General features: G+C 64.5%; 50 protein-coding genes and 2 tRNA genes. 26 read left to right on the top strand and 26 right to left on the bottom strand.

Going from position 1 to position 53701, the window contains the following annotated elements; all coding sequences use genetic code 11:
* The 3 genes from VFZ66_28070 to glp all read right to left on the bottom strand — a co-directional run.
* A partial coding sequence (locus tag VFZ66_28070; GenBank protein HEX6293072.1) for a tRNA uridine-5-carboxymethylaminomethyl(34) synthesis GTPase MnmE occupies positions 1 to 632 on the bottom strand: 632 nt, incomplete at its 3' end.
* Positions 619 to 1020, bottom strand: a complete 402-nt coding sequence (locus tag VFZ66_28075; GenBank protein HEX6293073.1) for a hypothetical protein — start codon at positions 1018 to 1020, stop codon at positions 619 to 621. The genes VFZ66_28075 and VFZ66_28070, both read right to left, overlap by 14 nt.
* Positions 1021 to 1135: 115 nt before the next feature.
* The gene (glp, locus tag VFZ66_28080; GenBank protein ID HEX6293074.1) at positions 1136 to 2455 is read right to left on the bottom strand and encodes a gephyrin-like molybdotransferase Glp; all 1320 of its coding nucleotides are present in this window, start codon (positions 2453 to 2455) and stop codon (positions 1136 to 1138) included.
* A 338-nt stretch (positions 2456 to 2793) separates the two neighbouring features.
* Here glp and mraZ point away from each other — a divergent pair, with 338 nt between their 5' ends.
* From mraZ to ftsZ, 17 genes are all read left to right on the top strand, one after another.
* Positions 2794 to 3225 (top strand): division/cell wall cluster transcriptional repressor MraZ, encoded by a 432-nt coding sequence (gene mraZ / locus VFZ66_28085; GenBank protein HEX6293075.1) that lies wholly within the window; start codon positions 2794 to 2796, stop codon positions 3223 to 3225.
* Positions 3226 to 3307: 82 nt separating this feature from the next.
* Positions 3308 to 4363 (top strand): 16S rRNA (cytosine(1402)-N(4))-methyltransferase RsmH, encoded by a 1056-nt coding sequence (gene rsmH / locus VFZ66_28090; protein ID HEX6293076.1) that lies wholly within the window; start codon positions 3308 to 3310, stop codon positions 4361 to 4363.
* 124 nt (positions 4364 to 4487) lie between these two features.
* On the top strand, positions 4488 to 4862 hold the full coding sequence (locus VFZ66_28095; protein HEX6293077.1) for a hypothetical protein: 375 nt from the start codon (positions 4488 to 4490) through the stop codon (positions 4860 to 4862).
* Between the two features lie 60 nt (positions 4863 to 4922).
* Entirely contained in the window at positions 4923 to 6734 is a 1812-nt protein-coding gene (locus VFZ66_28100) for a penicillin-binding transpeptidase domain-containing protein (GenBank protein ID HEX6293078.1), read from the top strand.
* Between the two features lie 188 nt (positions 6735 to 6922).
* Positions 6923 to 8350, top strand: coding sequence for a UDP-N-acetylmuramoyl-tripeptide--D-alanyl-D-alanine ligase (gene murF, locus VFZ66_28105; GenBank protein ID HEX6293079.1), 1428 nt, complete (start codon positions 6923 to 6925; stop codon positions 8348 to 8350).
* Positions 8351 to 8352: 2 nt separating this feature from the next.
* Positions 8353 to 9471 (top strand): phospho-N-acetylmuramoyl-pentapeptide-transferase, encoded by a 1119-nt coding sequence (gene mraY / locus VFZ66_28110; GenBank protein ID HEX6293080.1) that lies wholly within the window; start codon positions 8353 to 8355, stop codon positions 9469 to 9471.
* On the top strand, positions 9472 to 10896 hold the full coding sequence (murD, locus tag VFZ66_28115; protein ID HEX6293081.1) for a UDP-N-acetylmuramoyl-L-alanine--D-glutamate ligase: 1425 nt from the start codon (positions 9472 to 9474) through the stop codon (positions 10894 to 10896).
* Positions 10893 to 11744, top strand: coding sequence for a rhomboid family intramembrane serine protease (locus tag VFZ66_28120; GenBank protein ID HEX6293082.1), 852 nt, complete (start codon positions 10893 to 10895; stop codon positions 11742 to 11744). The genes murD and VFZ66_28120 overlap by 4 nt, the downstream gene beginning before the upstream one ends.
* A gap of 74 nt (positions 11745 to 11818) precedes the next feature.
* Entirely contained in the window at positions 11819 to 13234 is a 1416-nt protein-coding gene (gene ftsW / locus VFZ66_28125; protein HEX6293083.1) for a putative lipid II flippase FtsW, read from the top strand.
* The gene (locus VFZ66_28130) at positions 13119 to 14288 is read left to right on the top strand and encodes a UDP-N-acetylglucosamine--N-acetylmuramyl-(pentapeptide) pyrophosphoryl-undecaprenol N-acetylglucosamine transferase (GenBank protein HEX6293084.1); all 1170 of its coding nucleotides are present in this window, start codon (positions 13119 to 13121) and stop codon (positions 14286 to 14288) included. The genes ftsW and VFZ66_28130 overlap by 116 nt, the downstream gene beginning before the upstream one ends.
* Positions 14285 to 14935 carry a hypothetical protein gene (locus VFZ66_28135; GenBank protein ID HEX6293085.1) on the top strand — a complete coding sequence of 217 codons (651 nt, stop codon included), beginning with the start codon at positions 14285 to 14287 and terminating at the stop codon, positions 14933 to 14935. The genes VFZ66_28130 and VFZ66_28135 overlap by 4 nt, the downstream gene beginning before the upstream one ends.
* Positions 14932 to 16308, top strand: a complete 1377-nt coding sequence (murC, locus tag VFZ66_28140) for a UDP-N-acetylmuramate--L-alanine ligase (GenBank protein HEX6293086.1) — start codon at positions 14932 to 14934, stop codon at positions 16306 to 16308. Before VFZ66_28135 ends, murC begins: the two co-directional genes overlap by 4 nt.
* 119 nt (positions 16309 to 16427) lie before the next feature.
* Positions 16428 to 17417: a UDP-N-acetylmuramate dehydrogenase gene (gene murB, locus VFZ66_28145; protein ID HEX6293087.1), complete on the top strand. Its 990-nt coding sequence runs from the start codon at positions 16428 to 16430 to the stop codon at positions 17415 to 17417.
* Positions 17414 to 18589 (top strand): D-alanine--D-alanine ligase family protein, encoded by a 1176-nt coding sequence (locus tag VFZ66_28150; protein ID HEX6293088.1) that lies wholly within the window; start codon positions 17414 to 17416, stop codon positions 18587 to 18589. Before murB ends, VFZ66_28150 begins: the two co-directional genes overlap by 4 nt.
* An 88-nt stretch (positions 18590 to 18677) precedes the next feature.
* Positions 18678 to 19550, top strand: coding sequence for an FtsQ-type POTRA domain-containing protein (locus VFZ66_28155; GenBank protein HEX6293089.1), 873 nt, complete (start codon positions 18678 to 18680; stop codon positions 19548 to 19550).
* A 261-nt stretch (positions 19551 to 19811) separates the two neighbouring features.
* Positions 19812 to 21059, top strand: a complete 1248-nt coding sequence (ftsA, locus tag VFZ66_28160; protein HEX6293090.1) for a cell division protein FtsA — start codon at positions 19812 to 19814, stop codon at positions 21057 to 21059.
* Positions 21060 to 21137: 78 nt separating this feature from the next.
* On the top strand, positions 21138 to 22301 hold the full coding sequence (ftsZ, locus tag VFZ66_28165; protein HEX6293091.1) for a cell division protein FtsZ: 1164 nt from the start codon (positions 21138 to 21140) through the stop codon (positions 22299 to 22301).
* A gap of 105 nt (positions 22302 to 22406) precedes the next feature.
* On the opposite strand, the gene VFZ66_28170 is transcribed toward ftsZ, so the two are convergent.
* The 13 genes from VFZ66_28170 to VFZ66_28230 all read right to left on the bottom strand — a co-directional run bounded on the left by VFZ66_28170 (position 22407) and on the right by VFZ66_28230 (position 32283).
* Positions 22407 to 23219: a methylated-DNA--[protein]-cysteine S-methyltransferase gene (locus VFZ66_28170; GenBank protein ID HEX6293092.1), complete on the bottom strand. Its 813-nt coding sequence runs from the start codon at positions 23217 to 23219 to the stop codon at positions 22407 to 22409.
* On the bottom strand, positions 23219 to 23812 hold the full coding sequence (locus VFZ66_28175) for a sigma-70 family RNA polymerase sigma factor (GenBank protein ID HEX6293093.1): 594 nt from the start codon (positions 23810 to 23812) through the stop codon (positions 23219 to 23221). The genes VFZ66_28170 and VFZ66_28175 overlap by 1 nt, the downstream gene beginning before the upstream one ends.
* Positions 23805 to 23951, bottom strand: a complete 147-nt coding sequence (locus VFZ66_28180; GenBank protein HEX6293094.1) for a hypothetical protein — start codon at positions 23949 to 23951, stop codon at positions 23805 to 23807. The genes VFZ66_28175 and VFZ66_28180 overlap by 8 nt, the downstream gene beginning before the upstream one ends.
* Positions 23952 to 24013: 62 nt before the next feature.
* The gene (locus tag VFZ66_28185; GenBank protein HEX6293095.1) at positions 24014 to 24265 is read right to left on the bottom strand and encodes a hypothetical protein; all 252 of its coding nucleotides are present in this window, start codon (positions 24263 to 24265) and stop codon (positions 24014 to 24016) included.
* Between the two features lie 204 nt (positions 24266 to 24469).
* Complete coding sequence (locus tag VFZ66_28190; protein HEX6293096.1) at positions 24470 to 25189, bottom strand: hypothetical protein; 720 nt, start codon at positions 25187 to 25189, stop codon at positions 24470 to 24472.
* Between the two features lie 44 nt (positions 25190 to 25233).
* On the bottom strand, positions 25234 to 25734 hold the full coding sequence (ruvC, locus tag VFZ66_28195) for a crossover junction endodeoxyribonuclease RuvC (GenBank protein HEX6293097.1): 501 nt from the start codon (positions 25732 to 25734) through the stop codon (positions 25234 to 25236).
* Between the two features lie 327 nt (positions 25735 to 26061).
* Entirely contained in the window at positions 26062 to 26832 is a 771-nt protein-coding gene (locus VFZ66_28200) for a YebC/PmpR family DNA-binding transcriptional regulator (protein HEX6293098.1), read from the bottom strand.
* A gap of 169 nt (positions 26833 to 27001) precedes the next feature.
* On the bottom strand, positions 27002 to 28999 hold the full coding sequence (ftsH, locus tag VFZ66_28205) for an ATP-dependent zinc metalloprotease FtsH (GenBank protein HEX6293099.1): 1998 nt from the start codon (positions 28997 to 28999) through the stop codon (positions 27002 to 27004).
* Between the two features lie 56 nt (positions 29000 to 29055).
* Positions 29056 to 29625 (bottom strand): hypoxanthine phosphoribosyltransferase, encoded by a 570-nt coding sequence (hpt, locus tag VFZ66_28210; GenBank protein ID HEX6293100.1) that lies wholly within the window; start codon positions 29623 to 29625, stop codon positions 29056 to 29058.
* Positions 29626 to 29656: 31 nt separating this feature from the next.
* Positions 29657 to 30676: a tRNA lysidine(34) synthetase TilS gene (gene tilS, locus VFZ66_28215; GenBank protein ID HEX6293101.1), complete on the bottom strand. Its 1020-nt coding sequence runs from the start codon at positions 30674 to 30676 to the stop codon at positions 29657 to 29659.
* 52 nt (positions 30677 to 30728) lie between these two features.
* Positions 30729 to 30805 (bottom strand) — tRNA-Met (locus tag VFZ66_28220).
* Between the two features lie 70 nt (positions 30806 to 30875).
* Positions 30876 to 30950 (bottom strand) — tRNA-Met (locus tag VFZ66_28225).
* A 37-nt stretch (positions 30951 to 30987) separates the two neighbouring features.
* On the bottom strand, positions 30988 to 32283 hold the full coding sequence (locus tag VFZ66_28230; GenBank protein ID HEX6293102.1) for a M20/M25/M40 family metallo-hydrolase: 1296 nt from the start codon (positions 32281 to 32283) through the stop codon (positions 30988 to 30990).
* A 91-nt stretch (positions 32284 to 32374) separates the two neighbouring features.
* On the opposite strand from VFZ66_28230, the gene thpR reads away from it, so the two are divergent.
* From thpR to VFZ66_28250, 4 genes are all read left to right on the top strand, one after another.
* On the top strand, positions 32375 to 32962 hold the full coding sequence (gene thpR, locus VFZ66_28235) for an RNA 2',3'-cyclic phosphodiesterase (GenBank protein HEX6293103.1): 588 nt from the start codon (positions 32375 to 32377) through the stop codon (positions 32960 to 32962).
* A 72-nt stretch (positions 32963 to 33034) separates the two neighbouring features.
* Entirely contained in the window at positions 33035 to 33562 is a 528-nt protein-coding gene (locus VFZ66_28240; GenBank protein HEX6293104.1) for a TIGR00725 family protein, read from the top strand.
* A gap of 65 nt (positions 33563 to 33627) precedes the next feature.
* Positions 33628 to 35418 carry a hypothetical protein gene (locus VFZ66_28245; GenBank protein ID HEX6293105.1) on the top strand — a complete coding sequence of 597 codons (1791 nt, stop codon included), beginning with the start codon at positions 33628 to 33630 and terminating at the stop codon, positions 35416 to 35418.
* A 134-nt stretch (positions 35419 to 35552) separates the two neighbouring features.
* A complete protein-coding gene (locus tag VFZ66_28250; GenBank protein ID HEX6293106.1) occupies positions 35553 to 36887 on the top strand; it encodes a cellulase family glycosylhydrolase in 1335 nt (444 codons plus the stop codon).
* Positions 36888 to 37142: 255 nt separating this feature from the next.
* Here the strand turns inward: VFZ66_28250 and VFZ66_28255 are convergent, their stop codons facing one another.
* The 6 genes from VFZ66_28255 to VFZ66_28280 all read right to left on the bottom strand — a co-directional run bounded on the left by VFZ66_28255 (position 37143) and on the right by VFZ66_28280 (position 43684).
* On the bottom strand, positions 37143 to 38453 hold the full coding sequence (locus VFZ66_28255) for a DUF58 domain-containing protein (GenBank protein HEX6293107.1): 1311 nt from the start codon (positions 38451 to 38453) through the stop codon (positions 37143 to 37145).
* 124 nt (positions 38454 to 38577) lie between these two features.
* A complete protein-coding gene (locus tag VFZ66_28260; GenBank protein HEX6293108.1) occupies positions 38578 to 39525 on the bottom strand; it encodes a MoxR family ATPase in 948 nt (315 codons plus the stop codon).
* Between the two features lie 53 nt (positions 39526 to 39578).
* Positions 39579 to 40520, bottom strand: coding sequence for a hypothetical protein (locus VFZ66_28265; protein HEX6293109.1), 942 nt, complete (start codon positions 40518 to 40520; stop codon positions 39579 to 39581).
* On the bottom strand, positions 40517 to 41683 hold the full coding sequence (locus tag VFZ66_28270; protein ID HEX6293110.1) for a DUF4350 domain-containing protein: 1167 nt from the start codon (positions 41681 to 41683) through the stop codon (positions 40517 to 40519). The genes VFZ66_28265 and VFZ66_28270 overlap by 4 nt, the downstream gene beginning before the upstream one ends.
* Entirely contained in the window at positions 41680 to 42663 is a 984-nt protein-coding gene (locus tag VFZ66_28275) for a DUF4129 domain-containing protein (GenBank protein HEX6293111.1), read from the bottom strand. Before VFZ66_28275 ends, VFZ66_28270 begins: the two co-directional genes overlap by 4 nt.
* A 13-nt stretch (positions 42664 to 42676) precedes the next feature.
* On the bottom strand, positions 42677 to 43684 hold the full coding sequence (locus VFZ66_28280; protein ID HEX6293112.1) for a hypothetical protein: 1008 nt from the start codon (positions 43682 to 43684) through the stop codon (positions 42677 to 42679).
* Between the two features lie 642 nt (positions 43685 to 44326).
* Here VFZ66_28280 and VFZ66_28285 point away from each other — a divergent pair.
* Positions 44327 to 46012, top strand: a complete 1686-nt coding sequence (locus tag VFZ66_28285; GenBank protein HEX6293113.1) for a hypothetical protein — start codon at positions 44327 to 44329, stop codon at positions 46010 to 46012.
* A 239-nt stretch (positions 46013 to 46251) separates the two neighbouring features.
* Here VFZ66_28285 and VFZ66_28290 read toward each other — a convergent pair whose 3' ends face one another.
* From VFZ66_28290 to VFZ66_28305, 4 genes are read right to left on the bottom strand one after another with little or no spacing between them, the layout of a single operon-like run.
* The gene (locus VFZ66_28290) at positions 46252 to 47283 is read right to left on the bottom strand and encodes a glycosyltransferase family 4 protein (GenBank protein HEX6293114.1); all 1032 of its coding nucleotides are present in this window, start codon (positions 47281 to 47283) and stop codon (positions 46252 to 46254) included.
* A 7-nt stretch (positions 47284 to 47290) separates the two neighbouring features.
* Positions 47291 to 48457, bottom strand: coding sequence for a glycosyltransferase family 4 protein (locus tag VFZ66_28295; GenBank protein ID HEX6293115.1), 1167 nt, complete (start codon positions 48455 to 48457; stop codon positions 47291 to 47293).
* The gene (locus tag VFZ66_28300) at positions 48444 to 48827 is read right to left on the bottom strand and encodes a hypothetical protein (protein HEX6293116.1); all 384 of its coding nucleotides are present in this window, start codon (positions 48825 to 48827) and stop codon (positions 48444 to 48446) included. The genes VFZ66_28295 and VFZ66_28300 overlap by 14 nt, the downstream gene beginning before the upstream one ends.
* Complete coding sequence (locus tag VFZ66_28305; protein HEX6293117.1) at positions 48820 to 49242, bottom strand: hypothetical protein; 423 nt, start codon at positions 49240 to 49242, stop codon at positions 48820 to 48822. Before VFZ66_28305 ends, VFZ66_28300 begins: the two co-directional genes overlap by 8 nt.
* A 111-nt stretch (positions 49243 to 49353) precedes the next feature.
* Between VFZ66_28305 and purD the strand changes: the two genes are divergently transcribed.
* From purD to VFZ66_28325, 4 genes are all read left to right on the top strand, one after another.
* On the top strand, positions 49354 to 50649 hold the full coding sequence (gene purD, locus VFZ66_28310) for a phosphoribosylamine--glycine ligase (GenBank protein ID HEX6293118.1): 1296 nt from the start codon (positions 49354 to 49356) through the stop codon (positions 50647 to 50649).
* Positions 50646 to 51317, top strand: a complete 672-nt coding sequence (locus VFZ66_28315) for a phosphoribosylglycinamide formyltransferase (protein ID HEX6293119.1) — start codon at positions 50646 to 50648, stop codon at positions 51315 to 51317. Before purD ends, VFZ66_28315 begins: the two co-directional genes overlap by 4 nt.
* A gap of 69 nt (positions 51318 to 51386) precedes the next feature.
* Positions 51387 to 52241 (top strand): UbiA family prenyltransferase, encoded by an 855-nt coding sequence (locus VFZ66_28320; protein HEX6293120.1) that lies wholly within the window; start codon positions 51387 to 51389, stop codon positions 52239 to 52241.
* Positions 52242 to 52326: 85 nt separating this feature from the next.
* On the top strand, positions 52327 to 53701 hold a 1375-nt coding region (locus VFZ66_28325), incomplete at its 3' end, for a glycogen debranching N-terminal domain-containing protein (GenBank protein ID HEX6293121.1).

Below are 53701 nucleotides of genomic sequence, written 5' to 3' on the forward strand. Positions count from 1 at the left end.
CCCTGGTCCGCGCCCCGGTACAACTGCTCGACCTTCGCCAACGCCAATCGGAGCGGTTGCAGCACCTCTTGTTCGGGCACGTCGTCTTCGGGAAAGTCTACCAGCGCCGTCAGATAGGCCAGCGCGCCGATTAGCTCATCCCGCGCCGCGCGCACCTCCCGCGACAAACGCCCGCCAAGCTGGTCGAGCGCAAGCTGAAGGCCGGTCTGGGTCCGCGCCTGGATCAGATCGAGCGTTGCCTCGGCCTGTGCCAGATCGATCCGCCCGTTGAGAAAGGCGCGCAGCGTAAACTCTCCCGGCTCGGCCAGGCGCGCGCCAGCGCTCAGGGCCAGCTCAAGCGTCCGGCGCAGCGGCAGCGCGCCGCCGTGGCAGTGGATCTCGATCACATCCTCGCGGGTGTAAGAGCGCGGCGCTCTGAAGTAGACCGCCATCGCCTCATCCACCGTCCGGCCCGCGTCGTCCACGATGCGTCCGTAGCGCATCATCTGCGGCCTGTAGCTCGCGCTGCCGCGCATCGGCTTGAAGAGACGCTGCAACATGTCGAGCGCGTCGGGTCCGCTCAGCCGCACGATGCCCACGCCGCCCTCGCCCACGGGCGTGGCAATCGCCGCGATTGTGTCAGTGTAAAGCATAGGATTCGATCTGCTGAGGCCGCCCTTCGATCGCCCAGCCGCCGTATCCCTGGCCGGTCTGAGGCAATCCCTGGAGATGGCAAAAGCCGCAGGTCGGCGCGGCGGGGTGATTCATCGGCGGCGCGTTCTCGGCGCTGGCTGCCGTGGTGTGGCACGCGATGCAGCTCTCGGTGGGGACGGTAATGTCGTGGCCGGGCAGATTCTCGACATCCGGCCCGATCGCGGCGGCAATGCCCCAGGCCCACGCGAACAAGATCACCAGCGCCAGCAGCAGGTACATCGTGCGCATCGGCCAGCTCCGCATCAGCTTACGGTAGCGCGCGCGCGCCGCCTCGATGTCGAACTGCGGCGGCTCGTCCGGTGCCGGATGTGATGGTTGATTAGACATAATCTCTATCGGTTGTTTCGAGTTTCGAGTTCCAGATTCAACGTTTCGGGCTTAAAGTTTCCGTTGTTCTTTGTTCGCTTGTTCGTTTGTTCCCTTGTTCCTCAGACTGACGGCATCAACAACAATCCGCCCCGGCGTCCGCTACCTCGAAGGTCTGATCCGGCGCGACCTCAGGCCAGTGCAGCATCAACACCGGCAGTTGGCTGCCCGGCGCGACGTGGGTCATGCCTTCGGGGACGATCATCAGGCCGTCGGCGTGCATCATCGACGTGAGCACACCGCTGCCCTGCTCGCCCGTGAGATGCGCCACCCAGAGGGTACCCGATTCGCCATCGCGCTGCTCGAGCCGCACCCGCACGTACTGCCGCCGGTCGGCGCGATCGGTGAGCGAGCCGGTGAAGGTCGCGCGGATCACGGGCCGGACGTAGCCGTCGCGTCCCTGCATCTTGAGCAGCGCCGGACGCCCGAATAGCTCGAAGACGACCATTGCCGAGACGGGGTTGCCGGGCAGCCCCAGCAGCGGCACGTCCGCGATGTGTCCGAACGCCACGGGCTTGCCGGGCTTCATCTTGACGCGCCAGAACTCCATGTTTCCGCGCTGTTGCAGCACCTTTTTGACCACATCGTAATCGCCCACGGAGACGCCGCCGGAGGTCAGGAACAGATCCGCGCCCCAGGCCAGCGCCTCGTTCAGCCGATCGTTCAGTTCGGTCTCGGTGTCGCGCGCGATCGGCAGTTGCAGCGCCTCGCCGCCAGCCGCGATCACCTGGGCGGCGTTGGAGTAGCCGTTGGCGTTGCGGATCTGACCAGGGCCGGGCCGCTCGCTCACATCCACCAGCTCATCGCCGGTCGCCAGGATCGCCACCCGGGGCCGCCGATAAACGGGCACAGTCGCCGCTCCCACGGTCGCCAGCACGCCGATCTCCGCCGGACGGATCAGTGTGCCGCGCCGCGCCACGGCAGTACCAGCGCGAACGTCCTCGCCTGCCGCCCGCACGCTTGCCCCGACGGGCACGCGCTTGAAGACGCGCACGCGTCCCTGCTGATGCAGCGCGTCGGGCCGCCCCTCGTCCGTCTCCTCGAACGGCACGACCGTATCGGCCCGTGGCGGCATCGGCGCGCCGGTCATGATCCGAATTGCCGTGCCCGGCTCGACCGCCACGTCGGCGGTGCCGCCAGCCGGTACTTCGCCTAAAATTCGCAATATCACCGGCCTGTCGACGGCGGCGCTCTGCACGTCCGCTCCCAGCACGGCATAGCCATCCATCGCCGAGTTCGCAAAGGGCGGCACGTCGATGTCAGCGCTTACGTCTGCCGCCAGCACCCGGCCAAGCGCCTGCAACAGCGGCACCGTCTCGGCGGAAAGTGGGGAAAAGTGGCGCAATAGCTCTGCCCGCGCCTCCTCAACCGAGCGCAGCACGATCGTATCCGGCATACGTTGCTCCATCACCCGTCGATCTCCATGACAAATCCATGACACTTTTTCATAGTTCCTCGGTCATAGCAGCAGTATAGCAGTGGGCCGATCGTCCGACAAGGACACCTGGCGAGCAGCCGCGCCTGGAGCCGATTCTTTAAAGGGAATAGAACATATGTGTCAAACCTATTTTGTGAGATTGTTCATCAAATCCCTAAATTAGTACCGTTGGCTCTTGAAAATGGAGTATAGTGTGATATATAATCGCAAAGTAGGTGGGGAAAAGTGGGGAAAAGTGGGGAATAAGAACGAGTGTTCTAAAATCCCGGCTTTACAACGAAACGGGACAACGCCGTATGTTTCTTGGGGAATACGAACATAGCATTGACTCAAAGGGCCGCGTTGCCGTCCCGGCGAAATTCCGCACTCAGCTTGAGGGCGGTCTGGTCGTTACACGTGGCTTCGAGCGCTGCTTGCAAGTATATCCCATGGAACAATGGCAGGCGTTGTCAGAGCGCGTCAGCAGCCTGCCGCTTGGCTCGACCGAAGCGCGCCAGCTGCGCCGACTCTTATTCGCCAGCGCGTTCGACACTGAGGTCGACAAGCAGGGCCGCATTCTGCTACCGGCTGGCCTGCGCGAGTACGCGAGCATTGGCGATACGGCGGTAGTGGCGGGCATGAACAGCTACTTCGAGATCTGGTCGCAGGAGGCGTGGGAAGCCGCGATGGAAGATCTCGACGAGTCGGCCAGCGTGATCGCGGCGCAGATGGCGGAGATTGGGATTTAGGGACGAAAGAACAGGGGAAGAAGCGCGCAACTGGGAACGTGGAGCGGGGAACTCGAAACTTAACAGCTAGAAAGCTGGAGCTGTGACAGAATTCGCGCACATCCCGGTGTTGTTCGAGGCGACGCTCGACGGTCTGGATATTCGACCAGGCGGCACCTACATCGATGGGACGCTTGGCGGCGGCGGGCACACGGCAGGGATGTTGGAGCGCGGCGCGGGGCACGTCCTGGGGATCGATCGCGATCCGGCGGCGCTTCAGGCGGCAGCGGAGCGGCTACGGCACGTCGGAGAGCGACTGACGCTGGTCCACGGCAACTTTCGCGACGTTGGCAGGCTGGCGCGGGCGCAAGGCTTCGAGCAGGTCGACGGCGTGCTGCTCGACATCGGCGTCTCGTCGCCGCAGCTGGATGTTGGGGAGCGCGGCTTCTCATTCGCCCAGGATGCGCCGCTCGATATGCGGATGGACCCCACGCAGGGGGTCACGGCGGCGGATCTGGTCAATACCCTGCCTGAGGCAGAGCTGGCGGATGTGATCTACCGCTACGGCGAGGAGCGCGCATCGCGCCGGATTGCGAAGCGGATCGTGGAGCGGCGACGCAGCGGCCCGATTAACAGAACGACAGAGCTGGCGGAGCTGGTGGCGCGGGCGGTCGGCGGAAGGAAGGACGAGCGCATCCATCCCGCGACGCGCACGTTTCAGGCGCTACGCATCGCCGTGAACGACGAGCTGGAAGCGTTGGAGGAGGCGCTTCCCGCCGCGACAGAGCTTCTGGCGCTTGGTGGGCGGCTGGCGGTGATTACGTTTCACTCGCTGGAAGACCGCATCGTCAAAGAGTTCATGCGGCGCGAGTCGGCGGTGTGTCTGCTGCCGCCACGGCTGTTTGCGGAACAGTGCCCGCATCTGGTCGCGCGCGGCGCGGGGCCGCGTCCATGTATCTATATCGGCAGCCGTGATTGCGACTACGCGCCGCGACTGGAGCAGGTGACACACAAGCCTGTCGGGGCGACAGCCCAAGAAGTGAGCGCGAATCCGCGCAGCCGCAGCGCAAAGCTGCGCATCGGGCAGCGGATCGCAGGCGAAAGAACAAAAGAACAAAAGAACAAAGGAACAAAGCGAGAACCAAAAACCGAGAGCTAAGAACCAAACCGAGAACCGGGTGCCACGCGGGTGCCTGGCGCACAAAGGAAGTGGGCACGCGGAACCTGAAACCTGAAACTTGGAACCTGGAACCTGGAACAGAGAAGATAAAGGAGATCCTCGTATGGCGATTACACAACAACCTCTGCCACTGCACACCGCGCGCGTTCGCCGCACGCAATCGCCCGGCAGCTACATGAAGCTCGGAGACTCCGGGCTGATCGTGGGCGCGGTTGTGATTGTGTGTATCCTGAGCCTCCTCTTCCTGGCGCAGACGGGTCGGGTGGCGACGGCTGGCTACCATCTTCAGGAGTTGGAGCGCGAGCACACGCAGTTGCTCCACGAGGCCGAGCAGTACAAGTACCGTATCGCCACGGCCAGCCGCCTGGACACGATCGCGGATCGTGCGCAGAAGCTAGGGCTACGCCCGGCGACCAACGAGCAACTGCGCTACACCACGATCGAGCTGCCCGCCGTTCCTGTCGTCGCTTTCAACTAACAAGCCTTATGGCGTGCAGTAGGCGCTGCGGGCGCGTGCTGTACGCCACGGTGAGCAACTATGGCTCAGGTTTCTGCAACTCGACGTGCGGCGGTTCCGCGCTGGCGCATCAATATCATCCTGCTAGCGGTGTTCTTGATGGGCATTCTGACCGCGCGGCAGCTTGTCTTGATCCAGGTCTATCAAGAGCTGAGGGGCAAGCAGCTCGACGAGCTGGTGAGCGGCGAGCTGACGAAGCATGTCGTGTTGCAGCCCCGGCGCGGCACGATTACCGATCGCAACGGCGTGGCGCTGGCGATGAACGTCAACATGCCCAGCCTGTACGTCGATCCGACCAAGATCGCGGAGCCGGAGAAGATGGCGATCCTGCTCGCGCCGATCATCAGCCGCGAGGCGGCGGATCTGATTCCACTCCTGACCGACAAGCAGCGCGAGTGGGCACGGCTGGCCCGCTGGATCTCGCCTGAGGCCGCCGACCAGATCCGCAAGCTGGGCGACGACGGCGAGCTGCCGACCGGCCTGTTTTTGATCGACGAGGCCAAGCGTGTCTATCCGCAGGGCGAGTTCGCGTCGCGCATCGTCGGCGTCGCCAACTACGAGGGCACCGGCATCGCGGGCGTCGAGGCGTTCTACAACGACGAGATCAAGGGCATTACCGGCACGCTGCGCGCCGAGCAGGATCGCGACCAGCGACCGATCTGGATTGCGCCGACGCAGATCGTCGAGCCGCAGGACGGCATGGACGTGAAGCTGACGATCGATAGCACCGTGCAGAAGCTTGTCGAGGACGAGCTGCGGCGGGTGGTCGACGAGCAGCAGGCGGAGGGCGCGACGATCCTGGTGATGGAGCCGAGCACCGGCGAGATCCTGGGCATGGCGACTTGGCCGGTCTACGATCCGAACAAGTACACCGAGTACGAGCCGGAGAAGGTCAATCGCAACAACGCGCTGACCGATGTGTACGAGCCTGGCTCGACCTTCAAGGTGATCGTCACGGCGGTAGGCCTGCAAACCGGCGCATTCACGCCCGACACGACGGTGTACGACGGCGGCGTGATCGACCGCTACGGCTACTCGATCGGCAACTGGAACCGCGCGGGCAACGGCGCGCAGACGCCCGGCCAGATGTTGTACAACTCGTCCAACGTCGCGGCGCTCCAGTTCGGCGAGATGATCGGACGCGACAATTTCTATAAGTTCGTCAAGCTCTTCGGCTACGGCCAACTGACAGGCATCGATCTCGGCGGCGAGGGCATGGGCATCGTCAACTGGCCCGAAGATAATCCCGACAACTGGAGCGATCTGACACTCGGCCAGAACGCCTTCGGCCAGGGCATCGCCGTCACGCCGATCCAACACCTGACGGCCATCTCGGCGATTGCCAACGGCGGCACGCTGATGTGGCCGCACGTCGTCAAGGAAAAATGCCTGGGCACGCAGTGTACGCCGGTCAGGCCGCGCGTGGTGCGGCGAGTTGTCGACCAGGGCGTCACCGACGCGCTGCGCAGCATGATGACCAAAAACGCCGAGCACTACGCCAACCTGATCTGGGGTCCGAGCACCGGCAACTGGGCCGACCAGCCGCTGGTGCCGGGCTACCACGTCGCCGCCAAGACCGGCACGTCGCAGATCGCGGTCAATGGCGGCTACGACAACAACAGCGTGATCGGCTCGGTGATCGGCTTCGCGCCCAGCGACAATCCGCGCATCGCCGTGCTGGTCAAGATCGATCGACCGAAGCGCGCGCAGTGGGGCATCGAGGCGGCGATCCCGGTCTATCAGCGGATCGTCACCAAGCTGATGTCGCACTTGCGCATTCCGCCCGATCCGCATTACGTCGGTCCCGGCCAGGTGATCGGCGGGCCGCGATAGCGCCATGAGGCCGGGGGACGAACGTTCAAAGTTCGACAAACCCGACACCTGGAACTTGAAACTTGGAACTTGGGTCCTGGAGGCGTGACATAAGGTTGCTGTGAAATGCTGAACCCGTGCTACAATGCGGCGCGTATTTCGTCGGAGAGTCGAAGCCAGTGATCGCATTTGCAGACATGATTAAGAGTATGAACTTGCGAGGGAGCGTCGAGGAGGCGCTCCCGTCGCTACATGCGCAGCGCTCCTTCGCCAACGTCGTCATCGACTCGCGGCTGGTCGACGCGGGCGATCTGTTTGTTGCGCTGCCCGGCGAGCACGCCGACGGGCATCAGTTCGTCGCCGATGCGCTGCGCCGGGGTGCGTTTGGCGTGCTCGTGCGGCGCGACTGGGCGGCGGAGCATGTGCAGGCGCTCGATCAGTCGGTGGCGATCGTCGCCGACGGCGACTCGCTGGCGCTGGTGCAGCCCGACCAGCCGATCGTCTTTGCGGTCGCCGATCCGCTGGCGACCTTGCAGCGGCTGAGCGCACGGCACCGGCAGCACATGACCGTGGACGTGATCGGCATTACCGGCAGTGTCGGCAAGACCAGCACCAAAGAAGTGGCGGCTGCGGTGCTGCGGCAGCGCTTCAACACGCTCTACAGCGGCAAGTCCTACAACAACGAGATCGGCGTGCCGCTGACGCTGCTGCGGCTGGAGCCACAGCATCAGGTGGCCGTGATCGAGATGGGCACGTACGGTCCCGGCGAGATCGCGCTGCTCTGCGAGCTGGCGCGGCCCAAGTACGCGATCCTGACCAACGTCGGCGTGTCGCATCTGGAGCGCATGAAAACGCCCGATACCGTCGCCGTGGCAAAGCGCGAGCTGGTCGAGGCGCTGCCCGCCGATGGCGTGGCGATCCTCAACATCGACGACCAGCGCGTGCGGGCGATGGCGGAGCGCACATCGGCGCGCTCGTTCTTCTATGGGATTGATCCGCAGGCCGACCTGTGGGCCGATCAGATCGAAAGCCGGGGCCTGGACGGTCTGGCCTTCACGGTGCATTACGGCGGCGAGACGCGGCGGTTCGAGACGCCGATGCTAGGGCGTCACGCGATCTACATCGCGCTGCCGAGCATCGCGGCGGGGCTGCTGCTGGGCCTGAGCTGGGACGAGATCGCCGCCGGCCTGTGCGATGCAGGCGTCCAGGCGCGGATCGTGGTAGTGCCGGGCCTGAATGGCGCGACGATTCTGGACGATACCTATAATGCGTCGCCCGCGTCGTGCCGGGCGGCCCTGGATTTGCTGGCACAGGTACCAGGACGCCGCACCGCCGTCTTCGGCGACATGGCCGAGCTTGGCCCGATCGAGGAATCGGGGCATCGCGCGGTGGGCCGTGCCGCAGCAGCCGTCGTCGACCGTCTGGTGGTGGTCGGCAGCAAGGCGCGCTGGATCGGTGAGGCGGCGCAGGAAGGCCCGAACGCTCCAGAAGTCTTCTTTACGCGCTCCAACGGCGAGGCCGTGGAGCTGCTGCGTCCGCTGTTGAGCGCCGACGATGTGATCTTAGTCAAGGGAGCGCGTGTCGCGCAGACCGAAGAGATCGTCGACGAACTGCGCGCAGGTGAAAGAGTTCGCTAACTGTGGATGAGACATTACTCCGAACGATTGTGGTCAACGATGCCGCGCCGACGGTGCTCTTAGCCAGCGGTGCGTTTCTGATAACACTCTTTACCGGCGGCTACTGGGTTCGTTGGCTGCGGGCCAAGAAGATCGGCAAGCAGGTGCGGCTGGACGGGCCGCAGGCGCATCTGGCGAAGACGGGCACGCCCACGATGGGCGGGATCATGATTGTGATCAGCGCGGTCATCATCACCGTGCTCTTCAATCTCTACCGCCGCCCGTCGATGATCCTGCCGCTGTCGGTGCTGATCTCATACGCGATCCTGGGCGGCTTCGATGATTTTCTGACGCTGACCGGCTCGAAGTCGAAGACATTTGGCCTGACGGTGCGGCTCAAGTTTGTCTGGCAGACGCTGCTGGCGCTGATCGCGGCGCTGGCGATCTACTTACCAACCAGCTACTACGGCCTGGCGCACGGCGGCGCGGTGCAGATCCCGTTCGTCGGTCAGCGCGACATCGGCTACTGGTATATTCCGATCGCGGTCTTTGTGATCGTCGCGACCTCGAACGCGGTCAATATCACCGATGGCCTCGACAGTCTCGCGGCCTGGACGCTGACGATCGCCTTCGCGGCGTACGGCGTGATCTCGTTCGTGGCCTCGCCGCGCCTGGTCTATCTGCAAGCGTTCTGCTTTACGATGGTCGGCGCGAACGCGGCGTTTCTCTGGTACAACGCGCATCCGGCGCAGGTCTTTATGGGCGATACCGGCTCGCTGGCAATGGGCGCAGTGCTGGCGGTCGTCGCGCTGATGTCGCAGCACTGGCTGCTGCTGCCGCTGATCGGGATCATCTTTGTGGCCGAGGCGGCCTCGTCGGGGCTGCAAACGCTCTACTTCAAGTGGTCGCGGCGGCGGACCGGCACGGGCAAGCGGCTGTTCAAGATGTCGCCGCTGCACCATCATTTCGAGCTGCTGGGCTGGTCGGAGACACAGGTGATGCAGCGCTTCGTGCTGGTGGCGATGATTGCCGCGCTGGTCGGAATCTCGCTGGCGCTCACAACGCCGGAATCGCGCGGCGTGCCGCAGAGTAATGCGCGGATACTGGGCCAGGCCGGTATCTCGCTGATCTGGAAAGAGTAGATGGAGCTTCGAGGAAAACGCGCTTTAGTGATGGGCCTGGGCGTCCACGGCGGTGGGCTGGGCGTGACGCGCTTTTTAGCCGAGCAGGGCGCGCGCGTCACCGTCACCGATCTGCGCAGCGCCGAGCAGCTCGCGCCGACGCTGGAGCAGCTCAGGGACGTGTCCGTCGAGTATGTGCTGGGCCAGCATCGCGAGGCCGATTTTCGCAACACCGACATCGTGATCCGCAATCCGGGCGTGCCCCGCGAGTCGCCCTACTTGCAGATCGCGCGGGAGGCGGGCGCGGCGGTCGAGATGGAGATGACGCTCTTCTTTCGGCTGTGTCCCGCGCCGATCATCGGCATCACCGGCACCAAGGGCAAGACGACCACGACGCTGCTGACCGGCGCGATGCTCAAGCAGCAGTTTCCTGATACCGTCGTGGCCGGAAACCTGCGCGTGTCGGCGCTGGCACAGTTGCCCAGGATCGGGCCGCGCAGCCCGGTGGTGCTGGAGCTGTCGTCGTGGCAGTTGGAGGGCCTGGGCGAGGCCGGCCTCAGCCCGCGCTTTGCCTGCGTCACCAACATCTCCGCCGATCACCTGGATCGCTACCCGTCGATGGCGTCGTACATCGAGGCCAAGCGCCAGATCTTTTTGCATCAGGGCAGCGATGGCCTGGTGGTGCTCAACATGAACGACGCGACCGTCGCCGAGATGGCGAGCCGCGCGCCCGGCCACGTGGCCTGGTTTGCCGGTCACTACGGCGAGTTTGGCGAAGCCTTTGCGCGCAAGCACCCCCACGATCTGATGGTTGCCTGGAATAATCGCTTTTTGTTCTGGCAGGACAAGGACAGCACCGAGATCGTCGTCGGCAAGCCGGAGGTACAACTGCCGGGCAAGCATAACCTGCAAAACATCGCGGCGGCGACGGCCCTGGCGGTCGCCTGTGGCGTCAAGGCCGAGCATATTCGCACGGCGATCCAGCGCTTTAGCGGCGTGCCCGATCGGCTGGAGCTGGTGCGCGAGCTGCACGGCGTGCGCTACATCAACGATACAACGGCGACGACGCCGACGGCGGCGATCATGGCGCTGCGCAGCGTGGACGCGCCCAAGATCATGATCGTCGGGGGGGCGGATAAGCGGCTGGATTTCATGGAGCTTGCCCGTGTGCTGCTCAAACGGGCGAAGGCGGTGGTCCTGCTCAAGGGCGATGCGACGAACAAGCTGCTGGTAGCGCTGGACGCGGCCCGGCTGAACTTGCAAAGCCAGTGGTCGGAGCCGCTCGGCCCGTTCGATAACCTGCGCGCTGCGGTGGAGGCGGCGCAGGCCATGGCGGAGCCGGGCGATGCGGTGGTGCTCTCGCCGGGCTGCGCCAGCTTTGGCATGTTTAGAAATGAGTTCGATCGTGGCGAGCAATTTCGGCAGATCGTGCGGTCATTGTCATGAGTGAGCGGCGCGAGCCAGACGATCGCGATCTGCGCGAGATGCTGTCGCGGCTGGAGCAGGAGTTTCATGCGCGTCCGCAGCCGCCGGATGAGTCGCCCGCGCAGGTGCCGATCGTCGAGGAGGCGTACGGCGCTCCCCGGCGCGTGCGGCTGACGCTGCCGCTCTCACAGCCGCGTGTGGTCTATGTGCTGCTGGCAGTGAATGTGATCATGTATGGCGTGTCGTCGCTGCTGGGCAATCTCGTCGGCTGGAACGATGCGCTGCTGATCCTGGGCGCGAAGTACAACCCGTTGATCGACGCGGGCCAGTGGTGGCGCTTGCTCACGCCGATGGTCTTGCACGGCAGCCTGATGCATCTGCTGTTCAACTCGTGGGCGCTGTATGTGCTCGGCACCGAGGCGGAGCGGGTGTATGGCACGCCGCGCTTCCTGGCGATCTACGGACTGTCGGGCCTGGCTGGCAGCATCGCGAGCTACGTCTTCAATCCGGCGGTGCTCTCGGTGGGCGCGTCGGGGGCGATCTTTGGGCTGCTGGGCGCGCTCGCGGCGTTCTCGTACACATCGCGGACATTCATCGGCGCGGAGGCGTCGAAGATGCAGCTAGGGCAGATGGCGACGCTGGCGGCGATCAATCTGGCGTTCGGGTTTATCGTGCCCAACATCGACAACTCGGCGCATATCGGCGGGATGGTCATCGGCGGCGTGGCGGGCCTGGCGCTGTCGCCGCGCTACGTGATCGAGCGGCGCAGCTACATGCCGACGGTCGAGCGGCGCGATCAGCCGCTGGTCGGGTGGCTTGTCGCAGCCGTACTGCTGGCTGGATTAGTGCTCTGGTTCGTGTTTGGGTAGCGCCTGAGACAGGCTGTGGTTTTTTGCGATGGCGTGGCTTCGTTGGTAGCCGTTGTGTTGGGAGGAAGTTCTTTATGATCGATTCAAACCGCCGCCCACCCGATTACACGCTGCTGGCGCTGGTGCTGGGGCTGTCTGTGTTTGGCCTGGTGATGGTGTACAGCTCCAGCTTCTTTATTGCCGTCAACGAAGGTCACTCCCAGACGCACTACCTGATCCGGCAGTTGATGTGGATGACCGTCGGCGGCGCTGGCCTGCTGGTGGCGCAGCGGGTCGACTATCGGCTGTGGCGGCGGCTGGCGCTGCCGCTCTTCGGCACGACGGTCGGGCTGCTGATCCTGGTGCTGATGCTGCCGGAGAGCATGACGCGCGCCGGTGGTGCCGACCGCTGGATCAGGATCGGCGGCTTTCAGTTTCAGCCGACCGAGATCGCCAAGTTCGCGCTGATTGTGTATCTCGCGGCGTGGCTGATGGGCCGTGGCGATAAGCTGCGCTCGATGACGGTTGGCCTGATCCCGTTCGGCCTGATCGTCGGCCTGCTGGTCGGCATCATGTACGCGCAGCGCAACATGAGCTCGGCGGTGATGCTGACGCTGATCGCGGTGGCGGTCTACTTCGCGGCGGGCGCGAATCTGGTACATATCGGCGTCGGCATGGCGGGCGCGGGCAGCGTCGGCTGGGTGCTGATCCAATCGCTGGCGCACGCGAGCGCCCGTATCCAGGTCTTCCGCGATCCCTGGGCCGATCCGCGCGGCGGCGGCTTTCAGCCGATCCACTCGCTCTACGCGCTGGCGTCGGGTAGCTGGTTCGGGCGCGGGCTGGGCCAGGGACGGCAAAAGTTCTTGTGGCTGCCATCGGCTCACGCCGACGCGATCTTCAGCGTGATTGGCGAGGAGCTTGGGCTGATCGGCACGCTGACGGTGATGAGCGCGTTTCTGCTGCTGGCGTATCGCGGCTATCGCATCGCGGCGCGCTCGCAAGATCCGTTTGCCGCGCTGCTGGCGGTGGGCATTACCAGTTGGATTACGTTTCAAGCGTTTTTGAATATGGCGGTGGTGTCGTCGCTGATCCCGTTCACGGGTCAAACGCTGCCCTTTATCTCGGTCGGCGGTACGTCGCTCGCGATGTGTTTGTTCGCGATGGGCGTGCTGCTCAATATTTCAAAGCATGTCGATGATCAACGACCAGAACCAGTCGTCTCGCCCGTCGTCGAGCGTCCAGCCACAAGCGGGCCGCGCAAGCGACGAACGATCGGCCTCGTCCCGGCCTTCGCTGCTCTTGTGCGGCGGGGGAACCGGGGGCCACGTGTATCCGGCGCTCGCCGTAGCGTCAGCTTTGCCCGCACAAATGATCGCCAGGCTGTCGCCGTCACCGATCGCGGCTGGCGACGACTTAGCAGCAGCAGCCAGCGACAGCCGAAGCGTAGCGCAGCCAGGAAGCGCGACCGCAGCGGGTCCAGTCCCAGCGGCGGAACCTGGCGCAGCCGGTGAGTCTGCGCCGCCCTGGCGGCTCGTCTATGTCGGCTCGTTCGGCGGGATGGAGGAGGGGCTGGTGACGCGGGAGAGCACGCTACCATTTCGCGCGATCACGGCGGCGGCGGTGCGCGGTCGCGGGCCGCTGCAACTGGCGCGCAATAGCGCGCTGATCGCGCGCGGCATTCGCGAGGCGCGCGCGCTGATCCGGCAGGAGCGACCGGCGGCGATTCTGGGCACCGGCGGCTACGTCTGTATTCCGCTCTTCGTGGCGGCCCGGCAGCTTGGCGTGCCGACGATGATCTATCTGCCGGATATTGTGCCCGGCCTGGCGGTCAAGGTGCTGGCGCGGATCGCCAATCGCGTGGCCTGCTCGTTCGAGCCGTCGCTGGCGTATCTGCCGCGCGGCAAGACGATCATCACGGGCTATCCCGCACGCGAGGAGCTGTTTACGGTCGATCGCGCGGGCAGCAGGGCGGCCTTCGGCATCGCCGATGACCTGCCGGTGCTGTTCGTGTATGGCGGCAGCCGAGGCGCGCGCAGCATCAACCGGGCGATCGAGGCGCTGCTGCCCGATCTGCTGAGCCTGGCGCATATCATCCATGTCTGCGGTCGCGAGGGCGATGAAAGCTGGCTGCGCGCGGCGGCGGACCGGCTGCCGGCGGAGCTACAGGCGCGCTACCATCTGTTTCCGTATCTGCACGGCACGATGGTCCAGGCGTTCGGCGCGGCGGATCTGGCAATTGCGCGGTCGGGCGCTTCGACGCTGGCCGAGCTTCCGGCGGCACAGCTTCCGGCGGTGCTGGTGCCGTATCCGTACGTGCATCAGGACGAGAACGCCGATTATCTGGTGGCGCGCGGCGCGGCGGTCAAGGTGGCGGATAGCGCGATGCTCGGCGCGGGCAATCCCATCGACGGGCCGCTGTTCCGCGAGGTGCGGCGTCTGCTGACCGATCGGCAGGCGCGCGAGGAGATGGCGCGGCAGAGCGCGGCGCTGGCACGGCCCGATGCGGCGGCGTGTCTGGCCGATGAGGTGATCGATCTGGCGCTGCGGCAGGGGCATACGCGATGACACTTGTGTTCAACAGCTTCCAGGCCTTGCTGGTCCCGTTCATTGTGATCTTCGGGCTGATCGGGTTGCGACGCGGCTTCTGGCGCGAAGTGGGCATTACCGGGGGCATGGCGCTGGTGCTGCTGGGAACGGTCATCTTCCCGACGGCGCTGATCAACTTTATCAATCGGATCATCATCAATATTCCGCGCGTCTTTGGCCTGCTGCTGAACGTGGACGCGGAGGCGCTGCCGCCCGATCTGATCTTTGGCGATCCCGACAGCGGACGCTTCTTGCTGGCGCGCTTCGCGCTGTTTGTGCTCCTGGCGACGCTGGTCTATACCTCGCGCTACTCGTGGGCCTACGAGCTAGGGCGGGAAGGCCCCAGGCCACGCGCAACCCGGAGTGCCGGTCAGGCGCTCCTGGGCGGGGTCTTCGGCGCGATCACCGGGCTGCTCTGGTTCGTCGCGCTCAATAGCTTTCTGAACCAACTGCGGGCGCTGCGCAACGATCCGATCATTCCGCCGGAGGGCACGACGCTGACGATCCCGACGATCGAGGATCTGTCGCCGGTGGTCGCGTTCGTGCCGACGCTCGTGGCGATTCTGCTGATTATTCTGCTGGTGCTGGCGTTTCTGCGGCTGCCGAATATCTGGAGAGGGCCATGAGCCACTATCACGTGATCGGTAGCGCGGGCGCGGGCATGAGCGCCATCGCTCATATTTTGCTCGATCAGGGGCATCAGGTCAGCGGATGCGATCAGCAGGCCAACGCGCTGACCCGCGAGCTGGCCGAGCGCGGCGCGACGATGTACGTCGGCCATGCGGCGGAGCATCTGCGCGGCGTGGATCTGGTGGCGACCAGCTCGGCGCTGCGGTCGGAGCATCCCGAACTGATCGCGGCTCGTGAGCGTGGTATTCCGGTGCTGAAGCGCGCCGAGCTGTGGCACGAGTGGTCGCTGCACAAGCCGACGCTTGCCATCGCCGGGACTCACGGCAAGACGACGACGACGGCGATGTGCGCGGTGATCTTGAGCGAGCTAGGCGTCGATCCGGCGTATATCGTTCCGGCGGGCGGGCCGGTGCCGGGCTTGCAGCGCTTCGCGCGCTGGGGCGACGGCCCGTTTGTGATCGAGGCCGACGAGTACGATCGGCTGCTGCTTGGCCTGGTGCCACAGGTCGCAATCGTCACCAGCGTCGATTGGGATCATGTCGATATTTATCCGACGCGCGACTCGGTCGAGCAGACGTTTGGGCAGTTCGTGCGGCAGGTGCGCGGCGCGGTGATCGGCTGTGCGGACGATCCCGGCGTGGAGCGGGTGCGCGCATGTAGCCCGGCGCTTGAGGCCGTCTGGCAGAGCTATGGCTTTGTCGAGGCCGCCGCCTGGCGGGTGGCCGATGTGAGCCTTTCGGATGGCTGGACGCGCTTCATGCTGCGCACGCCGACGGGAGAGTCGCTGAGCGGGCGGCTGCGCGTGCCTGGCAGACACAACGTGCAGAACGCGGCGGCGGCGGTCGCGGCGGTGGCCCAGTTTGGTATCGCGCCACAGGATGCACTACGCGCACTTGAGGCGTTTCACGGCGCGGCGCGGCGCTTCGAGTGGAAGGGCGAGACGGCGGGCGTCACGGTGATCGACGATTACGCGCACAATCCGGCCAAGGTGCGCGCGACGCTTCACGCGGCGCGGATGCGCTATCCCGACCGGCGGCTGGTGATCTATTTTCAGCCGCATACCTTCAGCCGGACGGCGGCGCTGCTGCACGATTTCGCGGACTCGTTCGGCGATGCCGATGTGGTGCTGATCGGCGATATTTACCCGTCACGGGAGCACGCGACCGATTTTCCGGGCATCGACGCGACGTATCTCGCGCTGCATGTGCGTCATCCAGCCGTCACGGCGTCCGGCGATCTGGCACAGTCGGCGCGCGACCTGCTGGCGCTGCTTCATCCCGGCGATGTGCTGCTGACGCTCGGCGCGGGCGATGGCTATCAGGTTGGCGAGCGGATATTGACGGAGCTGGAAGAACAAAGGGGCCGCTAGGCCGGGGTGTGGGGAGTCCCCACCATTTCTTCTCTTTTCCGTGTGTTGTGGTAGGAAGAACAAAGGAACAAACAAGGGAACAAGGGGAAACCCTGAACTTGAAACTGGGAATATGTATTTTGAACCGTGAACTGAACAAACTAGAGCTGCTTGAGCACGAGCCGCTGGCGCGCTACACATCGTGGCGGATCGGAGGTCCGGCGCGCTACTTTGCCAACGCCGCCAGCGCCGACGATCTGCGCGATCTGATGCAGTGGGCGCAGGCCGAGTCGCTCCCGGTATTCATCCTGGGCGGCGGCACGAATATCCTGGTCGCTGATGGAGGCTATCCCGGCCTGGTGATCCGCAACCGCGCGGCCCAGTCGCGCATCGAGGAGCGCGGCGATGATGTCCGGCTCTGGATCGAGTCGGGCGCGCCGACGGCAGGCACGGCGCGGCGGCTTGCGGCGCAGGGCTACGGTGGCCTGGTCTGGGCCGAGGGCTTGCCCGGCACGATCGGCGGCGCGATCTTCGGCAACGCGGGCTGCTACGGCGACGATATGGCCCACGATCTGATCCGCGCCTGGCTGCTGCGCGACGGCAATGTCGAGGAGTGGTCGGCAGCGCAGTTCGAGTATGGCTATCGCAGCAGCGCGCTGAAGCGGGCGCAGGCCCTCACCCTTAGCCCCAGCCCCACGCTCAGGCGGGCCTCTGCCGTCGCGGCGATGGGAGAGGAGAGGCAGGGTCGGGCCGAGGGCCTTGTGCTCCCAACAGTGATCCTTGCGGCGGAGATCCGCCTGTTTCGCGACGATCCGGCGCGGCTGTCCGCCGAGATGGCGGCGATTGCCGAGTCGCGCAAGAGCAAAACGCCCGCTGGCTCGTCGTGCGGCTCCGTCTTCAAGAATCCGGAGGGCACGACCGCCGGGAAGCTGCTGGATCAGGCGCGATTGAAAGGCACTCGTGTCGGCGGCGCGATCGTCTCCGACAAGCACGCGAACTATATTGTGAATCTCGGCGGCGCGACCGCCAGCGACGTGCTGCGGCTGACGGAGATCATGCGCGAGCGCGTGCTGGCCGAGTTTGGCGTCGCGATGGAGCTTGAGGTCCAGGTGGTGGGGGAACAGGTATGACCAGAAAACCGCGTGTCGGCGTGGTCTTTGGCGGGCGCAACAGCGAGCACGAGGTTTCGCTGAAGTCGGCGCGCTCGGTCATGGAGGCGCTCGACCAGGATAGATATGAGATTGTGCCGATCGGCATCGACAAACAGGGCCGCTGGATGGTCGGCGGCGATCCCCTGCTGGCGCTGGAACAGGCCGCCGATCTCCGGCTGCTGACCCGCGATCCGCTGCCGGGTGTCGTGCAATCGACGCTGCCGCTGCATACCAGCAGCGGTCGGCTGCCCGACGAAAGCGCGCATGTCGAGCCGTCCTACGCGGCGCAGGCGGAAGCGCCGCTCGCGCCCCGTGGCGCGGACGCGGCTGAGCCGACGCCGATCCAGCAGCTCGATGTGATCGTGCCGGTGCTGCACGGCATGTACGGCGAGGACGGCGCGCTCCAGGGCTTGCTCGAAATCGCGGATGTGCCCTACGTCGGCTGCGGCGTGCTGGCGGCGTCCGTCGGCATGGACAAGGGCGTGATGAAAGCGGCATTCGCGGCGGCTGGCCTGCCCCAGGTGCCTTATCTGCTGGTGCGTCGCCGCGACTGGGAGCGCGAGCGCGAGGCCGTGCTCGATCAGGTCGAGGCAACCTTGCGCTATCCCGTCTTCACCAAGCCCGCGAATGCCGGATCAAGCGTGGGCGTGAGCAAGTGCCGCAGCCGCGCCGATCTGGCGGCGGGGCTGGATCTGGCCGCAGAGCACGATCGCCGCCTGATCGTCGAGCAGGGCGTGAATCCGCGCGAGCTTGAGGTGGCCGTGCTGGGCAACGACGACCCGCAGGCGTCGGTCGTCGGCGAGATCATCCCCGCCAACGAGTGGTACGACTACGCCGACAAGTACCTGGAAGGCCGCACCCAATATCTGATCCCGGCTCCGATCGACGCGGCGACCTCCGATCGCGTCCGGCGGATGGCGGTCGATGCGTTCAGGGCGATCGACGGCGCGGGCCTGGCTCGTGTCGACTTCCTGCTCGACAAAGATAGCGGCGCGGTCTATCTCAACGAGGTCAATACGTTCCCAGGCTTCACCTCGGGCTCGATGTATCCCAAGCTCTGGGAAGCAACCGGCCTGCCTTATCCTAAGCTGCTGGACCGGCTGATCGAGCTGGCGCTGGAGCGGCACGCTGATCGAAGAACGCGGGAGTAGAACAAGCAAACAAAGAACAAAGAACAAAGAGGTAGATGGTTTATTTGTTCTTTGTTCCGTTGTTCTTTGTTCTTCCGAAGGATAACCAGTGGCGAACGTAGCAGAAAAACGTCGTGAGGCAGAAAAACGTCGCGAGGCTTCGCAGGCCCGGCCCGGTGTGCGGCGGGTGCTGCTGTGGAGCATCCGCAGCGGCAAGCTGCTGGCGCTGATCGTGCTTGGCGTGGCGGGCTGGCTGCTCTACGATGCCCTGACCTCGCCGGGCTACGTCGTGCGGACGGTGGTGGCGCGCGGCACGATGGCGCTCTCCAACGATGACGTTCAGGCGCTCGCCGCCGTACAGGGCCAGTCGATCTGGCTGGTCCGCGATGCCGAGATCGAGTCGCGCATTCGGCAGAGTCCCTATGTCGAGCGCGCCAGGGTGCAGGTGCTCCTGCCCGATACGGTCGTGGTGCAGGTGACGGAGCGCCGCCCTGAGGTGCGCTGGACGCATAACGGGATTCCCTATGCCGTCACCTGGGATGGCCTGGTGCTGGCGGGCCAGCCGCCCAGCAGCAGCACTGAGACGGCCAGGAGCGAGGGCATCGGCGGCTCCGCGACGCTCTCGCAGACCGATGCGCTTTCGGGGACGGAGACGGCGCCCGGACCGGCGTTTGTCAGCAGCGTTGCGATCGTGGATACCACGCCGAACCGCGAGCTGAAGCCGGGCGATAAAGTCGATCCCGATGCGCTCGAAGTCGCCCGCCGCGTCACGCTGCGCGCTGCCGAGCTGCCGGTGCCGTTTCAGCGCATCGAGTGGGACGCGGGCCTGGGCGTGTCGCTGATCGTGGGCGACAACAAACAGGCGATCATCGGCAAAAGCGAGCGGCTGGACGAAAAGCTGGCGATCTTGATCCACCTGCTGCGCGAGAATACGGCCTTCTCGGTCGTCGATCTGCGGACGACGACGCCGTACTACCGCTGAGGCGTATCCAGGCCGATGTTTAAGCGTTTAGATAGACGTACAGACGATCGTAAAGCATTTAGTACTGTCAGGAGCATACCAACTGTTTAGCGTTGATTAGGAATTTCGTCAGCACTTCCTGTAATCTTGGAGTAACAAACAGTTCGTTGCATGGCACGATCGTCTATCGTATAATCGTGGATAAGTTGATGGCTGGCTTTACAGTTAAAATTACAAATGCTTTCCGACCATCAGCCACCTTAACTGCCGAAAGGATGAACTATGAATCGCACTGTCGTCGGCATTGACGTTGGAACCACCAAAATCTGCACCATGGTGGCCGAGGTCCGCCCCGATAGTCGGATTAACGTCCTGGGCGTTGGGCTGACACCCTCCAAGGGTCTTGATAAAGGGGTCGTCGTCAACATCGACGATGCGGTCAATGCGATTGCCACATCGGTCGAAAAGGCGGAGCGCCTGAGCGGCTACCGCATCGGCACGGCCTACGTCGGCATTGCCGGAAAGCACGTCCAGTCGCTCAACAGCCGTGGTGTCGTCGCGATCTCACGGCCCGACCATGAGATTACCACGATGGATGTCTCGCGGGCGGTCGAGTCGGCCCAGGCGGTGGCAATCCCGACGCAGCGCGAGATAATTCATGTGATCCCACGTGCCTATATCGTCGACGGCCACGAGAACATTCGCGATCCTGTCGGCATGTCGGGCTACCGCCTTGAGGTCGAGACGCATATCGTCACCGGCGAGGTCATGGCGATCCAAAATCTGATCAAGAGCGTCGAGCGCGCTGGTGTGATCATCGACGATCTGGTCTTGCAGCCATTGGCGAGCGGCGAGGCCGTGCTGACGGCGGAGGACAAAGATCGCGGCGTGGTGCTGGTCGACATCGGCGGCGGCACGACCGACATCGCGATCTTTATCCAGGGCGGCATCTGGCACAGCGTGGTGATCCCGGTCGGCGGCAACCACCTGACCAACGATATTGTGTATGTGCTGCACACGCCGCACAACACGGCGGAGTATCTCAAGCTCAAGTACGGCTCCGCAATCGCGAAAGAGCCTGAGGAGGGCGAGGAGGATCTGATCAAGACCGAGTCGTTCGCGCCGGGCGAGCACCAGGAGATCAGCCGCTACTATCTCAACCAGATTATCCAGGCGCGCGCTGAGCAGATTGTCGAGCTGATCGCCGCCGAGATTCGGCGATCGGGCTATGAGGGCCTGCTGCCTGCCGGGATCGTCCTCACGGGCGGCTCGTCGCAGCTTCCCGGCTTCGATGAGCTGGTACGCGAGATGTTAGGCATGCCGGTGCGGATCGGCACTCCGTCGAATCTCACCGGACTCTCCGACGCGGTCGACTCGCCGCCGTACGCGACGGGCGTCGGCCTCGTCAAATGGGGTATGACGAATGGGCTGCGACAGCCCGGCGGCTCGCTGACGTTGCCGCGCGAGCCCGGCAACTGGCGCAATGTCTATGATCGTTTCAAAGGTTGGCTAAAAGAATTTTTACCCTAGTGCAGCGGGCAGTGGACAGCGTGGAGGGTCGCGACGACTCTGTACGCTGCTCACTTCCCACTGCGAGCGGAGGCAGGTATGGATGGGCGGAACTTTGAGCTGTTGGGTACCGGCCAGGCGATGATCAAAGTGGTCGGCACGGGCGGCGGCGGATCGAATGCCGTCGACCGGATGATCGAGATGGGCGTGCAGGGCGTTGACTTTATCACCGTCAACACCGACGCGCAGGCGCTGATGCATTCCAAAGCGCCGACCCGCATCCAGATCGGCGATAAGCTGACCAAGGGCCTGGGATCGGGCGGCAATCCGGTGATCGGCCAGAAATCAGCCGAGGAGACGACCGAGGAGCTGTACGAAGAGCTGAAAGGCTCCGATATGGTCTTTATCACCGCCGGTATGGGCGGCGGCACCGGCACCGGCTCGTCGCCGGTGATCGCCAGCATCGCTCAGGAGCTTGGCGCGCTGACGGTCGGCGTCGTGACGCGGCCCTTCACCTTCGAGGGCGCGCATCGCCGCAAAGTCGCCGAGCAGGGCATCGAGCAGCTCAAGCCCGTCGTCGATACGCTGATCGTGATCCCGAACGATCGTCTGTTGCAGATCACCAGCCGCAACACGTCGATGCTGGAGGCGTTCCGCATGGCCGACGATGTGCTGCGCCAGGGCATTCAGGGCATCTCCGATCTGATCATGCAGCCCGGCCTGATCAACCTGGACTTCGCCGACGTGAAGGCGATCATGACCCAGGCGGGCTCGGCCCTGATGGCGATCGGACGCGGCTCCGGCGATAACCGCATGGTCGACGCGGCCAACATGGCGATCTCGTCGCCGCTGCTTGAGCTGTCGATCGACGGCGCGAAGGGCGTGCTCTTCAACGTGTCGGGCGGCGAGGACATGGGCATTCAGGAGTTGAACGAGGCCGCAGACATCATCGCCCGCGCCGCCGATCCCGACGCCAACATCATCTTCGGCGCGACGATCGACCCGAACATGCGCGACGAGGTCAAGATTACGCTGATCGCGACCGGCTTTGATAGCGTGCCGCGCAACGTGCAGCGCTCGCGCTCGTTCCCCAACGTCGCCAGCAACGTGCTGCCGAGCCAGCCGCCGCATCAGCAGCAGCCCGCCTATCAGCAGCGCCAGCAGCCGCAGCCGCCAGCGCCGCAGCAGCGACCGCAGCCGTCGTTCAACAACGTCTCGGACGATCTGGACATTCCACCGTTCCTGCGCAACCGTCGCCGCTAACTCGATCGTCTGCAATCCCAAACACAAGAGGCTGGACGCACACTCCAGCCTCTTTGTTATGGCAGTATGCCCTTCGATCCCCATCGGCGAGGATCGTCGATCGCGCTACGCGCCAATCGCGGGGCGGCACGTCTGGCACGGACGATAGCCTGCGGCGGTCGCCTCTTTGTCGGAGTGGAACGGCACAAGCTTCTGAGCATCGGCGCGATGATGCATCCCCCCGCACGTTGGAAAACAAAACGTGTGCTCGGCCTCGTCGCCGAAGTAGCGCACGCCGGAGCGCGCCAGCCGCTCCAGCAGATCGGGATCGGCACCTTCGACCGTCAGCAGCTTATGCTTGTTCTCGCTGCCGAAAATGTAGTGGCCGATCCGCCCATCGCTGCGCACCACGCGATGACACGGGATCAGCAGCGGAACCGGGTTGTGTCCCAGCGCCGAGCCAACGGCGCGCACCGCCTTGGGTCGTCCGATCTCACGCGCCACCCAGTGGTAGGGCCGTACCTCGCCGCGCGGAATCTCCAGCGCCTTGAGCAGCACGGCGCGCTCGAACTCGGTGAGCTGGCGCAGATCGAAGCGCAGATCCGGGCGCGGCACGCCGCTCAGTTGCTCGTTGAGCGCCTCCGCCATCTCCGCTGGTAGCGTATCGACCGCATGAATCGAGCGCTGAAACCGATCGCGAAAGGCGGCCTCGAACATGGCCGCATCCTCGGCGTGGAGCACGGCGGAAATCCCACGCTCGTTGTAGGCCACGAAGAGCGGCCCGATCGGCGTGTCGAGGAAGGCGTACGCATCGCCCAGGCCCAGCCGGATCAGCACGCCCGGCAGCAGCGAGCCGGGTGCTGTCGCGGCCTCAAGCTGGCGCAGGCTGCGGACGAATTGGCGCGCTTCGGCGAGTGAGCTGTGATCGTGTGGGGCCATCAATCCACCTCATGCATCTGTTGTTCTAAGGCCACGCGGAGCAGCCGCGTTCCGCGATGGACGTTTGCTTTGATCGTTCCCACGGGCTGGCTCAGCAGCTCGGCCAGCTCGCCGTAGCCAAAGCCTTCGACGTGCCGCAGCACCACGGCGATACGGTAGCGCTCCGGCAGCGCTGCTACCAGCGCGCTCAGCTCGTGCTCGCGCTCGGAGCGCTCCAGCGCCACATCGGGTAGCTCGTGATCGTCGGCTAGCTCACCCTCCCGATCCTCTCCTACGTCGTCCAGCGGCACGAGCTTGAGCTGGCGACCGCGCACGCGGTTGCGAAAGACGTTCAGCGCGATCTGATACAGCCACGGGCGGAGCGCCAGCGTCGCTACCCGCTCCGGCGCGTAGCCCGCCAGCGCCCGGTACGCGCGCACGAAGGCATCCTGCGCGATCTCTTCGGCATCCTGCGGGCTGTGCGTGAGCCGCAGTGCGAACGCATACAGCCGATCCTGAAACGTCAGCACCAGGCGCTCGAAGCAGCTATCCAGATCGGCGGCCAGCGCCGCCTGGAGATCGGCGATCTGCGGATCGACATGCCGATCACTCACCATGAACACCTCGCCAGCGCTGCCACTCTGTATCGGGCCTGGCAACCTCGATGCTGCTGTCGATACCCCAGCGCAGAGCGGCAAGATCGAAGGCAATCAGCCCGATCAGCAGCACGGCCAGGATCATTATCGCGACCATTGTACCCTCCCCGGATGTTTCCGGCAGCCTCGTGCCCAACCAAGGCCGCTCCTGCCCTCGATTCATCGCCCACGCGGCACGCCGATGCCGGCATCGTACGCATCTCCACACCATTCCAGCGGTGTGTAGCGGGCCTGAATACGCGCGCCCCATGTGCTAAGCCGCCGCCCAAACCAGACCAGCACCGGACCGTAAGATCGCGGCGTCGGCTGGCGCTGCGCCAGAACGATCCGCAGCACGTGCTGTCGCTCCGCTTCGTGCAGCAGATCCCTTTGTCGTTCTTGCACAAGCCAGTCGTTGTTCCAGTGCCACATGACTGCCTCCTCGTTCGCATCCCGCGTCGGCCTGACCAGGAGAGTCGAAGGAGCGCTGTGCCGTGAGCCTCGTCGATCGAGCCGCTTCGATCTCTCTATCTCCTGAAACACAGGTTATGCGATTTTGGTTGCAATCTGGGGGGAGTTCCAAGTTTCAAGATCAGGGATCGGGGATCGGGGAGTTCAAACCGGAGGGCGCCCGGTTCATTGTTCTTCTGTCGGCTCAAGCCGGATCGCAAGCTTGGCGAGCACCGCCTGGGCTAGCTCGAAGGCAGCCGCTGGGATCGTCCACGCCTCGGCCTTGTCGTAGGAGAGTAGCCTGAGGACTTCTTGATGTGGTGGCGGGAGGAGCGCCTGACGCTGTGGGATCAGGTACACATCTTCTCGCGTGTGGTAGCGCAGCACTACAGGCTGCTCCTGGGCGATCTGCCCGTAGGCATGGAGCAGCGCGTCGGCTTCTTTGGCGGGCAGGAAGTTGATCTGGTCGCCGCTGGTGAGCGCGGCAATGTAATAATCCGCGTGGCCGCGTCCTTTCCGCCGCCGCACCGCCGCGCCCGATCGCAGCCAGACGGCGGGCTTGCCGCCGTGATCGACGACCGGCACGTCGCACCAGTGGAGCTGCGCGCGCTCGAAGGTTGCGATGTGCTCTTTGGGATGGCTCAGCAGCCGCAGGCCCGCAGCGCCAAGCGGCGGCACCGGCTGGACTCCGCGCAGCGCCGCGACGCGATCGGCCAGCGTGCGGACGTTGAATCCCCGCCCGCGCAGCCGCGCGATCAGCCCGTCGCGCCGCCAGGTGACAAGCTCGAAGAACTTGCCGACGGTGACGCCTTCGCCCTTCAGGAAGGGCCGCAGCTTGCCGTTGTTGATGATAAAGCGATCGGGACGAATTTCGTCGAGATCCGGTGGTTGCCAGGGTGCTGACATAGCTCTATCGGACGCGCCAGGCGAGAGATCTCGCGCGCTCCCGATCATCCCTCCTCTCGATAGCGCTCCAGAATCGGGCCGGTGTAGGCGTGGCAGATCGCAATCGCCAGCGCGTCGGCGGCGTCGTCCGGCTTGGGGATCGTATCCAGCCCCAGCGTGAGCCGCACCATATCCTGCATCTGTTTTTTGTCGGCGTGCCCGTACCCGGCGACAGCCTGCTTGATTGCCATCGGGCGGTACTCCTGAATCGGAATGCTGGCATCGGCCAGCGCCAGCAGCGCGATCCCGCGCGCGTGGCCCACCGCCAGCGCGGTTGTCACGTTTTTGGAGAAGAATAGCTCCTCAATGCCCGCAGTCTCTGGCCGGTACTGCTCCATCAGCGCCACCAGGCCCCGGTGGAGCAGTTGGAGCCGCTGCGGCAGCGCCAGCTCCTTGGGCGTGGTCAGCGCGCCATAGTCCACACAGCGCAGCCCGCCCTGCCCATCTTCTTCGACGATGCCCCAGCCCATGATCGCGGTGCCGGGATCGATACCTAGTGTACGCATAGACAATTAAGAACAACGGAACAAAGAACAAAGAACAGATGGCAGCCGAGATACCGTTGCCAATCCGATGTTCGATGGAAACAAAGCATAAACAGGAGGTTGACCTTGCTTGCCCTTTGCTCGTTCCTCTCCTTGCTAATCCATGATCCGGGAGCCGGTTCGAGAAACACACGATTCCGCATCAGAAAGGGATATTGGGAGGACGCTCCCAAGCGCCCGCCTGACGGCTCGCAAGCTAGTTTTCATCAGAACAAGGAACAAAGAGAATGCACCACGTCATACTCTTTGTTCTTTGTTCCGGGCGCCCTCTGGGCGTCTTTGTTCTTCTCAGGCCGACTCGGCAAACTTCTCGGCCAGGTCTTCCGACACGTCCAGATTAGAAAAGACCTTTTGCACATCGTCCAGATCTTCGAGCTTTTCCATCAGCCGTAGCGCCTGCATGGCGGTCGTCTCGCTGTCGGGCGTGAACGGCGTGGTCGGCTTCATCAGCCGCTCGACATTGGTGATCGGCAAGCTCTGCGCCTGAAGCGCCGTCCGCACCGCGTTGAGATCTTCAAACGCGGTATAGACCTCCACCTGATTGCCGTCGACCTCGACATCATCCGCGCCCGCGTCGATCGCCTGTAACATCACCTCGTCGGGATCGAACTTCTGGCCGTCGGGAAACTCAAGCGTGATCAGACCTTTGTTCTCGAACATCCACGAGACTGAGCCGCTCTCGCCCAGGTTGCCGCCGCCCTTGGTAAAGGTCGAGCGCACTTCGGCAGCCGTGCGGTTGCGGTTATCCGTGGCCGCCTGCACGATGATCGCCACGCCGCCCGGCGCATAGCCTTCATAGTAAATTTCGTCGATCGCCGCTTCGCTGCCCTTGCCCATGCCCCGGTCGATCGCGCGCTGGATGTTATCGCTCGGCATGTTGTTCTGCTTGGCTTTGTCCACGGCCAGACGCAGGCGAAAGTTCATCTCGGGATCGCCGCTGCCGCCTTCACGCGCCGCGACCGTTATTTCACGCGCCAGCTTGGTGAAGAGCGCGCCGCGCTTCTGATCGAGAACGCCTTTTGTGCGACGAATAGAGTGCCATTTGGAATGGCCTGACATACATCTATCTCCTTTGCAACAGCTTTTGCAGCCTTCATTATAGCCAGCCGCGCGACGATGGGCAACCGTGGCACAGTCCGCCCCGTCGCTCTTTATAGGCCGCGATCGGCCCTCGTGCAAACAGAAAGCCCACGGCCTAGACCGTGGGCTGCCGTCGATTGGCGGATGCTTACAGCTCGGTGGCGGTGCTGCCCGGCGCAACCACGACGCTGTTCTGCGGCGATGGCAGCGGCGCGGCGCGTCCGTTGCCGCTCGGATCGTAGCGCTTGACGCGGCTCAAGATCTCGCGCAGCTCCTCGCCGCCCAAAGTCTCGATCTCAAGCAGCTTGTTCGACAGATCGTGCAGCACCTCGGTGTTCTGCTCCAGCACGATCCGGGCTCGCTCGTGCGCGGTATCGACCAGCCGCTTCACTTCGAGGTCGATCTGGCGCGCCGTCTCCTCGGAATAGTTGCGCTGCTCCGAGATCTCGCGGCCCAGGAAGATCATCTCCTGCGCCTCGCCTAGCTGGATCGGGCCGAGCTTTTCGCTCATGCCGAAGCGCGTCACCATCGCGCGCGCCGTGCGCGTCACGGCCTGGATGTCGCTGCCCGCGCCCGTGGTGTAGTCCACCAGGATCAGCTCCTCGGCGGCACGACCACCCAGCGCGTAGGCCATCTCGGCCTCGAACTGCTGCACCGTGCGATAGTTCTGATCGTCCTCAGGCAGGAACAGCGTATAGCCGCCAGCCCGTCCGCGCGGCACGATCGTGATCTTGTGGACCGGATTGGCCTTGGGCATTGCCGCGCCCACGATCGCGTGACCGGCCTCGTGATACGCCGTCAGCCGCTTCTCCTCAGGCGTCATCACCCGCGAGCGCCGCTCAGGACCGCCCAGCATCATGCGCTCGGTCGCATCCTCAAGATCGAGCATGCTGATGCGCTTCTTGCCGCGCCGCGCCGCGAGGATCGCCGCCTCGTTGACGATATTCGCCAGATCCGCGCCCGAAGCGCCCGGCGTCACCTTGGCGATCGCCTCCATGTTGACATCTTCGTTGAGCGGCTTGCCCTTGGTATGCACCTTGAGAATATCCAGCCGCCCGCGAATATCCGGCGCGTCCAGAATCACCTGGCGGTCGAAGCGTCCGGGCCGCACCAGCGCCGGATCGAGCACGTCGGGCCGGTTGGTCGCCGCGATCACGATCACGTTGGTGTTGGTGTCGAAGCCGTCCATCTCGACTAGGATCTGGTTGAGCGTCTGCTCGCGCTCGTCGTGCGAGCCGCCCAGGCCCGCGCCGCGCTGCCGACCCACTGCGTCGATCTCGTCGATGAAGATGATACAGGGCGCGTTGCGCTTGGCCTGATCGAACAGGTCGCGCACGCGGCTTGCGCCCACGCCGACGAACATCTCGACGAACTCGGAGCCGGAGATCGAGAAGAAGGGCACGCCCGCCTCGCCCGCAACCGCGCGGCTAAGCAGCGTCTTGCCGGTGCCTGGAGGGCCAACCATCAGCACGCCGCGCGGAATACGCGCGCCGAGCTGCGCGAACTTATCGGGGAACTTCAAGAACTCGACCACCTCGGTCAGATCTTGCTTGGCCTCTTCCTGGCCCGCCACATCGGCAAATGTCACCGTCGGCTTATCGCCCGTGAACATCCGCGCGCGGCTCTTGCCGAAGCTGAGCGCCTGGTTGTTCGAGCCTTGCGCCTGGCGCATAAAGAAGACGAAGAACCCGATCAGCAGCAGCATCGGCAGCACCACCGTGAAGGCGCTCAGAATACCGCCCCACGCCGGTGGCTTCTCGGTGCTCAGCTCAGGCTCCTTGAAGTCGGGAATCGGCACATCCTGGCCTGCTGCCCGCTGCGCCAGAACCTTCTGTAGCTCGGTGCTCTTGACCGTCTCCAGATACTCTGCAACAGGAGTGCGGTCGCTCTTGGTGACGCGACCGGCGGGCTTGGCGTTCTCATCGCAGCCACCTTGGCGCGTATAGTAGGTGAGCGTGCTGCCGTCCGCCGACTCGACCAGTCGGCAGATGTCGCCCTTCAGCGCTCCGTCGATCACCTGGTTGAACGTCAGACCTTGCGATCCGGCAGTGCCCGTACCGTTGATATACTGTGCGATCAACGCCAGCGCTGCAACCAGGATAATAAGATAGACGAAGCTGTTACGCAGCCAGCGATTATCTCCCATGAGTCGTTCCTTTCGTGACTCGCTGCCTCTTACCCATCATCGGATGGGCATTGCATTTACTGCTTTTGCGCGTACATCTCAGGATGCAGCACGCCTACATACGGTAAATTCCGGTAACGCTCGGCATAATCCAAGCCGTACCCAACCACAAATTCATTAGGAATATCAAATCCGCTGTAATCGATCTGGACATCGGCTCTGCGTCGGCTGGGCTTGTTCAGCAGCGTACACACGCGCAGACTGGCAGGGTTGCGGCGCTGCAAGCTTTCCCGCAGGTAGGCCAGCGTCAAGCCGCTATCGACAATATCTTCGACGATCAGCACATGCTTGCCGCCGATGTCGGTGTCGAGATCTTTGAGAATACGCACCACACCGCTTGTCTCGGTCGCCTGTCCATAGGATGAGATCGCAATAAAGTCCAGCGTGATGTGCCGTTGCAAGGAGCGTGCCAGGTCCACAATAAACATAATCGAGCCTTTGAGCACGCCGATGAGCAAGAGCTCGCTCACATCGGCATAGTCGCGGCTAATCTGCTGCGCAAGCTCACGAATGCGCTGCTGGATGCGATCGTGATCCAACAAAACATAGGCGATCTCGTCGTGGATGTTTCCCTGATTATGCTCCATCTGCTCCTCTCATGCTCTCCAAGCATCGTGCTCAAGCGCCCGTCTCGGCGCTGAGCCATAGCGTGGTACGTCGAATGTGTAGCCAGAGCTTCTGCGGGAGTTGAACCCGCCGCCGTCCATCGACGATCGCCGCCAGGATCAGGTCGATGTGCCTGGCCTCAAGCTCGGCCTGCGCTGCGAGAAGCTGCGCCGCCTTACGGAGCAGCCTGCGCTGCAAGGCCCGGTGCAACTGCATAAAGTGCTGTCGGTCGAGCAGGATGCCATCGGCCTGTAGCTGGGCTACATCCTGCCAGGCGCGCTCCACCAGCTCGTTCAGCAGATCGTCCTCTTCGGCGCATACCCGTGCTGTACGCCCTAGTGTCGCCACAATACTAGGATTATACGTTTTTAACAGCGGAATAATGTGATCCCGAACACGATTCCGCAGGTAGATCGGCAATTGGTTCGAGGAATCGTAGCGCGGCTCAAGATGATGCTCGGCACAGTGTGCCTCGACCTGCGCGCGAGTCGTTTCGAGCAGCGGTCGAACCAGCGCGATCGGCGGCTGCTCCGGTTGCAGCAGGTCGACATCGGCGGTGCGCCTGGGCCGCATCGCGCCGAGTCCACTCGGACCCGCGCCGCGCAGCAGCCGCAGCAGCACGGTTTCGGCCTGGTCGTCGGCGGTGTGCCCCAGCGCGATCGTCTCCGCTCCGACCGTCTGCGCTGTCTCGACCAGGAAGCGCAAGCGTACGGCACGCGCGGTAGCTTCGATACCTGTGCGCCGCTCACGGGCGATAGCCGCGACATCTTCACGGCCAAGCGTTACCGGCAAGCGCCACGCGGCGGCAGTGCGCGCGACAAACTCGGCATCGGCGGCGGAGTCTGGACGGAGCTGATGATCCAGATGGGCGACATGCAGCCGCAGCTTCCGCTCCGGCGCGAGCCCGTGCAGCAGATGCAGCAGACACAGCGAGTCCGGCCCGCCCGAAACCGCCACGACGACGGTCGCGCCCGTGCCCAGCAGCGCATACCGATCGCTGAAAGCGCTGACCTGCTCAAGAAGCGTTGCCATGCCGTGACCCGAAAATAACTAAACCGGCTCCCTACGGAACCGGTTTCGATGCTGGTGCTGGGGGAGAGAATCGAACTCTCGACCTTGGGGTTATGAATCCCACGCTCTAACCATCTGAGCTACCCCAGCGTGTGTTGGCTTGCAATGTGATTGCTCATGCTGCGATACAAGATGTACCAGCAACATGAGCAATTCAAGATGGTAGCGGCGGCAGGATTCGAACCTGCGACCTTCGGGTTATGAGCCCGACGAGCTGCCACTGCTCCACGCCGCGACGACATAGGGCATCATACCACGCCCTACACCGCTTGTCAAACGGCGATGCGCGTGATCAGCTCGATCAGCAGCCGGGTATGCGCCGTCAGATCGTCCAGCGGCACATGCTCGTCGGGGCCGAAGAGCGAGCTGGTCGGACGCTCCAGCCCGCAGCTTATCAGCGGCGCGTCCGGCGCGAGCACTGCGGCGGGCGCGGCAAATGGCGCGAGCGGCAGCACATGCGCCGGTTGTCCATAGATCGGCGCGGCAGCCTGCGCCGCATCGAAGGGTAGCTCCGCCGATTGGACCGGCCCGTACGCGCCGGGAAGCTGTGTCACCCGCAGATTGGTAAAGCCGCGCGTCTCCATGTGGGCCTTTAAAAGCTCCAGGAGTCGTGCCGGTTGCAGATCGTGTACGAGCTGAAATTGAAGCTCGGCGCTGGCACGCTGTGGAATCGATGGGACGCTGCCGCCGCCGACGCTCAGGCTGCTGATGTTGCAGGTTGGCGAGAAGGTTTCGGTCCGCGCCAGCATCGCGCCGCTGACTCCGGCCAAAAACTGGCTGACGCCCCAGGCATCGCGCCGCGCCTGATCGCCGACATCCAGGCGCTGTACGGCGTTGAGCGCCTGGCGGCTCGGCGGCACGATCTCGTCGTAAAAACCCTCGATCAGGATCTCCTCGAACTCGCTCTTGATGCTGCTGAGCGCCAGCACGAGCGTCCAGATCGGATTGTGTACGGTCGCGGCGTACGTGGGAGGCAGCACGGTGCTGGCCGTCGTCGCCTGAAGCTCGACCTGCAACAGACCTTTGACGCCGGTATAGAGCAAGGGCAATCCCGCGCCATCGAAGCCGCCGCCGCTCCACAGGCAGAGATCGCACGGCCCCAGCGTATCCTGCACCGCGCCGAGATGCGGGCTGCCGATCAGGCTCTCGCCTTCCACCACCACCACCACGTTCATCGGCAGGCGCTGGTTGATCAACGTCTGGAGCGCCGCCGCCCGCGCGACCAGCTCGCCTTTGACGACAGCGCCACGGGCGTACAGCTTGTTGTCCTCGATCGCGGGACGAAACGGCTCGTTGGTCCAGCTCCGCCGCAGGCCGGTCGGCGGAACATCGTAGCGCCCATAGATCACCAGGGTCCGCTCGGCGCTGGCATCGTAGCGCCCGACGACGATCGGCGCTCCCGACGCTGGAATCAGCCGACAATCAAGGCCAACATCGCGTAGAATCGCGACGACGCTATCGGCGCACTCGGCTAGTCCGCGCGCCTGCCCCGAAACGGAGGGCTGGGCGCAGAGGAGTCGAAGGTTGTTGAGCAGTACCTCTGGCTCTGGGCTGGCGGGATGGTTCACGCTGATCTCCTTCATGCGGGAGTCGTAGTATCATCGACCGTTATTATACTGTCAAGCCGATAGGCTGTAGCCCATGTTGGGAGAGGTTTCGATGGATCACCACCTACGTCTCTTTATCGCGATCGATCTGCCGCACGATGTTAAGCAGTTGCTACACGATCTGCAAGCGCAGCTCAGGCGGCAGACCCAGGCCGTACGCTGGAGCGATCCGCAGGGTACGCACCTGACCTTGAAGTTTCTCGGCGGCACGCGCGCCGCGCTGGTGCCTGCGATCATCGAGGAGCTGGAGCGCGCCGCTGCGGGCCACCGCCCCTTTACGCTGCGCACCGACGCGCTGGGCCTGTTTCCGAACCCGAAGCGACCGCGTGTGGTCTGGCTGGGCGTGACGGGCGATCTCGCGGCGCTTGAGCAGGTGCAGGCCGATGTCGAGCGACGGATCGCGCCGCTGGGCTTTCCAACCGAGCAGCGCCGTTTTAGCCCGCACCTGACGCTTGGCCGCAGCCCCAAAGATCCAACGCCCGACGCGCTTGCCTCGATGAGCCGCGCTGTGGCTCAGACCAGTGTACTACAGAAGATCGCATTTGCGGTCGACCAGATCGTGCTGATGCGATCCGAGCTGCGTCCGGAGGGCGCGCGCTACACGCCCGTGGCACATGCGCGGCTTGACGCCTCGGCCTAGCTTGGTATAATGGCCCCGCTGATAGACCTGAAATAGGCTCCCCTGTGCGCCTCATGCTAGAAAGTACCCGCATTGATAACACCACTCCGCATTGCAGTTTGTGGCCCCGGCCAGGCAGATACGCCGATACTGGCGCTTGCCGAAGCCGTCGGGCTTGGCCTGGCGCGCTCCGGCGCGATTGTGCTGTGCGGCGGCCTGGGTGGTGTGATGGAAGCGGTATGCCGGGGCGCGCGGCAAGCTGGCGGTCTTACCGTTGGTCTGCTTCCATCGACGGATGCACTCGCCGCAAATCCGTCGGTGGCGCTGCCGATTGTCACCGGAATGGGCGAGGCTCGGAATGCGATCCTGATCCACAGCGCCGAGGCGGTCATCGCCGTTGGCGGCGGCTGGGGCACGCTCTCCGAGATCGCGCTGGCCCGTCGAGCGGGCCTAACCGTTGTGGGCCTGCAAAGCTGGGCACCCAGCGGCGCAGAGTCGCTCGTCGAGGCCGTGACAACACCTGAGGAAGCGGTCGAGCGCGCGGTAACGGCAGCCCGTCAGCGACGTGGTAGCGTCGGTTCAGCGGTCTATCACATTGACATCAGCGCTTCAAACGTATAATGAAGCCGCTTCTAACGATGTCTGCGTACTGGTTTTGGGCTGATACACGCCCCAAGGAGGAATCCATGCGACGACGCGCGTCTGTCAGCGCTCTGCTCGTCTTGCTCGCCGCGCTGTTGGTGCTTCCAACGCTCGCCGAGGCAAGCCCGCCGCCCCCGCAAGTTCAATATTTTAAAGAGTCAGGCCATGCCGCGCATAACTGGTACTGGCAGTTCTGGAAGAGCACGCCGAATGCACTCCGCATTCTGGGCTATCCGATCTCAGAGCCGTTCGTGCAGGAGAGCTTTACCGAGCCCGGTAAGTTCTACCGCGTACAGTACTTTGAGCGCGCGGTGCTTGAAGAGCATCCAGAAAACTTTGGCCGCGACGGCAACCGATTCTATGTCCTGGGCCGCCTGCTTGGTAACGAGCTGATCAAGGGCCGCGAGAACGAAGAGCCCTTCAGGCCAGTCGCCTCGATCCCCTCCAACGCCAACCAGACCTGGTTCCGCGAGACTCAGCACACGCTGCGCAACGATGCCACCAGGGGTCCGTTCAAGTCGTTCTGGGAGCAGTACGGCGGCCTGCTGGTCTTTGGCTATCCCAAGTCGGAGCCGTTCCAGGAGCGCAACCCCGATACGGGCGAGACATACTGGGTGCAGTACTTCGAGCGCAACCGCTTCGAGTTCCATCCCAACGAGCGTGATCCAGCCTATCGCGTGCTGCTTGGTCGCCTTGGCGATCAGTATGCCAAGCAGAATCCCGACAAGATCGATGGCGATGCGTTCAACTATCGCGAGCCTGCCGGCTCGCTGCCGGAGCCGTTCATCTACGGCTCGAACGCGCAGCTCTACTACGTCGATCGCGAGCGCACGCTGACACTTGCCAAGAACGCTTTCGAGGCCAACAACTACTCCGGCACCGGAACGTGGATTCGCCAGCAGGTGCCGTGGCAGGATCACATGAACGCCGACGGCTCGATCGCCTGGGGTGAGCTTGATAAGGTCGTTGCGGAGGCGGACGCGAAGAAGGTCAGGCTGCTCTTCAGCGTCGTGCGCGCGCCCGGCTGGGCTACCTCGGACGGCGGGCATGGCATGCCCACCAGGGCAAACTTCGGACGCTTTGGACAGTTCATGGGCGCGCTCGCCACGCGCTACCGTGGCCGGGTCCACGCCTACGAGATCTGGAACGAGCAGAACTACGCCGTCGAGAATGGCGGTGTGGTCGCGGAAGCGCCGTTCTATGTCGATCTGCTGGTCACAGGCTACAATGCGATCAAGGCCGCCGATCCGAACGCGATCGTCGTTTCGGGCTCGCCCACGCCCACTGAAACCAACAAGTCCAACGTCGCCTACAGCGATCTGACCTACTTCCGGGCGATGTTCCGCGATCCGCGCTTCCGCGCGCACATGGATGTCGTCGGCGTTCACCCGGCAGGCACACTCAATCCGCCGGACTCGCTGCCCGATCCGGGCCGCAACATCACCAACATCTGCGACACCTGGAACGGCAACATGGAGTTCTACTTCCGCCGTCTTGAGCAGATCCGCCAGATCATGGTCGAAGAAGGCCTGTCGGATCGTCAGATGTGGGTGACGGAGTTCGGCTGGGCGACGCAGAACAACACGCCGGGCTACGAATACGGCCAGTGCAACTCGATGGAAGAGCAGGCGCAGTACATCAAGCGCGCGATCGAGCTTGCTCGCTACAACTACGCTCCGTGGGTCGGCGCGATGTTTGTCTGGAACCTGAACTTTGCCGTGACGTGGCAGGGCGCTGGTAATCCGTTCCACGAGCAGGCATCGTTCGGTATCCTGAACCCCGACTGGAGCCCGCGACAGGCGTTCAACGCCATCCAAAATATGCCGAAGCCCTAAATCTGGCGCGGCTATGTCGGAGGGAGGAGCGCAGGGCGGACTCAAGGATCGCTCTCGCTCTTCCTTTTTGTTTCTCTGGTACACTGCCATCAATGAGACTACAGATGTGAGATGAGCCATCGAGGAGGCTATTGGTGAAAAAACGATCATGGCGCGGCAGACAATTGTGGGTCGGCCTCATGCTGATCGGCCTGCTCCTGCCGCTGCTGGCAGCCTGCGGCGGAGTCGCTCCCGTAACGCCCGCCGATCGCACAACCACTGCCGAGCCGTCAGCAGCTCCGGCAGCCACGACAGATACAACAGCGCCGTCGGACACGCCAGCGACGCCATCAGAGACAACCCCTACTGAATCATCTGCTCCTTCAGCCACAAGCGAGCCTCAGAATACGCCGGGTACAAATACATCTAATATTCCCGAACGTCTGGAGTTCGGCACTGCGGCGCATCTGTACTACACCGATGCCGACCGCGTGATGAAGCTGGCGGAGATCGCGGGCTTCGATTGGATTCGGCAGCAGGTCCCGTGGAAAGATACCGAGGTGCCAGACCGGACCTTCGGCTTTCAAGAGCTTGATAAGGTGGTCGATACGGTGGCGGCCTACAAGAAAAAGCTGCTGCTGAGCGTTGCCAAATCGCCGGACTGGGCGACTGGCCGACCAGGCGATAACGGCCTGCCCCAGAAGAAAGAAGATTTTGGACGCTTCGTGGAAGAGCTGGCGAAGCGCTACAAGGGCAAGATCCACGGGATCGAGGTCTGGAACGAGCAAAACCTGGCGGTTGAGAACGGCGGTCGCGTGGCGGCGGAAGACGCCGGGCGCTATGTCGAGATGCTGAAAGAAGCCTACACCCGCATCAAGGCCGTCGATCCGAGTATCGTCGTCGTGGTGGGCGCGCTCTCGTCGACGGGCGTCACCGAGATCAATACCGCCGTCGATGACATAACCTACTATAAGGCGATGTACACCTACAACGGCGGCGAGATCAAGAACTACATGGATGCGCAGGGCTTCCACCCGGCGACGGCGCTCAACCCGCCCGACGCGCTGTGGCCCGACGAGCCAGGCCCCGGCCCGGGCTGGCAGGACAGCCGCACGCACTATTTCCGCCACATCGAGGACGTGCGCCAGGTGATGGTCGAGAACGGCGTCGGCGACAAGCAGATCTGGATCACCGAGATGGGCTGGGCTACCAAGAACAACACGCCGGGCTATGAGTACGGCAACCACGTCTCGCTTGAGCAGCAGGCCGAGTACCTGGAGGGCGCGCTGTTCCGCACCAAGACGCAGTACCAGGATTTCGTGGGCGTTGTCTTTATCTGGAACCTGAACTTCGCGATCACGTCGGCGCAGGCCGGGAACGAGTTTCACGAGCAGGCATCGTTCGGCATCCTGAACCCCGACTGGAGTCCGCGTCCGTCATTCACCGCGATCCAGGGCTTTATCAACGCCGAGCGACGCGGCAACCAGTAGCGACTACATCGCGCAGCCCCTCGGCTCAGCAGCGGATACGAGCCTGCGGCAGCATGGTACGGCTCAGGTAAAAGTGTGTGCTTTTGCGCTGTCAGCGCAAAAGCACACACCAGACAAGCGCAGGGACCGCTCTGCCGCACCCCGCAAGACCTCAGGCGTAAGCGCTGGACAATGCGCCTGACACAAAGCCCACCGGGCACGATAGCTCGGTGGGCCTGTGCGCTCAGCGGATCGTGCGCGGCCTGATATGAGCCGCTACAGCACGCCCCTGGTTTTCAGCTCAAGATACTTGTTGATCACCGCCACCGACAGCTTATCGGCGGGAACGTCGAGCGTCAGCACGCCCGCGTGGTGCAGCGTATCGAGAATGATGCGCCGCTCGTCGAGAAGCTGCTCGGCGACCGCCCGCTGGTAGACATCGGTCGATGTGGCGGGCTGCTGGGCGGCGATGCGCGTGATGTTGGGATCGTTCATGATCACCAGCAGCGGCAGATGGTGCCTGGCGAGCCGGGCCATGTAGGCGATCAACGGCTGGGCCGCGTCGAGCGTCACCAGATCGCTGAAGACCACGATCAGCGACCGGCGCTTGTTCTTGACGCTGAGATAGCCGAGCGCGCGACGATAGTCGGCCTCCACTGCCTGCGACTCGATGTTGTAGAGCAGCTCAAGCATGGTGTAGAACTGGCCGCGTCCCTTGCGGGGCGCAAGGTACACGCCCACCTCGTCGGCGAAGGTCAGCATGCCGATCTGATCGCCGCGCAGGGTGGCGACATAGCTGGTCAGCAGCGCCGCGTTGATCGCGTAGTCGAGCTTCTGAATATCGCCGATCGGCGGTCGCATGAGCCGCCCGGTGTCGAGGACGCAGATCACGTGCTGCGAGCGCTCTGTCTCGTACTCGATCGCGGTCAGCTTGTTGCGCCGCGCTGTCGCCCGCCAGTTGATGCGCCGGAACTCGTCGTCCGGCGTGTAGTCGCGCAGCCGCTCGAACTCAGTGCCGGAGCCGAAGACTTTGGCGTTGCGCAGCCCCAGCTCGGTCAGCAGGCCTTTGCGGGCCAGCAGATCGTACTTGCGCACATCGAGCACGTTGGGATAGACGCGCACGGCGTCGGCGGTGGGATAGCGCGCCTGGCGCACGAACGTGCCGAGCGTGGAGCGATAGCGCAGATTGGTATCGCTCCACTGGTAATCGCCGCGCTGCACGGGCGTGACATGGTAGCGCACCTCGGCGGCGGCCAGCGGTGGGATCGTCCCATCGAGCAGATCGCTGTCGGCGCGAAGCTGGAAGGGATACTCATCGCGCAGCTTGAAGCGGACGGCGCGTGGGCTGGCGTTTTCCAGGTGGAGAGCGATCAGGTTGGGCACGCCCAGCGAGAGCTTCGACTCGTTGACGCGACGGATCGTGATCTGTTCGGGCTTCGTGCTGATCACATAATCGGCGATGACCAGGCCGAATAGCGCCACGAAGTACAGCACGGCCAGCCACGTCAACGGCTGCGCAAAGCTCGCGCCAGCCACGACGACCGCGCCGAGCAGCAGCAAAAACAATAACCGTGGAGTAGGCAGCATGGTTCTCCGGCCTATGAGAGAACAAAGAACAACGGAACAGAGAACAAACAAACGATGTACCTCTTTGTTCTTTGTCTGTGCTTCCTCGTCGTTGTTCTTTGTTCTTTGGTTGTCTGTTCTCCCGCTAGCGCGGCACTTCGACGCGGGCCAGAATCCGATCGACCGCTCCATCGGGCGTCAGGCCCTCGATCTCGGCTTCGGGCCGCAGGATGATGCGGTGGCGATAGACCGCCTTGACCAGGAACTTCACGTCATCGGGGATCACGAAATCGCGGCCCTGCATCGCGGCCCAGGTCTTGGCCGCCAGCAGCACGCTGATCGAGGCGCGGGTCGAGCCGCCCAGGATCAGATCGGGCAGGCGGCGCGACTCCTGGGCAATGTCCGAGATATATTTGAAGATGCCTTCTTCGACGCGCACGCTTTCGATCTCGGCCCGACAGCGCGCGAGCACCTGCGGCGTGACCGACGCCTGAAGGTTGGTGCGCTCCAGATGACGCGCATCGAAGCCGTTATCGTAGCGCCGCAGCACCTCGATCTCGACGCTCTGCGGCGCGTAATCGACCAGAATTTTGAACAGGAAGCGGTCAAGCTGCGCCTCAGGCAGCGGATACGTGCCCTCGTACTCGACCGGGTTTTGAGTCGCCACCACGAAGAACGGCTCCTGAAGCGGGAGTCGCTGCCCCTCGATCGTCACCTGGCGCTCCTCCATCGCCTCCAGCAGCGCCGACTGTGTCTTGGCGGGCGCGCGGTTGATCTCATCGGCCAGCAACACCTGGGTGAAGATCGGGCCGTGGCGCAGACGGAACTCGCCGCTGTTCATCTCATAGACCGTCGTGCCCAGCACATCGGAGGGCATCAGGTCGGGGGTGAACTGGATACGTTTGAACTCGGTCTGGATCAGCGCCGCCAGCGTTTTCGCCATCAAGGTCTTCGCCGTGCCGGGAACGCCCTCCAGCAGCACATGGCCTCCCGTGAGCAGCGCGATCAGCACATGCGTGAACGGCTCTTCCTGGCCGACCAGCACTTTCCCGGCTTCGCGTCGAATATGTTCTGTCACCTGTTGGACCAGCATGAATGCTCCTCAAGCTGAGATGGTTGGAATTGAAGTCGATGCGTCTCGTCGCGTCAGGCCGCAACCTGGGCGTGCCACGCGGCCACCCGGCGCGCCATCTCCTCGCCGTCCTGCTCGCGGGCCAGATGGCGATGAAACATGGTCATCCAGATCGAGAGCGGCGGCAGCAGCACCACCAGCGACGCGACGGTCAGCACGATTGTGAGCACATCGCTGGCGAGCGGCGGCAGCGTCAGGCCGAATCGCTCCTGCACGATCAGGATCAGCGCGATCAACGAGCCGAGATAGGCCAGGCTGAGCGTGCCGAAGATCGCGCCCGCGCTCAGAAACATCAGCATGCTGCGTCCGAAGCGCGCCGTCAGCAGATCGACCGAGCGACCAGCCGCCGCCGACCAGGAGCGCTGCTCCAGCACGAACGCTTGCAGGGCATAGACGATGCTGACGAGCCAGCCGCCGAAGGCCATCAGCGACCAGAGCGTCGAAACCTGGCTGATCACGCTGGCAAAGGCAATCGCCGCCCCGGAAACCGCGCCGCTGCCGATCGTCGAAACCATGGCCGCGCTCAGCACCGAAAAGTAGAACAGCGGACACGAGATCATGATCGAGATCGTGCCCGCGAAGATCGAGGCGACGACGCTGAACACAAGATTGAAGAGGATCATCGCGCAGCCGCGTCCAGGGCTGATGCGCAGCGCGACGGGCAGCGAGATCGGCCTGCCGTCGAGCGCGGCGGCGGCGGCGCGTGATAATGCGGCGAAGGCATACAGCAGCAGCGGATAGCCGATCACCGTCAGCAGAAACAGCAGCAGAACGGTCCAGGCGGCGCTGGTGCCGAGCTGCGTGCGGATCAGCGCGCTACACAGCAGCGCGAACAGCGCGATCAGCACCAGCACGGCGGTTGCAACCAGCATAAAGCCCGACAGGTTGCGCCGGTAGAGTCGCAGCCCATCGTCAAGCACTTCCAGCACCGTGGGAAGCGCGCGTGTGCGATTCATCGCAGGCGGCCTTTCTCGTCGGCAAAGGCGTCGGCGGTGCGTACCAGGCGCACAAGCTGCTCGTCGCTCGCGGGACGCCGAAACTGCTCAAGCAGCGCGCGCAGCCGCGCGGCCTGCTCGTCGGACGCGCCGCGATAGCGCTGAAGCTCGTCGACGAACTTTGCATCATCGCCGGGCGGCACAAAGCCGTAGGGCCGCGCCAGGCGGCGCTTGAGCTGGTTGAGATAGTGCTCCTGAATATAGGATTGCTTGCGGGCACGACGGAAGAGCATCGCCAGCGATTGCACGTACTCCGCCGACGAGCGCCGCGCGACATCGGCGCGCAGCGGCACCGGTCGTCCGAAGCGCCGTCCGGTCAGCACGATATACAGCACCGTCACCAGCACGGCGTAGAGCGCGGCCCAGCCCCACCACTGGCGCAGCACGACGCGACGCAGCGTTGGCGGCGTGTTGTAGCCGTGGTGATACTCATTGAAGAGCACGGTCGCGCCGGGCGGCACGCGCGCCAGCAGGTTCAAGATCAGCGCCGCGCTGCCCGGCTCGCGTAGCCCGTCGTTGGTGAACGGAAACTCCGTCGCCGCCAGGTAGATATAGCCGCGTCCCTCTTGAATCCCAACCAGCGCGTCGCCGAGATCGGTGCTGAGCAGCGGCAGATAGTCGTCGCGGCCTAGCTCCAGCGCGCTCTGCGTGTTGACCGGCACGCTAACGACCGGCGGATCGGTCAGCAGCGGCTGGACCACATCGGCGCGCTCGACGAGATCGGCGTCGTCGTCGAAGACGACCGAGGCATCGAGCTGATCAAGCAGCTCGTTGCGGTTCTGCTGCCACTGCACGGGCACGACCAGGATCAGCGTGCCGCCGTTGCGCACCCAGCGCAGCGTTTCCTCGGCCTGCTCCTCGGTGATCGGCTCCTCAGGCGCGATCGTAAACAGCGCGGCGGCTTCGTCGGGGATGCGCCACGCGGTGTATTCGAGGTTGAGCGCGTTGTAGCCCAGGGCTTGCAGCCAGCGCTGAAGGCCAAGCGCGCCCTCGCCGCCCGACGAGTGCGTCGAGCCGGTCTGTCCATCGTCCTGAATCTGGTTGCTGCCGGGACCATAGACGGTGAAGCCGATCAGGATGCCGAACAGGACCGTGATCAGCAGCAGATCGCGCCAGCGCCTCATGACTTTGGCTCCGTCCCGCGTAGCTGCTGGATCTGCGCCTCGTAGGCCAGAAAATCCTGCTCCGCGATCGGGCGCTTGCCGTACCAGACGTGCTCGAACGTGCCGACGACCGGCGCGAGCTGATCGGCGAGGGGCGCGTTGGCGCGGACCTGATCGAGATACTCGCGGTTGGTCAGCGAGCGATCGTAGCGCAGCAGCTTGCGCTCGTCCAGCCACAGCAGCGACGACAGGTACAGGTAGCGCACGGCAGTGCGGTAGTCGCCCGTGCGCGCCTGCGCCTGTGCCCGATCGAGCGCCTCGGTAGCCGTAATGTCTTCTTCTTCCAGGGCGGCCTCGGCGCGGGCTTTGGCATCGCGCACCAGCGATTGGCGCACGCCGCGAATAGCGTAGAAGACCAGCCCCAGCACCAGCAGCAGCCCGATCGTCAGGAGCGCCCAGCCCAGCGGCGAGAGCGAGCGGAAGCCGGTCGGCGGCCCTGCGGCTGGCGCGGGCGAGTTGTTCGGCAGCGAGCCGAACAGGCTGTCCAAGAAGTCCTCGATCGCCTGCCAGAACGATTGCCAGAAGCTGGTCCAGGCAGACGGAACCTCGCGGCTTTTGAAGGGCGGCTTGGCAAAAACCTCGTCGAGCTTGGCAAGCGCGTCGGGATCGTGCGCATTGCGCGCCTGGCCGACGGCATCCAGAATCGCGCCCAGCCGCGCGGCGATGAGCTGATAGGGCGGCGGCTCCTCGCCGAGCGCCTCTGCCAGCCAGCCATTATCTACCGGCACCGTCGTGCCGTCGGGCAGCGCGATCTCATGGGCGGCAGCCAGCTCCAGGGCAACCTCGTCCAGCCCGATGCGGTCGGAGCGCGTCGCCGCCGCGTACGCCTCACGCGCCCACTGCTCATACTGCGCGAGCGTGGGCGGGGCAGACTGGGCGCTCACGCTGTGGACGAGGCCCAGGCAGAGCAGCGCGAGACTCAAGAAACGTCGTATATGCATGGCTACTCTATGCTCAGCGGCTCTCAAGCGGCGACAGGTCGGGGCCGGGCGCTAGGAGCGTGCTGGCCTGCTGCTCCAGATCGAAGCCTTCTTTGCGAATACGCAGATCGAAGTACATCAGCGTGTAGCTGATCATGCTGAAGGGCGTGGCGATCACGCTGAATACGGCTGAGACGACGCTGCTGATGACGAGCTGGATGCGTGGATCGACGTTCAGGAGCACCGTCGGCATCACGATCACCATTGCCGGAACCGATACCAGGAAATACATCAGCAGCAGAATCACCAGCAGATAGCCGACGGTTCGCCAGAAGTAGCCCTGGGTCAAGTGCCAACTGCGCACCAGGCTGCTCCACGCGCCCTGCCCTTCGACCATCACCGCCTGCGAGGTGAAGAAGATCCGCACGAGCAGCGCCAGGATCAGCACCGAGATCACCGCCAGCAGCCCAAGGCCGAGCATGCCCAGGATGGCGATCCCGGCCAGGCTTTGCGCGCTGCTCTCGTCACTGATGCTCTGCCCGACGAGCAACACTCCTAACAGTGCCAGCAGGCCGAAGACGCCGCCGGTGATCGCAGCGCCGATCAGCGTAGGAATCAGCCGCGCGCCGATCAGCGCCGCGCCGCGCCGCAGCGCAGCGCCGAAGCTCTCGCCGACGCCAGTCTCGCGCCCAAGATAGCGCTGCGAGATGCCATGCGCCAGCGCGCCTTCGAGGAGCGGCTGAAAGATCACGGTGTAGAACAGGCCCAGGCCCATGAGTCCCACGTACCAGAATAACATGTCGGAAAAGAACTGGAAGGGCGAGGCTTGCCCGAATGGGTTGCTCCCGCTGTTGGCCTGATTTTGTAATTCGGCGAGCTGCTCTTGCAGCGGATACTGCACGATAAAGCTGATGAGCGTATATGGCACGAGGATCAGCGCCGTGATGGCGACGAACGTCAGAAAATTGCTGCGGTAGAGACGGAAACTTTCATCTAATAACTCGCCGAGGCCAAGCTGGCGGATACGCGGACGAGTAAGCATTGCGGTTCCTTTCCGGGGTCTGGAGGATTATAGCACGAGATAGCGCCGGGATCATACGCCGTAGGTCTGGACGCGGACCCGGTACTTCTGCCGAATGATGGCCTGGATCGCCGGGCTTATGCGCCGAGCAACGGCCTGTGGTCGACGCTGCCGGTAGCCGGTGTGAAAAGATCCTGCTGAGGTGGACGGGCAATCATAACGTGCTCCTTTGATCGATCTCCTGCCTTGGTGGTAGGGTGGGATGCGGCTGCTTTAATGAAAGCGATCGTCGCGGCTTTTTCATTGATCACAGAGGCAGTACGTAGCAGTTACGTTTGGAGTTGCGCCGCGCTGTATACGATTCTTTATCGTTGACACGGGCGCGCTTTGGTGATAAGTTGTACGTATCTTATCTTCCTACTCTTCTATCCTCTCTTCGGACTAAAAAGCGTTCGTTGCATGTGTCCTACGCTCCAGTAGGACCGCTCGATCTCGTGCAGAATCAAGACACTGTTCGGAAAACAACGTAAGCGATTCTGCATCTGCATGGGGAATGTTTGGGGACAAGCCCAAACCCCCGGCCTGTCAGCCCACCAGGCTGGTATCACAGTAGCTCCACTCACATGGTCCTGTTTGCGCTCGGTTTTCCAAAGGAGGTTAGCCATGGCGTTGCAGACACGGAAGAATCGCGCTGGCCGGTTGATCTTTGCGATCGTCGCCCTACTGACGATCATCGCCACGGCGGGAGCGGTGCAGGCTGCCCCGCAGGCGCAGCGCCTCAAGCCAAAGCCCACGTTCGCGAAGGAGGCTGCCTTCGACAAAACGGCGACGCTGCGTGAGATGGCCCAGCGCCCCCGCCAGCCGGTGGTGCCACGAGAGCTGCCGGAAGAGCGCGGCCCGGTCGTCGCCGATCGCGGGCACTCCGGCGATGGCGCGCTTGAAGCGGGCGCGGAGGCCGCCGTGCAGGCCGCGCAGATCCCCGCACCGCTGATCACCTTCGAGGGGCTGCGCAACACGGATAATCCGTTCCTGGTCAATCCGCCCGATCCGGTCGGCGATGTCGGCCCGAACCACTATGTCGAGATGGTCAATCTTTCGTTCGCGGTCTACTCGAAGACGGGCACGCGGCTGCTCGGCCCGCTGCCGCTCGGCGTGCTCTGGGATGACTTTGCTGTGTCCGACTGTGAAGATCTCTCAGGCGATCCGATCGTGATCTACGATCAGCTTGCCGATCGCTGGATTCTTTCGCAGTTTACTACGCTCGGCCCCACCTTCTACAACTGCGTAGCGATCTCGCAGACCGGCGATCCGACCGGGGCCTACTACCGCTACGCTTTCTCATCGGGCGTGAACTTCCCCGACTATCCCAAGTATGGCGTGTGGAATAACTCGTATCTGCTGACCACGCGCGAGTTCGGGCCGGTCGACGAGTATGGCATCGGCGTCTATGCGCTGGAGCGCAACAAGATGATCAACGGCGAGCCGAATGTCCGCACAGCCAGCTTCTTCCTCGACGCCGAGGTCGTGCCGATCTCGCTGATCGGCGATGGCCTGCTGCCGCCTGACATCGACGGTACGCGCCGACCGCTGGATCATGTCGCAGCGCCGATCGTCGGCACGCAGGACGACGACCACCCCTACGGCGCGACGTTCGACGCGCTCAACATCTGGAATCTCTTGGTGAGGTGGAACTCAACGCCCTCAGCCTCGCTTGAGCTGGTCAGCCAGATTCCGGTCGCGGAGTTCGACTCGATCTTCCCCTGCGCTCCGTCCTCCCGCGACTGTATTCCGCAGCCGGGCATTACGAATCCCGCCCAATACATCGACATTCTCTCCTACCGGCAACGCCCGACATGGCGGCTTGCCTACCGCAACTTCGGCACCTACGAGGCGCTGGTGACGAACCAGTCGGTCGAGGCGCGGCCCGGTATCGCAGGCGTGCGCTGGTATGAGCTCCGCCGCGCGGGTGGTCAGTACTCGCTCTACCAGCAGGGCACGTTCGCCCCCGACGACGGCGTGCATCGCTGGATGGGCAGCATCGCGATGGACAAGCGGGGCAACATGGGCCTGGGCTACAGTGTCTCTAGCTCGACGGTCTATCCCGGCATTCGCTACACCGGGCGGCTCAGAGGCGACGCGCTGGGCGCGATGCCGCTGGGCGAGGCCGTGCTGATCAACGGCTCCGGCTCGCAGCTTACCACCAACTCGCGCTGGGGCGACTACACCTCGATGAACATCGATCCGACCGATGACTGTACGTTCTGGTACGTCAACGAGTACTACGAGACGACATCGCTGGCGGGCTGGCAGACGCGGATCGGCAGCTTCAAGCTGCCCGGCTGCCAGTAACAGGACGTACGCGGTGGTCTGCCTGGGCCTTCGGCAGAGCGGTACGGGATTGGTTAAGGTTGTGTGGTAGTGTGCCCGAAGGGCACACTACCACACAACAAAACCAGGGGATCTTCCTTGCTGCCGCAGGCTCAACGCCCTGTGAACAGAAATGGCCGCGTAACTCCTGTCAGTAAAACGTTCTCATCTCGCGGGACCGGCGCGGAGTCTAAGCGCCGGTCCCGTTTTCGTGTGTAGCGTCAGGATGCCAGCAGCGTGGTGACGACGTGCTCCCAGTTGATCTCGGCGACGCGGGCGAGATTGTCCGCGCCTAAGCGCCGGGCGGTCGTCACGTCGGCCAACTGATCGATCCTGGCCGCCAGCGCGTCGGCCTCCGGCGCGGTGACAAAGCCGCTGATGCCATTCTGCACGAATTCGAGCACGCCGCCCGCGTCGGCGGTGGTGAGCACGGGCTTTCCGGCGGCAAACGCCTCGATCGTCGCCAGGCCGTAATCTTCGTCGACGGGCGCGTAGTAGACGGCGCGGCAGCGGGCAAAAAGATCGAGGGCTGGCGTATCCTCGACAAAACCGGCGAATTGCACCCGCTCGCCCAGGCCAAGCGCCTGCGCCAGCCGCCGCAGCGATTCCTGCTCCGGCCCGCGCCCGGCGATGATCGCGCGGAGCGGCGCGCGCGATCGGGCCAGCGCGTGGAGCAGCAGGTCGATGCGCTTGGCCGCATCCAGCCGCGAGATCGAGAGGATATAGTCGTCGAACGGCCCCGGCTTGAGGCGGCTCATCAGATGGCTTGGCGGGTAGAGCGGCATGGCCTGAAGATCGTTGAAGCGCCGCAGCCGGGCAGCGACGTTGCGCGAGATCGCAAAGAGCCGGTGGGCCTCGCCCAGCGTGCGCCGATCGAGCCGCTGAAGCAGCCGCCGCGCCTCGGCGTCGCCGGGCTGCGCGCCCCAGTCCGAGAGCCGCGTGCCGTACCAGTCGTACGCCTGCCGATGCTGATGGACCAGCCAGACGATCTTGCGCGGATGCCGGGCGGCGTACGACGGAAACTTGGTGCAGATGATCGCATCCACGGGCCGCCCGCCGACCTGCGTCAGATCCAGCAGCCGCCATGTCAGCGCGCTCTTGAGCAGGTTCGGGCGCGGCGTCCATGCGAACGGTAGCGCGACAATTTCGGCCTCGTGGCCGTGGTCGCGCAGCGCATCGCGCAGGCCCTCGCTCAGCAGCTCAGCGCCGCCGCGCGCGAATGGAACCTGTGTTGTGCAGACAAGGATGCGCATCTGTTGGTCAGTCCGCGCCGAACACGGCGTCACAAAAGCGTGTGGCGACATCTTCCCAGCGACATTCACGCAGGACCCATTCGCGGCCCTGCTGGCCCAACTGCTGCGCCGTCGCCGGATCGCCGAGCAGCCGGTCGAGACTGGCCTCGAACTGGCGGTAGCCGCGAAACCACACGCCGCCGTTGGCCTGCTTGCAGTGCGCGACGGTGACAGCACAGTCGGCGTGGACCAGCACGGGCGTGCCTTGCAGCCAGGCCTCCATCACGACGATGCTGAAGCTCTCGAAGAGGCCGGGCATGCAGAAGATGTCGGTGGCGGCGTAGGCGTCGTGCTTGGTCTGCTCGCTCACAAAGCCCAGGTCGACGATCGACGAGCGCAGCGCGGGCGGCACCCGCAGCTCGCCTGATCCTGCCACGAGCAGCTTGACGCACGGGCCGCGCCGCGCGAGATACTCCTGAACATACGCCAGCAGCACCGGAAAATTCTTGGAGTGGTCGCGCCGCCCGGTGAAGAAGACGAAGCGCCCATCGACGCCGTAGGATTCGCGGAAGCGCGCGCCATCGCCCCGCCGCGTCAGGTCGATGCCCTCGCCGACGACCGGCACGCGGCTACGGTCGAGATCGGCCAGACGGCAGATCAACTGCTGCTCAGGCTCACTATTCGCCAGCACCTTGCGCACGGTGCGCAGCAGGCGACGGGTGGTGCTGTAGTAGGCGTACGGCTCGTCGTGCAGACACGGGATCAGGTAGCCGCGCTCCCCGGCGATCTGCGCGCCCCAGAAGCTCAGCGGAAACGCATACAGGAAAAAGGCCCAGCGCCGTCGATCGCGCTCCTGGGCCAGCGTATCCAGCAAGGCATCGCTGCCGGTGAGCGATTGGAGCAGGTTTAGCTCGTGGATCGGGTGCTGCGCCGCGAAGCGCCTGGTGATCTGCGCGCCTGTGCCGGTGCTGGGCGGGAAGCGCCGCACCCGAACGCCATCGACCTCGTCTTCGCCCAACGGGTAGTAGGGCACGAGCGGCGCGCGCGCGTCGCGGGCGGTGGTGCTCCAGACCTCGACGGATACGCCAGCCCGGTGGAGCGTCTGGACCAGATTGCGGGCCTGGGCTTCGGCTCCACCGGCGGTTTCGGAGCCGTACCACGGCAGCACGATCGCAACCGGCTCAGTCGCGCTCATGTGCTCCGTCCCTGTCACGCGCTGCCTGTGCCGCGCGCGCGGCGACCACCGCGCCGCGCAGCGCCGCATCGGCCTGGATCAGCCCTTCAAGCGTTTCGAGCAGCGTGCGGTTGAACTCGTTTTGCTGCGTCACCGCAGGCTCGACCGCGTGCGCGGCGATGCGGCGTACTACCCGATTGATGCGCACCCACAGCCGTTCGTAGGCCGTCCGCCCGATCAGCGGCGGTCGCGGCTCGACCATGTGATGCTCGCGCAGCAGCGGCAGGAGTTGCTGAAGCTCAAGCTGCGGGAAGCTCGGCTCAGGGCCAGCCTGGGCGGCAGCGGCGTCGATCTCGCGCTGGAGATCCTCAGCGCGTAGCATGTCAGACATTGGTTTCCGTATCGCTGGGTCGTGCGGGCGGGGTGCTCGCGGCGCGCAATTGGGCGATCTCGGCGGCAAGCTGGCGATTAGCATCGACCAGCAGGTGCAGCGTGCGCGCGACGGCGTTGTTGTAGGCGTTCTGCTGCTCGACGATCGGCGCGATGTACCAGCGCAGCGCGCGGCGGATCAACCGCTGTACAAAGACCTTGGCGCGCTGCCGGGGCGTGTGCCAGGTCAGCGGCCAGTGAGCGCTCACGGCTCGCAGCGCCTCCACCTCGGCAACGGCCTCGCGCAGCTCGTCGAGATCGACGCCAAGCTGCGCGGCGTGCCGCGTTGTATCGTCCAGGCTGCCGCGCGCGGCGCGCACTTCGGCGCGGATCTGCTTCAAAATCGCGCCAACGTCAATTGGCTGTTCGGTACTCATCGGCTGGCGAGTATAGCATATGCGCGTCCGCCGCGCCAGACGACGCGATCACCTGTGGTAGCATAGGGCGTCAAACAGGTTGTTGTTGATGTTGACATAAAAGAGTGTGCCATGAAAATCTTGCTGGTTGGCGGCGGTGGTCGTGAGCATGCCATCGCCTGGAAGATGCGGCAATCGCCGCTGCTGACGGAGCTGATCGTCGCGCCGGGCAACGCGGGCACGGCGGCGCTGGGGCGCAACGTGGCGGTCAAGGCGGACGACATCGCGGGCCAGGTGGCGCTGGCGATGTCGGAGCGTCCCGATCTGGTAGTAGTCGCGCCCGATAACCCGCTGGCGCTGGGCCTGGTCGATCGCTTGCAGACGGCGGGGCTGCGCGCGTTCGGGCCGACGGCGGCTGCCGCGCGGATCGAGGCAAGCAAGGCGCTTGCGAAGGAGGTCATGGCGCGGGCGGGCATTCCGACGGCGGCCTTTAAGATCGTGGACGAGTACGCGGCGGCGGAACGATTCGTGCGCGAGCAGGATCGACCGTTCGTGGTCAAAGCCGACGGCCTTGCGCTCGGCAAGGGCGTGATCGTCGCGGACACGGTCGACGAGACGCTGGACGCGCTACGGTCGATCATGCAGCAGCGGGCCTTCGGCGCGGCGGGCGCGCGCGTGGTGCTGGAGGAGCGCCTGCGCGGCGAGGAGGTGTCGTTTCTGGCCTTCGCCGATGGCCGCATGGTCGTGCCGATGGTCGCCTCGCAGGATCACAAGCGGCTGCTCGACGGCGATCACGGGCCGAATACCGGCGGCATGGGCGCGTACGCGCCGGTCACGGCGATCGATCGGCGGCTGAGCATGGAGATCACGGCGCAGATCATGCAGCCTGCGATCGATACGCTGGCCGAGATGGGGCATCCCTTCTCCGGCGTGCTGTACGCTGGGCTGATGCTGACCGAGGACGGGCCGCGCGTGCTTGAGTTCAACGCGCGCTTCGGCGATCCCGAAACGCAGGTGCTACTCCCGCTGCTGGAGAGCGATCTGGTCGAGATTATGCTGGCCTGTGTCGAGGGGCGGCTTACGCCCGACCTGGTGCGCTGGCGCGAGGGCGCGGCGCTGGGCGTGGTGCTCTCCGCCGAGGGCTATCCCGCGCAGCCGCGCAGCGGCGATCCGATCGATCTGCCCACCGCGCTGCCTCCGGAGACGCTGGTGTTCCACGCGGGCACCGCTCTGCGCGACGATCAACTGGTGACGGCAGGCGGTCGGGTGCTGGCGGCGGTCGGGCTCGGCGCGACGCTGCCGGAGGCGCACGCGCGGGCGTATGGTCTGGCTGAGCAGATCATGTTCGCGGGACGCCACATGCGGCGAGACATCGGGCGGCGCGGCTTGCAGGCGTCTGGCGCAGCGGGACGGAGCGAGCAGGCATGATGGCACACGAGCAGGCAGCCGAGCAGCGTCCGTTCACGGTCGCGGTGCTGATTTCGGGAAGCGGATCGAATATGCAGGCGCTGCTGGACGATCAGACCGGCTACACGGTCGGGCTAGTGCTGGCTGATCGAGCGGACGCCTACGGGTTGCAGCGCGGCCTCGCAGCCAGGGTGCCGACTGTGTGCGTTCCGCTGCTGAAGCCCAAAGACGCGGCGGCGCGGGCGCGCTGGGAGCAGCAGATCGCGGGGCTGCTCGATGTGTTCGATCCCGATCTGATCGTCATGGCCGGCTGGATGCGGGTGATGTCGGCGGCGTTTATCGCGCGCTTCGCCGGGCGGATCATCAACCAGCATCCCGCGCTGCTGCCCGACGACGCGGTCGATACCTATCGGCTGGCGAGCGGCGCGACGATCCCGGCGATCCGTGGCGCACACGCCGTCCGCGACGCGCTGCGCCTTGGCCTGCCCACCACCGGCTGCACGATCCACTGGGTGACAGCCGAGGTCGATGTCGGCCCGGTGCTGGCGCGCAGCGAGGTGCCGGTGCTGCCCGGCGACGACGAGGCCGCGCTCCACGAGCGGATCAAGGCCCATGAGCGCCGGATGATCGTCGAGGTGGTGCGGCGGTTGGCGGGGGATGAAAGAACAAAGGGAGAAGCAAGAACCTAGAACCAAACGAAAGAACAAAAGAACAAAGGAACAAGGGAACAAGGGGAATCCGAACTTGAAACTTGAAACTTGAAACTCATTCGAGAGGTTGCGCGGCGGCTGTGGAGCGTCTGCTCGCTGATGCATCCCGTGCCGGTGCTGTGTGTGCTGCTCAGCACGGCGATCTTTGCGCTCGTCGCGCGGTATCCGCCACATCTGCCGACCGTGCTGCGGCTGCTGGGCAGCATGGCCGGTATTCAGCTCGCGATCGGTGCGCTGAACGATTACGTCGATCTGCCGCTCGACCGGCAGGCAAAGCCGTGGAAGCCGCTGGTGCGCGGCGATCTGCGGCCCCGCACGGCGCTGCTGATCGCGGCGGTGGGTCTTGGCGCGGCGCTGCTGCTCGTCGCTCCGCTGGGGCTGCGGGCCACGATGCTGGCGCTGCTCGGCGCTGGCGCTGGCATCGGCTATGACCTGCTGCTCAAAACAACGCGCTGGAGCTGGCTGCCCTACCTCGTGGCGCTGCCGCTGCTGCCGATCTGGGTCTGGACCACCGTGCGCGGCTGGGACGCGCGGCTGCTGACGCTCTATCCGCTGGGCGCGCTGCTCGTCGTCAGCCTGCACCTCGCGAACACGCTGCCGGATATTACGGCTGATACCGGCTATGGCGTGCGCGGCTTTGCGCATTGGCTCGGTCCACGCTGGGCTACGCGGCTGTGCTGGCTGAGCGCGGCTGTCTCGCCGCTGCTCGCGATCGTCGCGGCGCTGGCTGGCTGGGCCGATCTCCGGCGGGTGCTCCCGGCGGCGCTGCTTGCGCTGCTCCTGAGCGGCTTGGCGATCGGCTACGATGCTCGATCGCAGCGCTGCGACTGGCGAATCTTCTTCACGCTGCTGGCCGCCGCAGCGGTGACGCTCGGCCTGGGCTGGCTGCTGGCGCTCTCCTGACGCCGTCTCCGCACAGCTCCCGTTCTGGCATATCCTCTGCTGTATTCCTCGGCGTACGTCCCGATCAAGCTGACAGGATACACCTATGAGTGAGCTACCGACCCACCATCTGGTTCGGCTCCGCCCCCGCAGCGAAACGCTCTACGTCAGTCAGGATCGCACGGTCCTGGCGATGGAGCGCGACGGCAACCTTGCCGACGGTCACGAGCATGGCCTCTTCGTCCATCAGACGCGGCTTCTGTCGCGCTACCGCTACCTGATCGACGATCGTCCGCCGATCCCGGTGGTGCTCTCGAATGTCGAGCAGCACTCGTGGCTCGGCTACTACATCGCGCTGCCGCCTGGCTTCGACAGCGGCGAGCAGGATCAGGGCAGCGGCCAGGTGGAGCAGATCTCGCAGCAGACGCTTGAGCTGCGGCTCTCGCGCTACGTCGGCGCGGGCATGCACGAGGACATCGATCTGACCAATTTCACGCAGCAGCCGACATCGTTTGAGCTTGCGCTGGAGGTGGATGCCGACTTTGCCGATCAGGCCGAAACCAAAGGCGAGCGGCAGCAGCAGGGCCGCATCGACCGGACGTGGCGTGAGCTGGGCGGTGGCGCGTGGGAGCTGAGCTTCGATTATCAGGTCGAGCAGACCTACGATCATCAGGGCAATACCGGAACCGCCCGCCTGCACCGTGGTGTGACGCTGCGTATCCAGGATGCGACATCGCCGCCGTCATACGAGGATGGTCGGCTGACGTTCAAGGTTGAGCTAGCGCCGCACGGCACCTGGCACGCCTGTCTCAACGTCATCCCGCAGATCGACGGCGAGACGCTGGAGCCGCGCTACGGCTGCCGCTCGTTCAGCGGCATTCATGGCGAGCACGATCGGCGGCGCTACGCCTTCTTGAGCGCGGCGACCGTCTTCGCCACGCCTGAGAACGAGTCGCTCGCGCCAATCGTCGTGGGCACGCTGGAGCAGGCCAAGCGCGATCTTGTGGCGCTGCGCCTCTATGACCTCGATCGGCACGAGCACGCCTGGACGATCGCCGCCGGTCTGCCGATCTACACCGCGCTCTTTGGCCGCGATACGCTCACCGCCGCGTGGCAGGCCAGCCTCGTCAGCCTCGATCTGATGCGCGGCACGCTGCCTGAGCTGGCCCGCTGGCAGGGCACCGAGGTCAACGACTGGCGCGACGAGCAGCCGGGGCGCATGCTGCACGAAGCTCACACCGGACCGCTGGCGATGCTCAACATCAATCCGCGCCGCCGCTACTACGGCTCGATCACCACGTCGGGCTTCTATCCCGTGGCGGTTTCCGAGCTATGGCACTGGACCGGCGACGCCGACGCGGTGCGCCCGTACGTCGAGCCGGCGCTGCGCGCGCTGGCGTGGCTCGATCGCGAGCGCTTCCACGACGGCCTCTACACGTACCAGACGCGCTCGAGCGACGGCGTGAAGCATCAGGCATGGA

The sequence above is a fragment of the Herpetosiphonaceae bacterium genome (genome assembly GCA_036374795.1).
Lineage (GTDB): Bacteria > Chloroflexota > Chloroflexia > Chloroflexales > Kallotenuaceae > LB3-1.

Bases quoted from the DNA above. Each gene is read 5' to 3' on its own strand.
- VFZ66_28305 (HEX6293117.1), bottom strand. From the start codon at position 49,242: ATGAGTACCGAACAGCCAATTGACGTTGGCGCGATTTTGAAGCAGATC.
- ftsH (HEX6293099.1), bottom strand. From the start codon at position 28,999: ATGGGAGATAATCGCTGGCTGCGTAACAGCTTCGTCTATCTTATTATC.
- VFZ66_28265 (HEX6293109.1), bottom strand. From the start codon at position 40,520: ATGAATCGCACACGCGCGCTTCCCACGGTGCTGGAAGTGCTTGACGAT.
- VFZ66_28290 (HEX6293114.1), bottom strand. From the start codon at position 47,283: ATGCGCATCCTTGTCTGCACAACACAGGTTCCATTCGCGCGCGGCGGC.
- murC (HEX6293086.1), top strand. From the start codon at position 14,932: ATGAGCCACTATCACGTGATCGGTAGCGCGGGCGCGGGCATGAGCGCC.
- VFZ66_28180 (HEX6293094.1), bottom strand. From the start codon at position 23,951: ATGGTCGCGATAATGATCCTGGCCGTGCTGCTGATCGGGCTGATTGCC.
- murD (HEX6293081.1), top strand. From the start codon at position 9,472: ATGGAGCTTCGAGGAAAACGCGCTTTAGTGATGGGCCTGGGCGTCCAC.
- VFZ66_28100 (HEX6293078.1), top strand. From the start codon at position 4,923: ATGGCTCAGGTTTCTGCAACTCGACGTGCGGCGGTTCCGCGCTGGCGC.
- ftsW (HEX6293083.1), top strand. From the start codon at position 11,819: ATGATCGATTCAAACCGCCGCCCACCCGATTACACGCTGCTGGCGCTG.
- VFZ66_28095 (HEX6293077.1), top strand. From the start codon at position 4,488: ATGGCGATTACACAACAACCTCTGCCACTGCACACCGCGCGCGTTCGC.
- ruvC (HEX6293097.1), bottom strand. From the start codon at position 25,734: ATGCGTACACTAGGTATCGATCCCGGCACCGCGATCATGGGCTGGGGC.
- VFZ66_28170 (HEX6293092.1), bottom strand. From the start codon at position 23,219: ATGGCCCCACACGATCACAGCTCACTCGCCGAAGCGCGCCAATTCGTC.
- glp (HEX6293074.1), bottom strand. From the start codon at position 2,455: ATGCCGGATACGATCGTGCTGCGCTCGGTTGAGGAGGCGCGGGCAGAG.
- VFZ66_28150 (HEX6293088.1), top strand. From the start codon at position 17,414: ATGACCAGAAAACCGCGTGTCGGCGTGGTCTTTGGCGGGCGCAACAGC.
- VFZ66_28075 (HEX6293073.1), bottom strand. From the start codon at position 1,020: ATGTCTAATCAACCATCACATCCGGCACCGGACGAGCCGCCGCAGTTC.
- mraZ (HEX6293075.1), top strand. From the start codon at position 2,794: ATGTTTCTTGGGGAATACGAACATAGCATTGACTCAAAGGGCCGCGTT.
- VFZ66_28280 (HEX6293112.1), bottom strand. From the start codon at position 43,684: ATGCTTACTCGTCCGCGTATCCGCCAGCTTGGCCTCGGCGAGTTATTA.
- VFZ66_28260 (HEX6293108.1), bottom strand. From the start codon at position 39,525: ATGCTGGTCCAACAGGTGACAGAACATATTCGACGCGAAGCCGGGAAA.
- thpR (HEX6293103.1), top strand. From the start codon at position 32,375: ATGGATCACCACCTACGTCTCTTTATCGCGATCGATCTGCCGCACGAT.
- VFZ66_28270 (HEX6293110.1), bottom strand. From the start codon at position 41,683: ATGAGGCGCTGGCGCGATCTGCTGCTGATCACGGTCCTGTTCGGCATC.
- VFZ66_28120 (HEX6293082.1), top strand. From the start codon at position 10,893: ATGAGTGAGCGGCGCGAGCCAGACGATCGCGATCTGCGCGAGATGCTG.
- hpt (HEX6293100.1), bottom strand. From the start codon at position 29,625: ATGGAGCATAATCAGGGAAACATCCACGACGAGATCGCCTATGTTTTG.
- VFZ66_28275 (HEX6293111.1), bottom strand. From the start codon at position 42,663: ATGCATATACGACGTTTCTTGAGTCTCGCGCTGCTCTGCCTGGGCCTC.
- murF (HEX6293079.1), top strand. From the start codon at position 6,923: ATGAACTTGCGAGGGAGCGTCGAGGAGGCGCTCCCGTCGCTACATGCG.
- VFZ66_28300 (HEX6293116.1), bottom strand. From the start codon at position 48,827: ATGTCTGACATGCTACGCGCTGAGGATCTCCAGCGCGAGATCGACGCC.
- tilS (HEX6293101.1), bottom strand. From the start codon at position 30,676: ATGGCAACGCTTCTTGAGCAGGTCAGCGCTTTCAGCGATCGGTATGCG.
- VFZ66_28185 (HEX6293095.1), bottom strand. From the start codon at position 24,265: ATGTGGCACTGGAACAACGACTGGCTTGTGCAAGAACGACAAAGGGAT.
- ftsA (HEX6293090.1), top strand. From the start codon at position 19,812: ATGAATCGCACTGTCGTCGGCATTGACGTTGGAACCACCAAAATCTGC.
- VFZ66_28295 (HEX6293115.1), bottom strand. From the start codon at position 48,457: ATGAGCGCGACTGAGCCGGTTGCGATCGTGCTGCCGTGGTACGGCTCC.
- purD (HEX6293118.1), top strand. From the start codon at position 49,354: ATGAAAATCTTGCTGGTTGGCGGCGGTGGTCGTGAGCATGCCATCGCC.
- VFZ66_28245 (HEX6293105.1), top strand. From the start codon at position 33,628: ATGCGACGACGCGCGTCTGTCAGCGCTCTGCTCGTCTTGCTCGCCGCG.
- ftsZ (HEX6293091.1), top strand. From the start codon at position 21,138: ATGGATGGGCGGAACTTTGAGCTGTTGGGTACCGGCCAGGCGATGATC.
- VFZ66_28315 (HEX6293119.1), top strand. From the start codon at position 50,646: ATGATGGCACACGAGCAGGCAGCCGAGCAGCGTCCGTTCACGGTCGCG.
- VFZ66_28285 (HEX6293113.1), top strand. From the start codon at position 44,327: ATGGCGTTGCAGACACGGAAGAATCGCGCTGGCCGGTTGATCTTTGCG.
- VFZ66_28135 (HEX6293085.1), top strand. From the start codon at position 14,285: ATGACACTTGTGTTCAACAGCTTCCAGGCCTTGCTGGTCCCGTTCATT.
- VFZ66_28200 (HEX6293098.1), bottom strand. From the start codon at position 26,832: ATGTCAGGCCATTCCAAATGGCACTCTATTCGTCGCACAAAAGGCGTT.
- VFZ66_28255 (HEX6293107.1), bottom strand. From the start codon at position 38,453: ATGCTGCCTACTCCACGGTTATTGTTTTTGCTGCTGCTCGGCGCGGTC.
- VFZ66_28190 (HEX6293096.1), bottom strand. From the start codon at position 25,189: ATGTCAGCACCCTGGCAACCACCGGATCTCGACGAAATTCGTCCCGAT.